Source organism: Streptomyces corchorusii (genome assembly GCF_001514055.1).
GTDB lineage: Bacteria > Actinomycetota > Actinomycetes > Streptomycetales > Streptomycetaceae > Streptomyces > Streptomyces olivaceoviridis.
Genome location: NZ_KQ948353.1, coordinates 208,687 through 263,636, shown reverse-complemented (window position 1 = coordinate 263,636; position 54,950 = coordinate 208,687). Strand labels below are relative to the sequence as shown.

55 protein-coding genes (2 of these 55 only partly in view) are annotated in these 54,950 nt (G+C 73.5%); 29 read left to right on the top strand and 26 right to left on the bottom strand.

Annotated elements, in window-relative coordinates; all coding sequences use genetic code 11:
• Positions 1-91, bottom strand: the 5' portion of a protein-coding gene (uppS, locus tag AQJ11_RS08395) for a polyprenyl diphosphate synthase (RefSeq protein WP_279616940.1). Its footprint begins 656 nt before the window's first position; the window shows 91 of its 747 coding nt (coding positions 1-91); the start codon lies at positions 89-91; its stop codon lies beyond the left edge, outside the window.
• A gap of 340 nt (positions 92-431) precedes the next feature.
• Here uppS and AQJ11_RS08390 point away from each other — a divergent pair, with 340 nt between their 5' ends.
• The 3 genes from AQJ11_RS08390 to AQJ11_RS08380 all read left to right on the top strand — a co-directional run bounded on the left by AQJ11_RS08390 (position 432) and on the right by AQJ11_RS08380 (position 3,696).
• Positions 432-1,574, top strand: coding sequence for a serine hydrolase domain-containing protein (locus tag AQJ11_RS08390; protein WP_059262433.1), 1,143 nt, complete (start codon positions 432-434; stop codon positions 1,572-1,574).
• Entirely contained in the window at positions 1,571-3,130 is a 1,560-nt protein-coding gene (locus AQJ11_RS08385; RefSeq protein WP_059262432.1) for an alpha/beta fold hydrolase, read from the top strand. Before AQJ11_RS08390 ends, AQJ11_RS08385 begins: the two co-directional genes overlap by 4 nt.
• An 83-nt stretch (positions 3,131-3,213) precedes the next feature.
• Positions 3,214-3,696, top strand: coding sequence for a carboxymuconolactone decarboxylase family protein (locus AQJ11_RS08380; RefSeq protein WP_014676838.1), 483 nt, complete (start codon positions 3,214-3,216; stop codon positions 3,694-3,696).
• 53 nt (positions 3,697-3,749) lie between these two features.
• On the opposite strand, the gene AQJ11_RS08375 is transcribed toward AQJ11_RS08380, so the two are convergent.
• The 8 genes from AQJ11_RS08375 to AQJ11_RS08340 form a co-directional block, all read right to left on the bottom strand.
• Positions 3,750-4,631, bottom strand: coding sequence for a DMT family transporter (locus AQJ11_RS08375; protein ID WP_014676839.1), 882 nt, complete (start codon positions 4,629-4,631; stop codon positions 3,750-3,752).
• A 193-nt stretch (positions 4,632-4,824) separates the two neighbouring features.
• The gene (locus AQJ11_RS08370; RefSeq protein WP_014676840.1) at positions 4,825-5,367 is read right to left on the bottom strand and encodes a hypothetical protein; all 543 of its coding nucleotides are present in this window, start codon (positions 5,365-5,367) and stop codon (positions 4,825-4,827) included.
• Complete coding sequence (locus AQJ11_RS08365; protein ID WP_059262728.1) at positions 5,364-6,119, bottom strand: YqjF family protein; 756 nt, start codon at positions 6,117-6,119, stop codon at positions 5,364-5,366. Before AQJ11_RS08365 ends, AQJ11_RS08370 begins: the two co-directional genes overlap by 4 nt.
• A gap of 76 nt (positions 6,120-6,195) precedes the next feature.
• Complete coding sequence (locus AQJ11_RS08360) at positions 6,196-6,477, bottom strand: hypothetical protein (RefSeq protein ID WP_014676842.1); 282 nt, start codon at positions 6,475-6,477, stop codon at positions 6,196-6,198.
• A 60-nt stretch (positions 6,478-6,537) separates the two neighbouring features.
• The gene (locus tag AQJ11_RS08355) at positions 6,538-7,353 is read right to left on the bottom strand and encodes an ABC transporter permease (protein ID WP_014676843.1); all 816 of its coding nucleotides are present in this window, start codon (positions 7,351-7,353) and stop codon (positions 6,538-6,540) included.
• A gap of 54 nt (positions 7,354-7,407) precedes the next feature.
• On the bottom strand, positions 7,408-8,301 hold the full coding sequence (locus tag AQJ11_RS08350) for an ABC transporter permease (RefSeq protein WP_059262431.1): 894 nt from the start codon (positions 8,299-8,301) through the stop codon (positions 7,408-7,410).
• A 3-nt stretch (positions 8,302-8,304) separates the two neighbouring features.
• The gene (locus AQJ11_RS08345; protein ID WP_014676845.1) at positions 8,305-9,504 is read right to left on the bottom strand and encodes an ABC transporter substrate-binding protein; all 1,200 of its coding nucleotides are present in this window, start codon (positions 9,502-9,504) and stop codon (positions 8,305-8,307) included.
• Between the two features lie 29 nt (positions 9,505-9,533).
• A complete protein-coding gene (locus AQJ11_RS08340; RefSeq protein ID WP_059262430.1) occupies positions 9,534-10,565 on the bottom strand; it encodes an ABC transporter ATP-binding protein in 1,032 nt (343 codons plus the stop codon).
• Positions 10,566-10,675: 110 nt separating this feature from the next.
• Here AQJ11_RS08340 and AQJ11_RS08335 point away from each other — a divergent pair, with 110 nt between their 5' ends.
• Both AQJ11_RS08335 and AQJ11_RS08330 read left to right on the top strand, forming a co-directional pair.
• Positions 10,676-11,416 carry a FadR/GntR family transcriptional regulator gene (locus AQJ11_RS08335; protein WP_382580357.1) on the top strand — a complete coding sequence of 247 codons (741 nt, stop codon included), beginning with the start codon at positions 10,676-10,678 and terminating at the stop codon, positions 11,414-11,416.
• 38 nt (positions 11,417-11,454) lie between these two features.
• Positions 11,455-12,216, top strand: coding sequence for a cache domain-containing protein (locus AQJ11_RS08330; RefSeq protein WP_059262428.1), 762 nt, complete (start codon positions 11,455-11,457; stop codon positions 12,214-12,216).
• Positions 12,217-12,291: 75 nt separating this feature from the next.
• Here AQJ11_RS08330 and AQJ11_RS08325 read toward each other — a convergent pair whose 3' ends face one another.
• Positions 12,292-12,942, bottom strand: a complete 651-nt coding sequence (locus AQJ11_RS08325; protein ID WP_059262427.1) for an FMN-dependent NADH-azoreductase — start codon at positions 12,940-12,942, stop codon at positions 12,292-12,294.
• A gap of 132 nt (positions 12,943-13,074) precedes the next feature.
• Here AQJ11_RS08325 and AQJ11_RS08320 point away from each other — a divergent pair, with 132 nt between their 5' ends.
• Both AQJ11_RS08320 and AQJ11_RS08315 read left to right on the top strand, forming a co-directional pair.
• Positions 13,075-13,467, top strand: a complete 393-nt coding sequence (locus AQJ11_RS08320) for a winged helix-turn-helix transcriptional regulator (RefSeq protein WP_014676850.1) — start codon at positions 13,075-13,077, stop codon at positions 13,465-13,467.
• A gap of 120 nt (positions 13,468-13,587) precedes the next feature.
• A complete protein-coding gene (locus tag AQJ11_RS08315) occupies positions 13,588-14,985 on the top strand; it encodes a S41 family peptidase (protein ID WP_059262426.1) in 1,398 nt (465 codons plus the stop codon).
• A gap of 50 nt (positions 14,986-15,035) precedes the next feature.
• Here AQJ11_RS08315 and AQJ11_RS08310 read toward each other — a convergent pair whose 3' ends face one another.
• Positions 15,036-16,514 carry a glutamate-cysteine ligase family protein gene (locus tag AQJ11_RS08310; RefSeq protein WP_059262425.1) on the bottom strand — a complete coding sequence of 493 codons (1,479 nt, stop codon included), beginning with the start codon at positions 16,512-16,514 and terminating at the stop codon, positions 15,036-15,038.
• A 443-nt stretch (positions 16,515-16,957) separates the two neighbouring features.
• A complete protein-coding gene (locus tag AQJ11_RS08305) occupies positions 16,958-17,755 on the bottom strand; it encodes an SAM-dependent methyltransferase (RefSeq protein WP_059262424.1) in 798 nt (265 codons plus the stop codon).
• Between the two features lie 577 nt (positions 17,756-18,332).
• Between AQJ11_RS08305 and AQJ11_RS08300 the strand changes: the two genes are divergently transcribed.
• Positions 18,333-19,040 carry an SDR family oxidoreductase gene (locus AQJ11_RS08300; RefSeq protein WP_059262725.1) on the top strand — a complete coding sequence of 236 codons (708 nt, stop codon included), beginning with the start codon at positions 18,333-18,335 and terminating at the stop codon, positions 19,038-19,040.
• Positions 19,041-19,249: 209 nt separating this feature from the next.
• Positions 19,250-20,701: a WGR domain-containing protein gene (locus AQJ11_RS08295; RefSeq protein ID WP_059262423.1), complete on the top strand. Its 1,452-nt coding sequence runs from the start codon at positions 19,250-19,252 to the stop codon at positions 20,699-20,701.
• Between the two features lie 7 nt (positions 20,702-20,708).
• On the opposite strand, the gene AQJ11_RS08290 is transcribed toward AQJ11_RS08295, so the two are convergent.
• The 3 genes from AQJ11_RS08290 to AQJ11_RS08280 form a co-directional block, all read right to left on the bottom strand.
• Entirely contained in the window at positions 20,709-21,503 is a 795-nt protein-coding gene (locus tag AQJ11_RS08290; RefSeq protein ID WP_059262422.1) for a Type 1 glutamine amidotransferase-like domain-containing protein, read from the bottom strand.
• A 105-nt stretch (positions 21,504-21,608) separates the two neighbouring features.
• Entirely contained in the window at positions 21,609-23,189 is a 1,581-nt protein-coding gene (locus AQJ11_RS08285; protein ID WP_059262421.1) for a glycerol-3-phosphate dehydrogenase/oxidase, read from the bottom strand.
• Entirely contained in the window at positions 23,186-23,797 is a 612-nt protein-coding gene (locus AQJ11_RS08280; protein WP_014676859.1) for a TetR/AcrR family transcriptional regulator, read from the bottom strand. The genes AQJ11_RS08285 and AQJ11_RS08280 overlap by 4 nt, the downstream gene beginning before the upstream one ends.
• A 128-nt stretch (positions 23,798-23,925) precedes the next feature.
• Between AQJ11_RS08280 and AQJ11_RS08275 the strand changes: the two genes are divergently transcribed.
• The 4 genes from AQJ11_RS08275 (at position 23,926) to AQJ11_RS08260 (ending at position 29,582) form a co-directional block, all read left to right on the top strand.
• Complete coding sequence (locus AQJ11_RS08275) at positions 23,926-25,518, top strand: FAD-binding oxidoreductase (RefSeq protein WP_059262420.1); 1,593 nt, start codon at positions 23,926-23,928, stop codon at positions 25,516-25,518.
• Positions 25,519-25,556: 38 nt separating this feature from the next.
• Positions 25,557-26,438 (top strand): YegS/Rv2252/BmrU family lipid kinase, encoded by an 882-nt coding sequence (locus AQJ11_RS08270; protein ID WP_059262419.1) that lies wholly within the window; start codon positions 25,557-25,559, stop codon positions 26,436-26,438.
• 63 nt (positions 26,439-26,501) lie between these two features.
• Positions 26,502-26,876, top strand: coding sequence for an NUDIX hydrolase (locus AQJ11_RS08265; RefSeq protein ID WP_059262418.1), 375 nt, complete (start codon positions 26,502-26,504; stop codon positions 26,874-26,876).
• 192 nt (positions 26,877-27,068) lie between these two features.
• Positions 27,069-29,582 carry an ATP-dependent Clp protease ATP-binding subunit gene (locus AQJ11_RS08260; RefSeq protein ID WP_059262417.1) on the top strand — a complete coding sequence of 838 codons (2,514 nt, stop codon included), beginning with the start codon at positions 27,069-27,071 and terminating at the stop codon, positions 29,580-29,582.
• A 12-nt stretch (positions 29,583-29,594) separates the two neighbouring features.
• Here AQJ11_RS08260 and AQJ11_RS08255 read toward each other — a convergent pair whose 3' ends face one another.
• Positions 29,595-29,999 carry an STAS domain-containing protein gene (locus AQJ11_RS08255; protein ID WP_014676864.1) on the bottom strand — a complete coding sequence of 135 codons (405 nt, stop codon included), beginning with the start codon at positions 29,997-29,999 and terminating at the stop codon, positions 29,595-29,597.
• Positions 30,000-30,679: 680 nt separating this feature from the next.
• Here AQJ11_RS08255 and AQJ11_RS08250 point away from each other — a divergent pair.
• The 3 genes from AQJ11_RS08250 (at position 30,680) to AQJ11_RS08240 (ending at position 34,097) form a co-directional block, all read left to right on the top strand.
• Positions 30,680-31,726: a class I SAM-dependent methyltransferase gene (locus AQJ11_RS08250; RefSeq protein WP_059262416.1), complete on the top strand. Its 1,047-nt coding sequence runs from the start codon at positions 30,680-30,682 to the stop codon at positions 31,724-31,726.
• A gap of 127 nt (positions 31,727-31,853) precedes the next feature.
• Complete coding sequence (locus tag AQJ11_RS08245; protein WP_059262415.1) at positions 31,854-32,225, top strand: ArsR/SmtB family transcription factor; 372 nt, start codon at positions 31,854-31,856, stop codon at positions 32,223-32,225.
• Positions 32,226-32,384: 159 nt separating this feature from the next.
• Complete coding sequence (locus AQJ11_RS08240; RefSeq protein WP_244218158.1) at positions 32,385-34,097, top strand: LCP family protein; 1,713 nt, start codon at positions 32,385-32,387, stop codon at positions 34,095-34,097.
• Between the two features lie 33 nt (positions 34,098-34,130).
• On the opposite strand, the gene AQJ11_RS08235 is transcribed toward AQJ11_RS08240, so the two are convergent.
• Complete coding sequence (locus AQJ11_RS08235) at positions 34,131-34,976, bottom strand: DUF1206 domain-containing protein (RefSeq protein ID WP_244218157.1); 846 nt, start codon at positions 34,974-34,976, stop codon at positions 34,131-34,133.
• Between the two features lie 146 nt (positions 34,977-35,122).
• Between AQJ11_RS08235 and AQJ11_RS08230 the strand changes: the two genes are divergently transcribed.
• Complete coding sequence (locus AQJ11_RS08230; RefSeq protein WP_059262414.1) at positions 35,123-35,794, top strand: hypothetical protein; 672 nt, start codon at positions 35,123-35,125, stop codon at positions 35,792-35,794.
• Between the two features lie 251 nt (positions 35,795-36,045).
• Positions 36,046-36,663 (top strand): sigma-70 family RNA polymerase sigma factor, encoded by a 618-nt coding sequence (locus tag AQJ11_RS08225; protein ID WP_014676870.1) that lies wholly within the window; start codon positions 36,046-36,048, stop codon positions 36,661-36,663.
• 79 nt (positions 36,664-36,742) lie between these two features.
• On the opposite strand, the gene AQJ11_RS08220 is transcribed toward AQJ11_RS08225, so the two are convergent.
• The gene (locus tag AQJ11_RS08220) at positions 36,743-38,008 is read right to left on the bottom strand and encodes an MFS transporter (protein ID WP_279616944.1); all 1,266 of its coding nucleotides are present in this window, start codon (positions 38,006-38,008) and stop codon (positions 36,743-36,745) included.
• Positions 38,009-38,300: 292 nt separating this feature from the next.
• Between AQJ11_RS08220 and AQJ11_RS08215 the strand changes: the two genes are divergently transcribed.
• Positions 38,301-38,957, top strand: a complete 657-nt coding sequence (locus AQJ11_RS08215) for a ScbR family autoregulator-binding transcription factor (RefSeq protein WP_014676872.1) — start codon at positions 38,301-38,303, stop codon at positions 38,955-38,957.
• 164 nt (positions 38,958-39,121) lie between these two features.
• Here AQJ11_RS08215 and AQJ11_RS08210 read toward each other — a convergent pair whose 3' ends face one another.
• Positions 39,122-39,574 (bottom strand): SgcJ/EcaC family oxidoreductase, encoded by a 453-nt coding sequence (locus tag AQJ11_RS08210; protein WP_014676873.1) that lies wholly within the window; start codon positions 39,572-39,574, stop codon positions 39,122-39,124.
• A gap of 89 nt (positions 39,575-39,663) precedes the next feature.
• On the opposite strand from AQJ11_RS08210, the gene AQJ11_RS08205 reads away from it, so the two are divergent.
• The 3 genes from AQJ11_RS08205 (at position 39,664) to AQJ11_RS08195 (ending at position 43,549) form a co-directional block, all read left to right on the top strand.
• On the top strand, positions 39,664-40,152 hold the full coding sequence (locus AQJ11_RS08205) for a MarR family winged helix-turn-helix transcriptional regulator (protein WP_059262412.1): 489 nt from the start codon (positions 39,664-39,666) through the stop codon (positions 40,150-40,152).
• Between the two features lie 140 nt (positions 40,153-40,292).
• Complete coding sequence (locus AQJ11_RS08200) at positions 40,293-41,159, top strand: class I SAM-dependent methyltransferase (protein ID WP_059262411.1); 867 nt, start codon at positions 40,293-40,295, stop codon at positions 41,157-41,159.
• Between the two features lie 209 nt (positions 41,160-41,368).
• Positions 41,369-43,549: an MMPL family transporter gene (locus tag AQJ11_RS08195; protein ID WP_059262410.1), complete on the top strand. Its 2,181-nt coding sequence runs from the start codon at positions 41,369-41,371 to the stop codon at positions 43,547-43,549.
• Between the two features lie 171 nt (positions 43,550-43,720).
• Here AQJ11_RS08195 and AQJ11_RS08190 read toward each other — a convergent pair whose 3' ends face one another.
• Positions 43,721-44,644, bottom strand: a complete 924-nt coding sequence (locus AQJ11_RS08190; RefSeq protein WP_059262409.1) for an SDR family oxidoreductase — start codon at positions 44,642-44,644, stop codon at positions 43,721-43,723.
• A gap of 84 nt (positions 44,645-44,728) precedes the next feature.
• Here AQJ11_RS08190 and AQJ11_RS08185 point away from each other — a divergent pair, with 84 nt between their 5' ends.
• A complete protein-coding gene (locus AQJ11_RS08185) occupies positions 44,729-45,295 on the top strand; it encodes a TetR/AcrR family transcriptional regulator (RefSeq protein WP_059262408.1) in 567 nt (188 codons plus the stop codon).
• Between the two features lie 80 nt (positions 45,296-45,375).
• Here AQJ11_RS08185 and AQJ11_RS08180 read toward each other — a convergent pair whose 3' ends face one another.
• The gene (locus AQJ11_RS08180; protein ID WP_014676879.1) at positions 45,376-45,774 is read right to left on the bottom strand and encodes an ACT domain-containing protein; all 399 of its coding nucleotides are present in this window, start codon (positions 45,772-45,774) and stop codon (positions 45,376-45,378) included.
• 196 nt (positions 45,775-45,970) lie between these two features.
• On the opposite strand from AQJ11_RS08180, the gene AQJ11_RS08175 reads away from it, so the two are divergent.
• From AQJ11_RS08175 to AQJ11_RS08150, 6 genes are all read left to right on the top strand, one after another.
• Positions 45,971-46,693 carry an FAD binding domain-containing protein gene (locus tag AQJ11_RS08175; RefSeq protein ID WP_079082249.1) on the top strand — a complete coding sequence of 241 codons (723 nt, stop codon included), beginning with the start codon at positions 45,971-45,973 and terminating at the stop codon, positions 46,691-46,693.
• A gap of 98 nt (positions 46,694-46,791) precedes the next feature.
• The gene (locus AQJ11_RS08170; protein WP_059262407.1) at positions 46,792-47,253 is read left to right on the top strand and encodes an AAA family ATPase; all 462 of its coding nucleotides are present in this window, start codon (positions 46,792-46,794) and stop codon (positions 47,251-47,253) included.
• A 31-nt stretch (positions 47,254-47,284) separates the two neighbouring features.
• Entirely contained in the window at positions 47,285-48,154 is an 870-nt protein-coding gene (locus AQJ11_RS08165; RefSeq protein WP_059262406.1) for a 4Fe-4S domain-containing protein, read from the top strand.
• A 113-nt stretch (positions 48,155-48,267) separates the two neighbouring features.
• Positions 48,268-49,194 (top strand): hypothetical protein, encoded by a 927-nt coding sequence (locus AQJ11_RS08160; RefSeq protein WP_014676883.1) that lies wholly within the window; start codon positions 48,268-48,270, stop codon positions 49,192-49,194.
• Positions 49,195-49,205: 11 nt separating this feature from the next.
• The gene (locus AQJ11_RS08155; RefSeq protein WP_041666036.1) at positions 49,206-49,655 is read left to right on the top strand and encodes a DUF5709 domain-containing protein; all 450 of its coding nucleotides are present in this window, start codon (positions 49,206-49,208) and stop codon (positions 49,653-49,655) included.
• Between the two features lie 33 nt (positions 49,656-49,688).
• Positions 49,689-49,922, top strand: coding sequence for a hypothetical protein (locus tag AQJ11_RS08150; RefSeq protein WP_014676885.1), 234 nt, complete (start codon positions 49,689-49,691; stop codon positions 49,920-49,922).
• A 61-nt stretch (positions 49,923-49,983) separates the two neighbouring features.
• On the opposite strand, the gene AQJ11_RS08145 is transcribed toward AQJ11_RS08150, so the two are convergent.
• The 5 genes from AQJ11_RS08145 to AQJ11_RS08125 form a co-directional block, all read right to left on the bottom strand.
• Entirely contained in the window at positions 49,984-50,799 is an 816-nt protein-coding gene (locus AQJ11_RS08145; protein WP_059262405.1) for a carbohydrate ABC transporter permease, read from the bottom strand.
• Between the two features lie 11 nt (positions 50,800-50,810).
• Complete coding sequence (locus AQJ11_RS08140; RefSeq protein WP_244218156.1) at positions 50,811-51,755, bottom strand: carbohydrate ABC transporter permease; 945 nt, start codon at positions 51,753-51,755, stop codon at positions 50,811-50,813.
• Positions 51,727-52,977, bottom strand: coding sequence for a sugar ABC transporter substrate-binding protein (locus AQJ11_RS08135; protein WP_059262404.1), 1,251 nt, complete (start codon positions 52,975-52,977; stop codon positions 51,727-51,729). The genes AQJ11_RS08140 and AQJ11_RS08135 overlap by 29 nt, the downstream gene beginning before the upstream one ends.
• 132 nt (positions 52,978-53,109) lie before the next feature.
• Positions 53,110-53,841, bottom strand: a complete 732-nt coding sequence (locus tag AQJ11_RS08130; RefSeq protein WP_063807667.1) for an alpha/beta hydrolase — start codon at positions 53,839-53,841, stop codon at positions 53,110-53,112.
• A gap of 96 nt (positions 53,842-53,937) precedes the next feature.
• A protein-coding gene (locus tag AQJ11_RS08125) for an ATP-binding protein (protein ID WP_059262402.1) crosses the window boundary here: on the bottom strand, positions 53,938-54,950 show its 3' end. The gene runs 1,735 nt beyond the window's last position; the window shows 1,013 of its 2,748 coding nt (coding positions 1,736-2,748); the start codon falls outside the window, past its right edge; the stop codon is at positions 53,938-53,940.

Sequence of the window (54,950 nt, the reverse complement as noted above, 5' to 3'; positions counted from 1 at the left end):
AACGCCGCGCCGCCCAGCGGCCGTTGCCGTCCATCACACAGGCCACGTGCCGCGGCGTCCTCCGGGCGGAGCCGCTGCCCTCAACCGTCACGCCTGCCCCCCGCAGCGATGAGCGGACCCCCTCGTCCCGTCCAGGGTGTCAGCCCCGGGTTCCGGATACGGCACAACGCCCGCCGTTCACCCTTCGTGCAACTGTCCGAGAGGTGTGCGGCGCGTGCGGGGGCTCGCCTCCGGGCGCGCGCTGGTGCTGCCCCCCGCCCCGAATCGCCTGCCCGCCGGAGTGAGCGCGGCCCGGCCGGTGCCTAGCGTCAGGGGACATGGCGATCTCCTTACCGAGTTCCGTGTCCCGTCCATCAAGTTCCGCGTCCCGTCCACCGGGTTCCGCATGGCGTCGGCGTACCGGCCTCGCCGCCCTGGCCACGGCCTGCCTGGTGGCCGTCGCCCCGGCCGCCGCACCCGCCGCCGCGCAGCCGTCCCGGGACGCGCCCCGCGCCTGCGGCCCGCACCCGGCGCTGAGCCGGTCCGTGCACCACCTCGTGGCGCACGACCGGATCGCCGGCGCCGCGGTCCTGGTCACCGGCGCCGGCCCGGACGCCCCCTGCGCGCGCTGGACGGCGACCGACGGCACGGCCGAGCTGCGCACCGGCCGCCCCATGAACACCACCGACCGGCTGCGCGTCGGCAGCGTCACCAAGACGTTCACCGCGACGGTCGTCCTGCAACTCGCCGCCGAACGGCGGCTGTCCCTGGACGCCCCCGTCGAGCGCTACCTGCCGGGCCTGATCCGCGGCGGCGCGTACGACGGCCGCCGGATCACCGTACGGCAGCTCCTCCAGCACACCAGCGGACTGCCCGACTACCTCGACGCACCCGAGTGGCAGCACATCGAACGACTGCGGTACCGCCACTTCGAGCCGCGCCGGCTCATCGCCCGCGCCCTGCGGCTGCCGCGCCCGGAGCACGCCTGGCACTACGCGACCACGAACTACCTCGTCGCCGGGCTGATCGTGCGCGAGATCACCGGCCACAGCCCGGAGGCGGAGATCAGCCGCCGGATCATCGCGCCCCTGGGGCTGCGCGACACGTACTGGCCCGGTGACGAGACCCGCGTCCGGGGCCCGCACTCGCACAGCTACTTCACCGCGGACGACGGCCGCCGGGTGGACGGCACCGCCTGGAACACGACCTTCGGCGGGGTCGGCGGGGCCCTGGTGTCCACGCCGGCCGACCTGACCCGGTTCGCCCGCGCGCTGCTCACCGGCCGGCTGCTGCCCGCGCCGCAACGCGCCGAGATGCGGCGCACGGTGGCCGCCGACCCCGACCGGCTCTGGCCCGGCGCCCGCTACGGGCTCGGTCTGATCTCCTCACCGCTGTCCTGCGGCGGCAGTTGGTGGGGGCACGCCGGGACCGTGCCCGGCGGCCACCGGGCGCTGGTCGCGACCGGCCCGGACGGCCGCGCCGTCGCCGTCGCCCTGAACGAGGTGCCCGCCACGCTCCAAGCCGAACAGGACTTCCTCGACGTCGTCGACCAGGCCCTGTGCGAGAGCCCGTCCGCCGAAAGGACCCCCGCATGACCCGCGCCACCTTCCCGCGCCGCCTCCTGTCCCGGGCCCCGGCGGCCGTCGCCCTGTCCCTCGCGGGCGCACTGGCCCTGGGCACCGCGCCCGCGTCGGCCGCCGCGGCCCGGCCGGCTGCCGACCCCCTCGCCCGCTACCACCACCAGCACCTGCACTGGAAGAGCTGCCGGCTCGGCCCCGACGACGCCACCGGCAAGGAACTCGACCAGGCCGGCGCCCAATGCGCCGACGTCACCGTGCCGTTGGACTACGCCCGCCCCGACGGCCGTACGATCACCGTCGCGATATCCCGGATCCGGGGCACCGACACCGCCCACCGCGTCGGCGCGCTGCTGCTCAACAGCGGCGGCCCCGGCGGGCAGACGCTCGGCGACCCGCCGTGGGTGCGCGCGGCCATGAAGGACGTGGCCGCACGCTACGACGTGGTCGGCGTGGACCCCCGCTTCGTGGGCCGGAGCACCACCCTGGACTGCCACTGGCCCACCGGCAGCATGATCCGCGGTGCCGGCACCGGCCGCGCCGCCTTCGACCGCGTGGTCGCCCTCTCCGCGGACCTCGCACACCGCTGCCGGACCCACGCCGGTGACCTGCTGCCGTACGCCACCACCCGCAACACCGCGCGGGACATGGACGTGATCCGGGCGGCGCTGGGCGAGCGCAGGATCTCCTACCTGGGCTACTCCTACGGCACCTACCTCGGCCAGGTCTACGCGACGATGTTCCCCCGGCGCACCGACCGGGTCGTCCTGGACGGCGTGGCCGACCCCGCCCGCTACGGTCCGCGGCTGCTGCGGGGCACGGAGGAGGCCAACCGGCACGCCCTGCGCGACTGGGCCGACTGGACGGCCGCCCACCACGCGACCTACGGGCTGGGCCGCACCGGGAGCGCCGTGCTGGCCACCGTGGAGGCGGTCCGGTCGGCCTCCGCCCGCACGCCCCTGCGCGTCGGCGGGTACCGGGTGGACGACCATGTCCTGCCCGTCGTCGTCTTCAACGGCCTCTCGCAGGACAACCCCACGGCGTACGGCGACTTCGCCCGGGGCGTGCGGGACCTGCGGAGCGCCGCCGAGGGCCGGCGGGTCACCCCCTCGCCGTGGCTGGCCTCGGCGCTGGAGTTCACGCTGACCGGGCACGAGTCCGCCTACGGCAGCGCGCAGACCTCCATCCTCTGCGGGGACGTGGCCGCGCCGCGTGACCCGGAGACGTACTGGCGCGATCTGCGGCGCGCCGGGAGCCGGGACGCGCTGTTCGCGCCCGTCACGTACAACATCAACGCGTGCGCGTTCTGGGAGCCGCCGCGCGAACGCCCGACGACGGTCCGCGACGATCTGCCGGCCCTGCTCGTCAACGCCACGGGCGATCCGCGCACCGTCTACCCCATGGCGGAGGCGGTGCGCCGGAACTGGCCCAGTTCCCGCCTGGTGACCCTGCGCGGAGCGGACCAGCACGCGGTGTACGGCGTCTTCGGCAGCCAGTGCGTGGACGGCGCGGTCAACGGCTACCTCGCGACCGGCCACCTCCCGCCCGGCGACCTGACCTGCTCCACCGGCTGACCGGGCCCCGCTACACTCCGAGCCTCCGGGCCGGCCATGATAGTTTCAAGTTCAACAAATGCTGTCACCCGGAGGAGCCCAGGTTGACCAGTCCCGTTCCGGCCGGCGCCGACCGGCGGATCTACATCGACAAGCAGAGCCCCAAGGCGTACCACGCGCTGGTGCAGACGTCCGAGGCGGTGCGCGCGGTCGCCGCCGACGCGGGCCTGGACCGCGTGCTGGTGGAACTGGTCAACCTCCGCGTGTCCCAGCTGAACGGCTGCGCCTACTGCCTGCACCTGCACACCCGGGCGGCGCTGCGGGCGGGGGACACCCCGCAGCGCCTCGGCGTGCTCGCCGCCTGGCGCGACACCGAACTCTTCACGCCCGCCGAGCGAGCCGCCCTCGCCCTCGCCGAGGCGACCACGCACCCGGCCGACACCGCCGCGCAGGACGCCGCCTACGCGGCGGCGCGGGACGCCCTCACCGACGACCAGATATCCGCCGTGATCTGGGTGGCCGTCACCATCAACGCCTTCAACCGGGTCTCCGTCATGAGCCGGCACCGGGTGCGGGCCGAACAGTGACACCGCAGGTCCGCGCACCATCGGGGCCGCCCTGACCGAGGCCCCGAGCCGCCTCACGTCGCGGGGTGCCGCTCCCCGGCCGGGACCGGCAGGATGACGATCCGCTGGACGGCCCGGCTGAGGACCAGCACACCCGCCACGATCAGCAGGCCCCCGCACAGCTCCGGTACGAGCCACCAGCCCGTCCGGATCCGCTCCCCGAACAGGAAGACGCCCAGGGCCAGGCTCACCACCGCGTCACCGATGGTCAGCGCGGGCTGTGCGGCGGCCAGCGGGCCGGCCTGGAGCGCGTTCTCCAGCAGGATCACGGAGGCCGCCCCGGCCAGCGCGAAACCGTACGTCTGCCACGACCGCAGGAACGCCGCGAAGCCGTGGTCGGCGAACGTGCCGGAGGCCGATTTCAGCAGGGCGGCGGTCAGGGCGTTGCCGGTCGCGGACGCGACCGCCAGCAGCGCGGCGCGCCGGGCCGGCGGACGCCCCCGGCCGGCCAGCAGGACGGCCCCGGCCATGGCGCCGAGACACAGACACAGGGCCGGGATCCAGCGGACGAGCGGCGCCTGATCGGTGGCGCCGTGCGGGGCGGCGGCGACGAGCAGCAGGGCGAGCCCGGCCACGCAGCCGCCCACCCCCCACCAGCCCCAGGGCGGCAGCCGCCGGTGCATCAGCGGCGCGGCGACGAGCAGCGCGAAGGGCAGCTCCAGGATGAAGAGCGGCTGCACCAGTGCGAGCGGGCCGTTGACCAGGGCCAGGCTCTGGAACAGCGCGGCGCAGACCACCCCGGCCATGCCGATCAGCCAGGCCGGCCGCCGTGCCAGCTCCGCGACCAGCCGGATCCCGCTGCCCTGGGAGACGGACGCCGCCTTGCGCTGGAAGGCGGTGCCCACGGCGTTGCTCGCCGCTCCCGCGACGGCGAACACCGCGGCCAGTTCGATCACGACCGTCTCCTGCCTGCGGGTCGGTCTCCCGGAGGAGCTTCGGGCCTTCCCAGCCTACGGAACCGCACGGCTCCCCGCGGGTCGGCCGGAGTTGCCTCGCCCCGCCTCGCACCGGGACCAGCCGGCCGGAGCGCGGGAGCGTGCAGGCGTGTGCCGGCGGGCGCCCGGGGCCTGCCGGCCGGCGCACGGAGGGTCAGGCGGCGGCCGGGCCGGCCGTGCGCAGGGCCGTGTCCGCCTGCCGCCGACGCCACTCCTCCACGGTGTCCTGCTGGCGCCGGGCCCGTTCCAGGAGGCTGTCGAGCCGGCCGGGGTCCAGGCGCTCGTCGGTCGTGGCGAGCCGGCGCAGGGTGAGCCACCCCGCTGCCTTGCCCTCGACCGCCAGCCGCATCGCCTCCAGCTCCAGGACGGTGCTGAGCGGAGAACGCCGTACCAGACGCCCGTTCAGCTTCAGGCGTCCCACCTTCTCGGCCGCCCAGCCCGCGCAGACCTTGGCGCGCCGCACCGGCACGTCCAGGTCCCGCATGATGTCCAGCAGCGCCGCGCGGTCCTCGCTGATCTCCGCGGCGACCGGCCGGAGGGCTCTGCCGAGCGCGGAACCCCGGGTGGACCGCACCAGGTGGCCGATCCGCTGGGTGCCCGCCGTGGCGCCGGCGAGGTGGTCGTTGAGGTAGATGCCGAGCAGCTTCATGTCGGCACCGCCCGTGCTGTGCGGGCCGGGGGTGGCGGGGCGGTTCATCTGGCGCCTCCTTCGTGGGTGCCGTGGGGTCGTGGACGCGGTGGGTCCGGCGGGCCGTCGCCCGCACCCCGGCCGCGAGCCGGCCGTACGGGGTGCGAGATGCCCAGGCGTACCTTGTGCAGGCCGTCCGAGTAGTGCGCGAGCGGCGCGGTCGTGGGCGGCGGCAGCCCCGCAGCCCGGGTGAGGGTCTCCTCGACGGTGTCGAGCCGTGCCTCGCGCACCGGCCAGGGCGCGTGCTCGACGGGCGTCTCCCAGAGCGCGCCGAGCCGCCGGGTGAAGGCCCGCCACCGCGAGGTCAGCCACACGTCCCGGGCGCCGGGCCGGACCGGCTCGCCGGGGCGGACGGCCACCTCGTACGACGGCCCGCCGCCCCGCCGGGCGCCGGTGTAGACCACGGTGTCCCCGCGCCGCACCACCTCCAGGCGGCCGACGTGGTACGGCACGCCGACCGCGCGGGCGGCCAGCATCACCGGGGACGACACCTCGATGGACAGGAACCAGAGCCCGTCCCGGCCGTTCCGGTCGCGCACATAGGTCCGCAGATTGGTCTCGGGGAACGAGGGCAGCGCGAGCGGGAGCCCGGGCGGGCGCACGTCGGCCATGACGAACGGGGTGAGGCTCACCCACGCGACGCCGTCGAACGTGTCCACCACCAGACCGTCGGGCAGCAGGCGCTGGACCTGTTCGGGCGGATACGCCCAGTGCACGAAGGTCTGGGTCAGCCAGCCGGCCCACAGCGCGGGCAGGTACACGCGCTGCTCCGCTCCGTACGAGACCACGCGCACCGAATCCCCCGGGGGCCCGCGCCGAAACCCGGGAAGCGCCGGCTCAGGTGGCCCGGGTACCGCCCCCGCGCCGGATCCGGCCGAGCAGGTCCCGGTGGTAGGACGCGAGCTGGCCGGCGGGCACGGGGGCGGGGCTGCCGGCGAGCGTGTACCAGGTGTCGCTGCCCGAGTGCTGGACGACGACGCGCACGCTGTGGCCGTCGGAGCTCAGGATGGTCGCGACGGTGAGGTCGCCGGTGATGACGCCGACCTCGTCGGTCATCGCGCCGCCCGGGCCGGCGGTGACCCGGTCGACGTAACGGGTGATGGCGGGAGGGTTCTTCATGGGCGCAGGGTCGCACCGGCCCGGATCGCGGGGCCCGCACCGCGCGGGTGTCGCCGCCGTTCACACCCGGCTGGACGTCGCCGTGTCCGCCGACAGCCGCTGGGCGAGGTAGATGGGGATCACCGACAGCAGGACCAGGACGGCGGCCACGACGTTCACCACCGGAGCCTGCTGCGGCCGGGTCATGTTGTCGAAGATCCAGATGGGCAGGGTCTCGATGGCCGGCCCCGCGGTGAACGTGGTGACCACGATCTCGTCGAAGGACAGGGCGAAGGCGAGCAGGCCGCCCGCCAGCAGCGCGGAGCGGACCAGCGGGAAGGTGATGTCCACGAAGGCGCGGAAGCTGGTCGCGCCGAGGTCCATGGCCGCCTCCTCGTACGAGCCGGCCGTACGGCGCAGCCGGGCCACCACGTTGTTGAAGACCACGACGATGCAGAAGGTGGCGTGCCCGACGATCACGGTGAACAGCCCGAGCCCCACGCCGAGCGGCTCCAGCACCGTGCTGAAGGCCGAGTTGAGGGCGATGCCCGTGACGATGCCGGGCAGCGCGATCGGCAGTACCACGACGAAGGACACCGTGTCCCGGCCGAAGAAGCGGTGCCGGGCCACGGCGAACGCGATCAGCGTGCCGAGGACCAGCGCGACGGCGGTCGCCCCCAGCCCTGCCTTCACCGACACCCACAGGGCTTCGCGGGCACCGGAGTTGTGCGCGGCCACCGACCACCAGCGCACGGTGAGGCCCGGCGGCGGCCAGCTCGCGCTGCGGTCCGGGTTCAGGGAGTTGACCAGGACGAGCAGCAGCGGGACGTAGATCACCGCGAAGCCGAGCCCGGCGCCGATGCGCAGGGCGGTGCGCGCGGTGCGGCTGAGGTGCATGGCGCTCTTCTCTCCAGCTTCCGACGGGTGTGCGGGCGGGGTTGCGGGCTGTGGCTACAGGCTGTTCAGGGCGCCGGTACGGCGGATCGCCAGCAGGTACAGGACGATCACCACCACGGGGACGGTGCCGAGGGCGGCGGCCATGGGCAGGTTGAGTTCGATGTTGGAGTAGACGAGGTTGCCGATGAGCTGAGTCTTGCCGCCGACGATCTGCACGGTGATGTAGTCGCCGAGGCTCAGCGAGAAGGTGAACACCGAGCCGGCGGCGACCGAGGGCAGCACCATGGGAAGGACGACCGAACGGAAGGTCCGCCCCGGCCGCGCCCCGAGGTCGGCGGAAGCGTCCAGCAGACTGGCCGGGAGCTGTTCCAGCGCCGTGTGGATCGGCAGGATCATGTACGGCAGCCAGAGGTAGGTCAGGGTGAGGACCGTGGCGGGCAGCCCGTAGCCGGGGCCGCTCAGTCCGAACGGCGCGAGCATCCAGTCGGCGAGGCCGCCCTCGGAGAGGATCAGCCGCCAGGCGTACACCTTGACCAGGTAACTCGCCCACAGCGGGGTGAGGATGGCCACGACGAGCAGCGGACGCCACTTCGGCCGGGCCACGCGGGCGGTGTAGAAGGCGACCGGGAAGGCGATCACCGCGCACAGCGCGGTCACCGCGAGGGCCACCCCGACGCTGCGCAGGACGACCTGACGGAAGACCGGTGTCGTGAACAGCGCGTGGAAGTTGTCCGTCGACCAGACCTTCACCACCTGGGAGGTGAAGGAGTCCGTCGTCCAGAAGGCGGAGACGAACAGCACCGCGAGCGAGCCGAGGTAGAGGACGGCGAGCCAGAGCAGCGGGGCGGTGAGCAGCAGGGCCAGCCGCAGCCGGGGTCTGCGGTGCAGGGCTCCGGCGAGCCGCCGGACGGTGCCCCGGCCGGCGGCGGTCGGCAGATCGGTCGTCACGGCTCAGCCCTTGATCTCGGTCCAGGCCTGCACCCACTTGGCGTACGGCACGCAACGGACGTCCTTGCGGCCGTCGAGGCACTGCTCGATGGGCGTGTTCCAGAAGGCGATCTTCTTCCAGTAGTTCTCGTCGGCGGCGTGGTAGACCGTGCAGAAGTTCTTGTCGCTGGTCTCGGCGCACGCCTTGGAGTTGGCGGGGGCCTCGCCGAAGTACTCGGCGACCTGGGCGTTGACCTTGGGGGAGACGATCCAGTCCAGCCACTTGTAGGCGCAGTTGGGGTGCTTGGCCTTGGCGGAGACCATCCAGGTGTCCGACCAGCCGGTCGAACCCTCCTTCGGGACCAGCGCCTTGACCTTCGCGCCCTCGGAGGCGGCGAGGTTGGCGATGACCTGCCAGGTCGTGCCGATGACCGAGTCCCCGCTCTTGAAGGCGGAGACCTCCTTCAAGTAGTCGCCCCAGTACTCGCCGACGTTGGCGTTCTGCTGTTTCAGCAGCGCCACGGCCGCGTCGAACTGCTTCTGGTCGAGCGCGTACGGGTCCTTGATCTTCAACTCCGGCCTGGCGGCCTTGAGGTACAGGGCGGCGTCGGCGATGTAGATCGGCGAGTCGTACGCGGTGACGTGCCCCTTGTACCGCGCGGCGTCGTCGAAGACCGCGGACCAGGAGGTGGGCGCGGGCTTGACCTTCGCGGTGTTGTACATCAGCAGGTTGGCGCCCCGGCCGTGCGGGATGCCGTACATCTGCCCCTTGACGGAGTTCCAGGCACCGTTCTTCAACCCGCTGAAGATGTCCTTGTAGTGGGGGACCAGGTCGGTGTTGACGGGGGCCGCGTCACCGGAGGCGATCAGGCGCAGCGAGGCGTCGCCGGAGGCGGAGACGGCGTCGTACTCGCCGGTCTTCATCAGCTTGACCATCTCGTCCGAGCTGGCGGCCACCTTCGAGTGGACCTGGCACCCCGTCTGCTTCTCGAAGCCGGAGACCCAGTCCGCCTTGGGGTCGTTGGAGCCGTCCTCCACATAGCCGGCCCAGGCGATGAGGTTGACCTGGCCCTCGGTCCTGCCGAGCTTCGTGGGGGCCTTGAGGTCGGGCGGGTTGAGGCCGGTGGCGGAGGTACCGCCGGAACCGGAGGAGTCGCAGGCGGCGGCGAGCAGCAGCGTGGCGGCGCACACGGCCGAGGCGCGCAGGGTACGGGTGAGACGCACGGCGTTCTCCAGGGGGAGGGGGGACGGTGTCAGGAGGGGAGCCGGACGGCGTGCCGGCGGTGCCACTGGAGGCGGACCCGGGTGCCGCGGTAGGCGGCGACGTCCGCCGAGGAGGTCTCCAGGTTCTGCTGGAGCGCGGTGAGCCGGCCGCCGCCGTCCAGGTCGACCAGGAAGCGGGTGGCGTCGCCGAGGTAGACGACCTCGGCGACGGTGCCGGTGGCCGTGGCGTGCTCGGGCTCGTCGGCCTCGGCGGACTCCTTCAGGACGCGGATCTTCTCCGGCCGGATGTTGTAGGTGCCGGCGGAGCCGGTGATCCGGTGGGCCGCCTCGCCTTCGAGCAGGTTGGAGGTGCCGACGAAGGAGGCGACGAAGGGCGTCGCGGGGCGTTCGTAGATCTCGGCGGGGGTGCCGACCTGGGCGATGCGGCCCTGGTCGAAGACGGCGATCCGGTCGCTCGTCGTCAGGGCCTCCTCCTGGTCGTGGGTGACGAAGACGAAGGTGATGCCCACCTCCCGCTGGATGGCCTTGAGTTCGACCTGCATCTGCTCGCGCAGCTTCAGGTCCAGCGCGCCGAGCGGCTCGTCCAGGAGCAGGACACGGGGGCGGCCCACGAGCGCGCGGGCGAGCGCGACGCGCTGGCGCTGCCCGCCGGAGAGCTGGGCGGGCCGCCGCTGGCCGTAACCTTCGAGGCGGACCTCGGCCAGCGCCTTGCGGGCGCGGACCAGGCGTTCCGCCTTGGGTATCCGGCGGATCCGCAACCCGTAGGCGACGTTCTGCTCGACCGTCATGTGCGGGAACAGGGCGTAGTCCTGGAAGACGGTGTGCACGTCCCGTTCGAACGGGGCGAGGCCGGTGACCTCCTGTCCGGCGAGTTCGATCCGGCCCTCGTCGGGGGTCTCGAACCCGGCGACGAGCCGCAGCACCGTCGTCTTCCCGGAGCCGGACGGGCCGAGCATCGAGAAGAACTCGCCGTCCCGGATCTCCAGGTCGACCCCGTCGACGGCGGTGGTCCCGCCGAACGACTTCCGCAGACCCTGGAGCCGGATCGCCATCCCCTCCATACGGGAACCTTTCTGGCGCGCTGAACGTTGACCGTAAACATATGAAGTCATAGGTCATAGCTCAAGATCCCCCTAAGGTAAAGCTTGAGTCAACGCACGAGGTGATGGCCGTGAGGCAGCACGAGATCGACGGAGGCGCCCGCAAGGCGGTCTTCAGCCCGGTGGACAACCGGGCCCGTGTGGACGCCGTCGTCCGCCGCCTCGGAGACGCCATAGAGCTCGGCCTCCTCGCCGACGGCGAGCAGCTCCCCGGTGAGAGCGAACTGGCCGGACAGCTCGGTGTCTCCACGGTCACCCTGCGCGAGGCACTCATGGCGCTGCGGCAGCAGGGCCTGGTCACCACCCGCCGGGGCCGCGGCGGGGGCAGCTTCGTCTCCCTGCCCGAGGTCCCCGCCGACGACCGGCTCCGGGCAGCGCTGCGCGGCTGGAGCACCGAGGAGCTGCGCGACCTCGGCGACCACTGGGCCGCCCTGTCCGGAGCCGCCGCCCGGCTCGCCGCCCAGCGCACCGAACCCGCGGACCTCCAGCCCCTGCGCCGTACGGCCGAGGAGCTGGTACACGCCGAGGACGCGGCGGCGCGCAGCCGGCTGTACGGCCGCTTCCACGTCGAACTCGCCGCCGCCGCGCAGTCCGCCCGGCTCACCCGCGAACAGGTCGCCCTCCAGAGCGAGGTGGGCGCCCTGCTCTGTCTCGTCCTGGCCGACGACGCATATCGTGAAGAAGTTGCGGACCGTCATCGCGCTGTCATCTCCGCCGTGCAGGATGGGGCGCACGAAACGGCCGGCACGCTGGCCGAGCGGTGCGTCAGGGCGTCGACGGCGCGGCTCGTCGCCGTACGCCTCACCCTCTGACCGCGCCGCGTCCGGTTCCACGTCCGCTGGAGGACACCATGGGCGTCAGCGCCGGGCCCGCCACGGTCGCGACGGACCCGGAGGCCTGGGTGGCCGCGCGGGTGTGCGGCGCGCTGGAGGCCGTCTTCGCGTCGGTCGCCGCCACCCGTGCCGACACCGCGGCCCTGCTGGAGCGGGTGGCCGCCGAGGGGCGCCGGCCCGCCAGCCGCGACCTCGCCGCGCTGCGCCCCGGCCTCCATCGGCGGCTGAACCGCGAGGAACTGGTCTCCGGCGTCGGCTTCGTCGCGGCCCCCGGCCTGCTGGCCGACGTACCGGCCTGGCTGGAGTGGTGGCAGGCGGGCGCCGACGGCGCCGTACGCCCGCTCCTCCTCGATCTCGACCCCGGACGGTCGGCCTACTCCGACTACACGCACTGGGACTGGTTCACGCTGCCCCGTGACACCGGGCACCGGGCCGTCGCCGGACCGTACGTGGACTATCTCTGCTCCGACGAGTACAGCCTCACCCTGTCCGAACCGGTGCGGATCCAGGGGCGGTTCGCCGGAGTGGCCGCGGCCGACGTGTACCTGCGGCACTTCGAGGCGGCCGTGCTCCCGCTGCTGCGGCGCCTGTCCCGGCCGGCCCGTCTGGTGAACGCCCGCGGCCGGGTCGCCGCCTCCGCCGACCCCGCCCACCTGGCGGGTTCCCTCACCAGGGGCCCGGACTTCGGCGAACTCCTCACCGCCGGACGGCCCGGTGGGTACGACGGTCTGCGGCTGGTGCCGTGCCCGGGCGTGCCGCTGGTGCTGGTCCTGGCCTGAGCGCTCCCCGGCCGCGCGCACGCGCGCGACCCCGGGCGGCCCGTGCCCGGGGTCGGTCGTGCGGTACGCGGGGCGTCAGGCCGCGAGGCGCTCCGCGAGCCGCTTGGCCTTGTCGGCCGCGGCCGCGAGGGCCTGGTCCCGGGAGGCCTCGTACAGCGGGACCAGCTCGGCCATCGCCGGGTTCTGCGGGGCCATGGTCAGCTCCGGGACGATGAAGTCCAGGTCCAGGCCCAGGCCGTCGGCGAGGACGGCCGTGAGGTAGTTCTGGACGTACTCGTACCCCTCGCGCGGGGTGCCCGGCGCGTAGGAGCCGCCGCGGCTGGCGACGACGGTCACCGGGGTGCCCTTGGCGGACTGGGTCTCGCCCGCGGTGCGGCCGAACAGGATCACGTTGTCCAGCCAGGCCTTCAGGGTCGACGGGATCGTGTAGTTGTACATCGGGGCGCCGATCAGCACCGCGTCGGCCTGCTCCAGCTCCTCGATCAGCTTGACGCGCTCCGCGAAGGCGGCGGCCTGCTCGGGCGAGTGCGCGGACGGGGGGACGAAGCCGGCGACGTGCGCCTGCGCCGAGAGGTGCGGCACGGGTTCCGCGGCCAGGTCCCGGTAGATGACCGTGCCGTCAGGGTGCTGCTCCTCCCAGTGCTTGCGGAAGGTCTCCGTCACGGCGCGGGAAGCCGACGCCTCGGTCGAGAACACGGACGAGTCGATGTGCAGCAGGGTGGGCATGGGGGTTTCTCCAGAAATGGGGACAGGACGACCGGGCACCGACGGCACCGGCTCACGTTTCGTTCAGAACTATGTTTAACACACTGACTTACTTTTCTTCAGCCCCCTACGGTGGGGTAGTAAGCTGGGGCCATGGCGGCGGAGCAGAACCACGACAGCGCGGCGTGCAAACGGGTGGACGACGGCATCACCCGTGTCTTCCAGTTGCTCGGGAAGCGCTGGAGCGGCCCGATCGTGGCCGTCCTCGTCGAACAGCCCGCGTACTTCGCCGACCTGCGGCGGGCCATCCCCGGCATCAGCGAGCGCATGCTCTCCGACCGGCTCGCCGAACTCGGCGCGGCCGGCCTCGTCCTGCGCGAGGTCGACGAGGGTCCCCCGCTGCGCGTGTCCTACCGGCTGACCGAGTCCGGCGCCGCCCTGGAGCCCGCCCTGCGCACACTGGCGGAATGGGCCAAGGCCTATCTGCCGGACGCGTCGGGATGCCCCGAGGCGAACCTGGAACGGCCGGCCGGGGCCCGGAACTAGGAGCGGGCGCCCGGGGGTTGTCCCCCCGGTCAGCGCACCGGTTCACCGGATGGCGGGGGGACACGGACCTCGGACACGGTGGTGTTCCGCGGACCGCCCGCACCGGAAGGAACCCTCTTCGTGCGCATCGTCACAGCCGCCGTGGCCGCCCTGGCCCTCGCCGCCACCGCCTTGCCCGCGGCTTCCGCCGCGTCCGCCGCGCCACAGGACCCGCCGTCGGCCACCGACGGCGTGTGGCGCATGGACGGCTACGGCACCCTGCTCGTCCTCGGCGGGGGAGCGCTGCGCGAATACCAGACCACGGCCGTCAGCTGCGTGGAGGGCGACTCCGCACGGCAGACCGGCCCCGGCACCTACACCACCCCGGACGGCACCGCCCTCACCGTGCGGACCACCCCGGGCCGCGCGCACGCCCGGCTCGCCGCGGACCGCTCGGTCGGACACCGGTGGCTGACCCGGATCAGGGCCCTGCCCGCCGCCTGCACGCGCCCGCCCGCCACGGACCCGCGCGCCGACTTCGACGTGCTCTGGCAGACCTTCGAGGAGAACTACCCCTTCTTCGCGCAGAAGGGCGTCGACTGGCACGCCGTCCGCGACCGGTACCGGCCGCAGGTCCACCGGAACACCACCAGGGCCGAACTCTTCGACATCTTCAGCCGCATGCTCCGCCCCCTGCACGACGCCCATGTCGCAGTCAAGGACGGTGACCGCGTCTTCGCCGAGGTACGGCCCGGCACCGAGCCGCCCGGCAAGGAACTGGACGCCAAGGTCAAGGAGTTCATCCTGGCCCGCGACCTGAAGGACGCCACCGCCCTCCAGGACTTCGCCGCCGGGCGCATCACCTACGCCGACCTGCGCGGTGACCTCGGCTACCTGCGGATCTCCGGTTTCGGCGGCTACGCCGGCGCCGACGCGCCCTACACCGCGGAACAGGCGGAGCTCGACCGGGCGCTCGACACCGTCCTCACCCCGGGCCGCACCCGGCACCTCAAGGGCCTGATCATCGACCTGCGCGTCAACGGTGGCGGCTCCGACGCCCTGGGCCTGCGCATCGCCGCACGGCTGACGGACACGCCCTACACCGCCTACGCCAAACGCGTCCGCAACGATCCGGCCGACCCCGCCCGGCACACCCGCCCCGAACCCGTGCCCGTCGTCCCGGCCGCCGCGACCCGGTACACCGGCCCGGTCGCCGTCCTCACCGGCGGATCGACCGTCAGCGCCGGCGAGACCTTCACCCAGGCCCTGCTCGACCGGCCCGGCCGCACCGTGCGGATCGGCCGGCCCACCCAGGGCGTCTTCTCGGACGTGATGATGCGGTACCTGGCCGACGGCATGCTCTTCGTCCTCCCGAACGAGGAGTACCTGACCCGCACCGGCCGCACCTTCGACGGCACCGGCATCCCGCCGCAGCTCACCGAACCGGTCTTCACCGAGGAGGAGTTCGCGCACGACCGCGACTCGGCGTTCGACAGGGCCGTCGGCGTCCTCGCACCGCGATCACCGTCCTCGGGCTGACCGGTCCGCCCGGCCGGCGACCACCCGGCGACCGGACGCCCGCCCCCGCATCAGTCGACCGGCCAGGTGTGCACCGGCGCGTTGAGGTGCATGTAGTCGATGTACACCTGGGTCATCCGGCGCAGCGCCTCGTGCCGGCCGGCGTGCGTGGTGCCGGCGAGGTGGTGGAACATCTCCTTCTGCCACACCGCTCCGTTGCGTGCCGTCACACAGCGCTGCTCGATGACGCCGAGCAGCGGCTCCCGCCACGCCGCGTCCATGCCCGAGTGCTCCAGCCCGCGGTGCGCGAGCGGCAGCAGCCGGCGCAGCACCAGCTCCGGCACCGGCACCTCGCCCATCCCGGGCCAGTACAGCAGCGCGTCGATGCCGTGCCGGGCGGCGGCGTGCAGGTTGTCCTCGGCGGCCGAGAAGGACATCCGCGACCACACCGGCCGGTCCTCCTCCACCAGGGCACGGGTGAGGCCGTAGTAGAAGGCGCCGTTGGCGAGCGTGTCGGCCACGGTCGGTCCGGCGGGCAGCACCCGGTTCTCCACCCGGATGTGCGGCAGGTCGTTCGCGACGGCGTAGACCGGCCGGTTCCAGCGGTAGATCGTGCCGTTGTGCAAGGTCAGTTCGGGCAACTCGGGGATGTCGCCGCGGTCCAGCGTCTCCGCCGGGTCCTGCTCGTCGCACAGGGGCAGGAGGGCCGGGAAGTACCGCAGGTTCTCCTCGAACAGATCGAAGACGCTGTTGATCCACCGCTCCCCGAACCACACCCGGGGCCGTACCCCCTGCACCTTGATCTCCTCCGGGCGGGTGTCGGTGGCCTGCTCGAACAGCGGGATCCGCGTCTCGTGCCACAGCTCCTTGCCGAACAGGAACGGGGAGTTGGCCGCGAGCGCCACCTGCACCCCGGCGATCGCCTGCGCCGCGTTCCAGTAGCCGGCGAACTCCTCCGGGGACACCTGGAGATGGAACTGCGTGCTCGTGCAGGCGGCCTCCGGGGTGATCGTGTCCGCGTATGTGCGCAGCCGGTCCGCCCCGTCGATCTCGATGCGCAGGTCCTCGCCGCGGGCCGCGAAGACCTGGTCGTTGAGCAGGCGGTAGCGGGGATTCTCCGACAGGGTGTCCTCGCCGATGTCCTCCTGCCGCAGCGTGGGCAGGATGCCGATCATGATCAGGCGGGTACCGACCGAGCGGGCCCGCTGGTCGGCGTGGTTCAGCGCGGACCGGATCTCCGACTCCCAGGCGTCCGGACCGCCGGCCGTCAGCCGCCGGGGCGGTACGTTGATCTCCAGATTGAACCGGCCCAGCTCGGTGGACCAGGCCGGGTCGGAGATCGCCTCCAGCACATCGCTGTTCCGCATCGCCGGCTCGGCGTCGTCGTCGACCAGGTTGAGTTCGATCTCCAGGCCGACCTGCGGTCGCTCCGACTCGAACCGCGCCTCGCGCAGCATCAGCGCGAAGGCGTCCAGGCACCCCTGCATCTTGATCCGGTACCGGCGGCGGTCCTCGCGGGTGAAGACGAGCGCCGGGACATCACGACCCATCGACCCTCCAGCGTCCCTCATCGGACACCTCTCCCCCCAGCGTGGCACCAGCGGCGGATGCCCACCAAGCGGACGGGGGGGGGTCGGGGGATGGGGATGTACGGAGCATGCGGTCCGGGGACGTGCAGCGGCGGATCCGGCCCCGTGGGGGGCGTACGGCGTGGCGGGCCCCGCCCGGTGGGGTCCGGCCGGGCGGAGGGCCGTACGCGCGAGTGGGCCGAGGTCGAGAGCGAGCGGGCCGAGGTCGAGAGGATCGCCGGCGAACCGGGTGGGCCCGCCGGACCGGCCCGTCCGCCCGGCAGCCGCCCCCCGTCCATGGCGAGGCCGGGGAGCCGGCCACCGCCGTGCCGTCGGCCCGCGCGCCGCGAGGATCGGGCGCGGGGGGCCGGTAATCGTCGTGCCGCAGGCCCGCGCGCCGCGCGGATCGCGCGCGGGTCCGTCGGTCAGGCGGTCTTGCGGGCCACGCCGCCGTAGAAGCCGATCTCCGCCGAGTGCGGCGGCGGCGGGGTGTCCGGGCGCCAGAAGGGCACCTGGGCCAGGCCCGGTTCGACGAGGTCGAAGCCCTCGAAGAACCGTTCCACCTCCGCGCGGGTGCGCAGGTTCAGGGAGGCGGTCGCGTTCGAGTACACGGCCTGCGCGGCACTGCGGTCGGCGAAGTCGCCGGTGGCGTGCGAGAGCACCAGGAAACTGCCCGCGGGCAACGCGTCGCGCAGCGTGGCGACGATCTCGGCGGGCCGGTCCGCCTCGGTGAGGAAGTGCAGGATGGCGACGAGGAGCAGGGCCACCGGCTGGTCGAAGTCGACGATCTGGCGGACGTCGGGGTGGTCAAGGACGGACCGCGGGTCCCGCAGGTCGCCCAGGACGATGCGGGTGGTACCGGACCGGCTGAGCAGGGCGTTGCCGTGCGCGGCCACGATCGGGTCGTTGTCGACGTAGGCCACGCGGACGTCCGGAGCCACCGACTGCGCGACCTCGTGCACGTTCGGAGAGGTGGGCAGCCCGGTGCCGATGTCCAGGATCTGATGGACCCCGCTGCCGACGACGTACCGGACGGCGCGCTGGAGGAAGGCCCGGTTGGCCCGTACACCGATCCGCGCCTCGGGTGCCGCGGCGGCGAGTCGGTCACCGGCCTGCTGGTCCACCTCGTAGTTGTCCTTGCCGCCCAGCAGGTAGTCGTAGATCCGCGCGGGGTGCGGTTTGCTGGTGTCGATGGTCACGGCCTCGACGCCGTCCTGTGTCACGCTGAGCTCCTCTCGGCGGCCGCCACGGCCTCGGTCCGCACGCGGCCGGGCACAGCTTCCCACACCACCATGCAACTTCCGTCGCCGCGTCGGGAGTTCCCGCAGGTTGCCGACCTCGTGGGACGAGAGGGCCGCGCGTGCCGAATCCGGGCCGCCCGTCCCTAGGCTGTGCCGCCCGAGCGTCGCCTCACCCGGCCGGACCCTTCCGGCTGGCCCGCACGGGCCCGGCGCCGCAGGGTCGGAAGCGGGATCGGGATCCGGACACCTCCGCCGAGGACGGATCCCACGGACCGGCACGTCGCCTGGCCGCGTGGCGCGGTGGCGGGCCGACCGGCGGGAGCGGGGAACGGTGAATCCATGCGCTCGGGCCGTTCCCCGCCCCGCCGGACACCGCCCGCGCACCCCGCCGCGCGCCCCGCCCGCCCACGACCGCCCCCTCACGCCGTACCGGCAGTGGGGCGTCTCCGCCCGCTGTCCTCGTCGATCGCGCTGCCGCGCATCCCGGCGGGCTTGCCAGGTGAAACCGATCGGTTTACCGTGAGGGGAAACAGATCGGTTTCCGAACGTGGAGATGGACATGACCTCGATCAAGAACTCTGTCGCGCTGGTCACCGGCGGCAGCCGCGGTCTGGGCAAGGCGCTGGTGGAGGAGCTGTACGCCCGCGGCGCCGCCAAGGTGTACGCCACGGCCCGCGACCCGCGCAGCGTCACGCACCCCGACGCCGTACCCCTCGCGCTGGAGGTCACCGACCCCGCGTCCGTCGCCGCCGCGGCGGCGCAGGCCCAGGACGTCACCGTCCTGATCAACAACGCCGGCATCTCGGTCGGCGCGCACTCCTTCCTGGACGCCGCGGTGGAGGACGTACGCCGGGAGTTCGAGACCAACTTCTACGGACCGCTGCTCGTCACCCGTGCCTTCGTGCCGGCCATCGAGCGCAACGGCGGCGGGCACCTCCTCAACGTCCACTCCGTCCTGTCCTGGATCGGTATCGCCGGCTCGTACAGCGCCACCAAGGCGGCCCTGTGGTCGCAGACCAACTCGCTCCGCCTGGAGCTGGGTGCCCGCGGCATCGGGGTCACCGGCCTGCACGTCGGCTACGTCGACACCGACATGGCGGCGCACGTGGACGGGCCCAAGTCCGCCCCTCGGGACGTCGCCGCGCTCGCCCTCGACGGCGTGGAGGCCGGGGCGTACGAGGTGCTGGCGGACGACATCAGCCGGCAGGTCAAGGCGGGCCTCTCCGGAGACCTGGCCGCGCTGTACCCGCAGCTGTCGGCCCAGTAGCCCTTCAGTCGTCAGTCCCGCGCCGTCTCCCCCCGACGGTCCGGGCCGGCCGCCGGCGCCGTCACCCGCACGGGGCCGGTCGGGCCGTCTCCCGGCGTGAGCGTGGCCCGTCCCGGGGCCCGGGGTCGTTGTCAGTGGGTGCCCTTACGGTGAGAAGCAGTTCAGGACCTGCTGGAACGGCCGCGGGTCCGTCTGGGGAGGGGTGTGCCATGTCCACGGCGTCCGCGGTGTCGACGACGTACCTGGAGCTGTCGCAGGAGGGCGGTGGCGCCCACAAGTTCTACGAAGTCACCGTCGACGGACAGGTGGTGACGGTGCGGTACGGCAGGATCGGCGCGGCCGGGCAGACGCAGACGACGACGTTCCCGACCGCGGAGAAGGCGCGGGCCGCCGCCGCGCGGAAGGTGGGGGAGAAGGTCCGCAAGGGATACGCCCCGGCGGTCCAGGGGCAGCGCCCGCCCCGCGCGGTGACCCGCCGCCAGGTGAGCTCCGCGCCGTCCACCGCCCGTGCCGTGGCGCCGGTGCAGTGGCGCTTCCGCACCGGCTCCGCCGCGTTCGGCATCCATGTCGACGACGACCGCTGCTGGGTGGGCAACCAGGCGGGTGATGTCTACACCCTGGACCACCAGGGCGCCGTCCTGGCCCGGTTCAGCCTGCCCGACGGGGTGAAGTGCCTGGTCGCGGACGACTTCTGGATCTACGCCGGCTGCGACGACGGAAAGGTCTACGACCTGTCCTCCAAACTCCCCTTCGCCGCCTACGACATCGCCGCCGACGTCGACATCTTCTGGCTGGACATCCACGAGGGCGTCCTGGACGTCTCCGACCGGGACGGCCGGCTCACCGTCATCGACCACGAGGACGAACACCAGTGGTCCCGCCGCAGCCAGGGCGAGCACGCCTGGATGGTCCGCGCCGACGACCGGGCCGTCTACCACGGCCACCACCGGGGCGTCACCGCCTACGCCCCGGACGGCGGCGGCGAGCTGTGGCACACGCCCACGAAGGGCGGCGTGCTCTTCGGCTGGCAGGAACAGGACGCGGTGTACGCGGGCACCGCGCACCGCGTGGTCCAGCGGCTGTCGAAGGGCACCGGCGCCATCGAGGCGACGTACGCGTGCGACAGCGCGGTGTACTCGTGCGCCACCTCGCCCGGCGGCCGGTTCGTCTTCGCCGGGGACGCGGCCTCGTCCGTCTACTGCTTCGACCGGGACGGCACACGCCTGTGGAAGCTCGGCACGGGCGGCGGCTCGGCGCTGTCGATGCAGTACCGCGACGAACGGCTGTACCTGGTCACCACCGACGGTTCCCTCGTGTGCGTCGACGCGAGCGAGGCGGCCGTCTCGGCGGCCCAGCAGGGCACGGTGCCGGTGGTGCGGGACGTCAAGCTCGCCGCCGCCACACCGACGTACGCCCCGGCCACGGCGGTCGCCGCGGTGGCCACGGTCGCCCAGGCACCCGCGGGCTCGGTGGTGGTCGAGTGCGTCCAGGAAAACGGCCGACTGCGTGTGCACGTGGTCTCCGGAGGCTACGACTCCTCCTGGAACGTGCAGTTCCCGCGCGCGATACGCGAACCCGGCGCACGGTACGTCGTGGACGCCCTGCACCCGGCCGCGGGCGGCTTCTACCGCGTCCGCGGCGACATCCGCCGCCTGCTCTGACGCCGGGTCACGGCGCTGTGCCGAGCGGACGGCAGGGCACCGGGTGCTCGTCGACGCCGCCGGGCTCACCCGGCGCTCCCGGCACCCCTGGTTGCGTCGGCTCGCCCGGTGTACCGAGCTTCCCCCGCGTCCCTGGTCCCCCCGGCTCCACCCGGTACAGCCGTGCCCCCGGCCGCCGGGTCACCGCCTCCGTCAGGCGCCCGTCCGTGAACAGGGCTCCCACGCCGTCCTCCAGCGCCCAGCCGCCGGGTAGCGTTCCCTCGGCGACGGCTTGTCGGTAGGAGGGGCGGCGGCCCGGTTCGCCGTCGTAGTGCGGGCACACGGAACCCGGCAGCAGGCCCAGCCCGTCCCGCAGGGAGGCGAGCGGACCGAAGGAGTCGGTGTGCGAGGCGTCCGCCCAGCAGTTGGCGCCGGCGCTGATCCCGCACAGCAGGGTCCCCCGGTCACAGGCCTCCCGCAGCAGCCAGTCCACCCCGTGCACGCGCCAGACGGCCGGCATGTTCGCGGTGTTGCCGCCGCCGACGTAGACCACGTCCTGGGCGAGCAGGAACGTGCGCAGCGCGTCGTCGTCCAGTTCGCGCCGGAACAGCGGCAGCACGCTGGGCACGCACGCACGGGAGCGGAACGCGCCGAGGAACCGGTCGGCGTACCCGGGCGCGTCGCCGCTCGCCGTGGGCAGGAAGCACACCCGGGGGCGCGGGTTTCCCGCACGGGTGAGCAGCCAGTCGTCCAGCAGCCCGTCCTCGTCCGTGGAGAAGCCCCCGCCGAGGAGCGCCACACGACGACCGGGAACGAGCGCCATGGGACGCCCCCCTTCGCAAGGGCCAGGTGATGTGCCGAACGATGCCGGGGCGGGGGCGTCGGCGCAATCGAATACCGGGCGGGCGAGAGTCCGCCGGGCCCCGCGTCAGGGGTGGACCGGCGCCGCCCTGCCGAGGATGTCCCGGGCCGTGGGGAGCGCCTGGACGCGGTCCTCCGCGACCACGCCGATGCGGGTGCGGCGGTCCAGGAGGTCGGACTCGTCCAGGGCGCCCTCGTGCCGCACCGCCCAGAGCAGTTCGGCGCGGGTGACGGGATGGCCGGGGAGCACCGGTTCGGCCAGGGCGGGGTCCTGGGCGGCGAGGGCGTGGACCGCCACGGCCTCGGTGCCGTAGCGGCGGACCAGGCGGCGCGGTGCGGGCAGCGCGCGCAGGCGCTCGGGGGCGGCGGCGCCGGTCAGGGCCAGCGCGGCCGTGGGGGAGGGGGCGGCGCGCAGGCCCCGGGCCTCGGCCGCCGCGTCCACGGCGTCCTGCGCCATCCGCCGGTAGGTGGTGAGCTTGCCGCCGACGACCGTGGTGACGCCGTCGGGCGAGGTCAGCACCGCGTGTCGGCGGGAGATGTCGGACGTTCGGGGTGCCCCCGCGGGGCCTTCGGGGGCGGAGGTGTCCAGCAGCGGGCGCAGTCCGGCGAAGGCACCGACGACCTCGTCGCGGGACACGGGGGTGTCGAGGGCCGAGCCGAGCACGTCCAGGAGGAAGCCGATGTCGGTCTCGGGGACCTCCGGTACGTCCGGGACGGGGCCGTCGACCGGTTCGTCGGTGAGGCCGACGTAGACGCGGCCGTCCCCTTGGGGCAGGACCAGCACGAAGCGGTTGGTCTCCCCGGGGATCGGGATGTGCAGTCCCGCCGGCAGGGCGCCGAGCCGTTCCGAGCGCAGGACGAGGTGGGTGCCGCGGGAGGGCCGGATCCGGATGCCGTCGGTGAGGGCGCCCGCCCACACCCCGGTGGCGTTGATCACGGCGCGGGCCCTGATCTCGCCTTCCTCGCCGGTGAGTTCGTCGCGGATCCGGGCGCCCGTCCCGGTCAGCTCCAGGGCCCGCACCCGGGTCAGCACCCGGGCGCCGTGCGCGGCGGCCGTCCGGGCCAGGGCGGTCACCAGCCGGGCGTCGTCGGTCACCTTGCCGTCCCAGGACAGCAGCCCGCCGCGCAGCCCGGCCGTGCGGACCGAGGGGGCGAGGTGCCGGGCCTCCGTCGCCGAGAGCCGGCGGGGCGCGGGCAGCACCTGGCGCGGGGTCCGGGCGGCCAGCCGCAGCACGTCCCCGGCCCGGAGCCCGGCCCAGGCCAGCGAGGCCTGGGCCCGGGACACCAGTGGGGTCAGCGGCAGCACGAACGGCTGGGCCGCCACCAGGTGCGGGGCCGTACGGGTCATCAGCACCCCGCGCTCGACCGCGCTCTCGTGGGCGACGTCGAACTGCGCGGAGGCCAGGTAGCGCAACCCGCCGTGGATGAGCTTGGAACTCCAGCGGGAGGTGCCGAAGGCCAGGTCATGGGCGTCCACCGCGACGACGTCCAGCCCGCGGGCCGCCGCGTCCAGCGCGGCTCCGGCGCCCGTGGCGCCCAGCCCGACGACCAGGACGTCGGCCGTCCGGCCGTCCGCGGCCTCGGCCAGTTCCCGGCCGCGCCGGTGTGCGCTCAGGGACGAGCCGGGCGCGGCCTCGGTGTGGCTCATGGCGTCAGGGTCCTCTCCAGGAGGGTGCGCAGTTCACCGAGGAGGGCGGCGGAGTCCAGCTCCGGATCGTCCTCGTCGGTCATCGTGCGCAGGGACAGGGCGAAGGACTGCACGGTCAACAGCAGGACGCGCGCCTGCCGTTCGGTGTGGCCGGGCCGTACGGACCCGTCCGCGTGGCCCTCGCGCAGCGCGTCGGCCAGCAGCGCCAGCAGCGCCTCCTGGCTCGCGCCGCGCCGGTCGAGCACGTACGGCAGGAGCAGTTCCGGATCGACGTCGACGATCTTGCGGAAGAGGGGGTGCGCGCGGAACGCCCCGACCCCGGCCACCAGCCCGTCCACGATCCGGGTGCGCGTGGCCGTACCGGGCGCGGGCTCCGCCATGGCCCGGGTGGCCACGTCGATCCACTCCCGGGTCATCAGATCGCCCACCAGACTGCGCAGGTCCGGCCAGCGCCGGTACAGCGTCATCCGGGAGACACCGGCGCGGCGGGCCACGTCGGCGAGCGTGGTGCGCCGTACGCCGACGGCCAGCACACAGTCGCGTACCGCGTCGAGGACGTGATCGTTGTCCGAGCCGCTGCCCGAACCGTTGTGACGAATGGGCGTCATGTGTCACAGTGTAACGCCCCGGGGCCCGGACGGATGCGGTGAGGCCCCGCAGACGGCCCCGAGCCGCACGGACCGCACCCCCGACCAGCGACCCGACCAGCACACCCACCTGTGAGGACGACCGTTCAATGGACATGCTGTGGAACGGCTGGGGCGACCCGGCCAAGGCGGCGCCGCTGCCCGACTCGGTGACCGGGCTGCTGCGCGACCTGCTCGGCGTCACGCCGCGCAGCACGCCCGCGCTCGGCCTGGAGGACATCCGCCTGCCCGCCCCCACCGTGGGCCCCGCCGCCCTGAAGGCGCTCGCCGCGGCCGTCGGCGGCGAGGAACACGTGCGCACGGACGCGGAGAGCCGCATCCGGCACACCCGCGGCAAGTCCACCCCGGACCTGCTGCGCATCCGCGAGGGCGACGTCGCCGACGTCCCGCAGGCCGTCGTCCTGCCCGCGGGCCACGACGAGGTGCTCGCGGTCCTGCGCGCCTGCGCCGCGCACGGCCTGGCCGTCGTGCCCTTCGGCGGCGGCACCTCGGTGGTGGGCGGACTCGCCCCGCAGCGCAGCGCGTTCGTCGCCCTGGACCTGCGCCGCATGAACGGCCTGCTCGACCTGGACCCCGTCTCCCGCACCGCCGTGCTCCAGCCCGGCCTGCGCGCCCCCGAGGCCGAGGCCCTGCTCGCCGGGCACGGCTTCACCCTCGGCCACTTCCCGCAGTCCTTCGAATGGGCCACCATCGGCGGCTTCGCGGCGGCCCGCTCCAGCGGACAGGCGTCCGCCGGATACGGCCGCTTCGACGAGATGGTGCTCGGCCTCACCCTCGCCACCCCCGAGGGGACCATCGAGACCGGCCGCGCCCCCCGCTCCGCCGCCGGACCGGACCTGCGCCAGCTCATCCTCGGCTCCGAGGGCGCCTTCGGCGTCATCACCTCCGTCACCGTACGGATCCGCCCCCTGCCCGAGACGCGGCTGTACGAGGGCTGGCGGTTCGGCTCCTTCGAGGAGGGCGTCACCGCACTGCGCCGGCTCGCCCAGGACGGACCCCGGCCGACCGTGCTGCGCCTGTCCGACGAGACCGAGACACTCATCGGCCTCGCCCAGCCCGACGCCATCGGCGCCGGTTCGGCACCGGGCGACGCCGGATGCCTGGCGATCACCGGATACGAGGGGACGGCCGAGGACACCGCACACCGCCGCGAACGGGCGGCGGCCGTGCTGACGGACTGCGGTGGCACCCCGGCCGGCGCCGAACCCGGCGAACGCTGGGCGCACGGCCGCTACTCGGCGCCCTACCTGCGCGACGCACTGCTCGACGTCGGCGCCTTCGCCGAGACGCTGGAGACCGCGGCCTTCTGGTCCCGCGTCCCCGGCCTCTACACGGCCGTCCGCACGGCGCTCACCGACACCCTCACCCGGGCCGGCACCCCGCCCCTGGTGATGTGTCACATCTCCCACGTCTACGAGAACGGCGCCTCGCTGTACTTCACCGTCGTCAGCGCCCAGGGCGAGGACCCGGTGGCCCACTGGACGCCCGCCAAGCACGCGGCCAACGAAGCCGTGCTCGCCGCCGGCGGCACCATCTCCCACCACCACGGGGTCGGCACCGACCACCGCGACTGGTACGTCCGCGAGGCCGGACCGCTCGGCGTCTCGGCCCTGCGCGCCGTCAAGCGCCGCCTGGACCCCGAGGGACTCCTCAACCCCGGCGTCCTGCTGCCCACCGACTGACCCACCGCCTCCGACCGCCTGCCTCGAAAGGCCCACCGATGCGCCAGTTCACCGCCGTCGTCAACCCCACCGCGGGCGGCTCCACCGGGGCGGCGACCCTGCTCCGGCTGGCCCGGCTGCTCCGCGAGGCCGGGGCCGGACTCCGGACGGAGTACAGCCACAGCCTCGCCCACGCCCAGGACATCGCCCGCGCGGCCGGTGAGCGCGGCCGGATCGTCCTGGCCGTGGGCGGTGACGGCATCGCGGGCGGCATCGGCGGCGCGCTCAGCGGCACCGGAACCGTCCTGGGCCTCGTACCCGCCGGACGCGGCAACGACTTCGCCCGCGCGCTCGGCCTGCCCGCCGACCCGGCCGCGCTCGCCGGCATCCTGCTGCACGGCGAACCCCGGCCCGTCGACACGATCGAGGTGGAGTCGGCCGTCCACCCGCGCACGGTGGTCCTGGGCAGCGTGTACGCCGGCGTCGACGCGGAGGCCAACCGGCACGCCAACAACGCCCGGCTGCTGCGCGGCGCCGCCTCCTACTACGCGGGCGGCCTGCGCGCCGTCACCACCTGGCGGCCGGCCGAGTACCGCGTCACCGTCGACGGTGAGGAACACACCCACCGCGGCTACACCGTCGTCGCGGCCAACTCCCCTTACTACGGCTCCGGCCGGCTCATCGCGCCCGGCGCGCGCGTCGACGACGGGCTGCTGGACGTCGTACTGATCCGGCAGGCCCCGCGCCGGCTGTTCTTCGCCCTGATGAACGAGCTGAAGAACGGCGCCCACGTCCGCCGCCCCGAAGTACGTGTCCTGCGCGGCCGTGAACTGCGCATCGAGGCCACCCGGCCCGTCCCCTACGGCGCCGACGGCGAGGTCGAGGCCACCCTGCCGGTCACGCTGCGGGTCCGGCCCGGGGACCTGCCGGTGCTTTACTGACCGCCCCGGCGCATCACCCGCGCACCCCTGGGTAGGCAAGGAGTGCCTGGGGAGGGGAGCCGTATGTCGCTGGAGCAGGCCGAGGGTGTGGTGCGGGCGGTCGTCGTGTACGACGGGCGGTTGCTGCTGGTGCCGGAGGGGGACGGAGACGGCTGGACACTGCCCTCGGGCACACCGGAACCGGCCGAGACCGCCCAGGCGACGGCGGCGCGGATCGTCTACGAGCTCACCGGTTACCTGGTCGACGGCACCGAGCCGCTGGAGCCGCGGGACACGGCGGGGGAGACGGCCGTGGTCTGCCAACTGCTGAGCGAGTCGCCGTCGGACGGGGGCCGCTTCGCACCGGAGCAGGTGCGCTGGGCACCGATGGAGGAGACCGCCGGCACACCGTTGCCGGAGAGCGTGCGCACGTATCTGCGGGGGCACACACCCGTGTGAACCCCCGCGGTCAGCCGGGGTGCCGCGGGCCGTGGCACGGAGTGTGCCGTCGGCCCCGCGCAGGTACGGGCAGGCCGGATTCCCGCCGGTCGTTTCCGGTTGCGGGGCCGCCCACGCGGGGGTTCAGTGAGTAGGGGCCGTTCGGGGGGCCTTGTTCCCGGCCGCCGCTCGCCTGCCGTACCAGGAGCCGTCATGTCGATGTCGTTCGGTGCGCCGTTTGGTTCGTCGGATGCGTTCAATGAGCTGCTGAATCGTTTCTTCGGAATGTCTCCGGCGTCATCGCCCCCCGCCGTGCAGCGCGTACCCATCGGACGGCTGCTGACGGAATCGTCGCAGCGACTGCTGAACCTGGCCGCGCAGCGGGCCGCCACCGACGGCACCTCCGACCTGGACACCGAACACCTGCTCTGGGCGGCCACCCAGGTCGACCCCGCACGCCGGCTGCTCTCCCAGGCGGGCGTGGACCCCGACACGGTCGCCGCCGAACTGGCCAAGGTCCTGCCGCGCGAGTCCGCCGAACCCTCCGCGCAGCCGGGCCTCACCCCGGCGGCCAAACGCACCCTCGGCGCCGCCTACGCCCGGTCCCAGGCGGCCGGCGTCTCCTACATCGGTCCCGAGCACATCCTCGCCGCCCTGCTCGGCGACAGCGACACGGGTGCGGCCCGGATGCTGCGCGCCGAGGGCCTGGACACCCAGCGCGTCGCGGGCCTGACCGAACAGCAGGCGGCGCGCGCCGAGGCAGCCCCCGCCGAACGGAAGAAGCCGGCCACGACCCTGGACGAATACGGCCGCGACCTGACGGAGGAGGCCAAGGCCGGCAGGCTCGACCCGGTGGTCGGGCGGGCCGAGGAGATCGAGCAGACCGTCGAGATCCTCTCCCGGCGCTCCAAGAACAACCCGGTGCTCATCGGCGAACCCGGAGTCGGCAAGACCGCCATCGTGGAGGGACTCGCCCAGCGCATCGTGGCGGGCGAGGTCCCCGACGTCCTGAAGGACAAGCGCGTCGTCTCGCTGGACCTGTCGGGCATGGTGGCGGGCGCGCAGTACCGGGGACAGTTCGAGGAACGGCTCAAGAAGGTCATCGAGGACGTCCAGGCGGCGAGCGGCAACGTCATCCTCTTCATCGACGAACTGCACACGGTCGTCGGTGCCGGCGCCACCGGCGAGGGTTCCATGGACGCGGGCAACATGCTCAAGCCCGCTCTCGCGCGCGGTGAACTCCACGTCGTGGGCGCCACGACCATCGACGAGTACCGCAAGCACGTCGAGAAGGACGCCGCCCTGGAGCGCCGGTTCCAGCCGGTGATGGTGCGCGAGCCCACGGTCGAGGAGACGGTGCAGATCCTCGAAGGGCTCCGCGACTCCTACGAGGCGCACCACCAGGTCCGCTTCGACGACGAGGCCCTGGTGGCCGCCGCCGAACTGTCCGACCGGTACATCAGCGACCGCTTCCTGCCGGACAAGGCCATCGACGTGATGGACCAGGCCGGTGCCCGGGTGCGGCTGCGCAGTGCCGGACGCTCCACCGAGGTCGTCAGCCGCGAGGACCGCATCGCCAAGCTGCGCCGTGAACTCGAACAGGCCGTCTCCGCCGAGGACTTCGAGACGGCCTCGGAGCTCAAGCGGAACATCGCCGAGGCGGAGGGGGAACTCGCCGGCATCGAGGAGCGCCGCGAGGGCGTCGTCTCCGTCACGGCCTCCGACATCGCCGACGTCGTCTCCCGCCGCACCGGCATCCCGGTCTCCCAGCTCACCGCCGGCGAGAAGGAGAAACTGCTCCGGCTCGAAGAGGAGATGCACGCGCGGATCGTCGGCCAGGACGAGGCGGTCACCGCCGTCTCCCAGGCCGTACGCCGCAACCGCGCCGGCATGGGCGACCCCCGCCGCCCCGTCGGCTCCTTCCTCTTCCTCGGCCCGACCGGCGTCGGCAAGACCGAACTCGCCAAGACCCTCGCCGCCCTGCTGTTCGGCGAGGAGGACCGGATGATCCGGTTCGACATGAGCGAGTTCCAGGAGAAGCACACCGTCGCCCGGCTGGTCGGCGCACCCCCCGGATACGTCGGCTACGAGGAGGCGGGCCAGCTCACCGAGAAGGTCCGCCGCCGGCCCTACAGCGTGGTGCTCTTCGACGAGGTGGAGAAGGCCCACCCCGACGTCTTCAACACCCTGTTGCAGATCCTGGACGACGGACGGCTGACCGACGCGCAGGGCCGCACCGTTGACTTCCGGCACTGCGTCGTCATCATGACGTCCAACATCGGCGCGCGCCGCATCCTGGACCACAAGGGCGATGTCTCCGCGCTCAAGGACGAGTTGATGGAGGATCTGCGCACGCGGTTCCTGCCGGAGTTCCTCAACCGGATCGACGACATCATCATCTTCCACGCCCTGACCGAGGACGACCTCGGGCAGATCGTGGACCACCTGCTGGACCAGAGCAGGCGCAAGGTGCGCGCGCAGGGCCTGGACCTGGAGGTCACGGAACCGGCCAAGAAGCTCCTCATCGCCCACGGCCACCAGCCGGAGTTCGGCGCGCGCCCGCTGCGCCGCACGATCCAGGCGGAACTCGACAACCGCATCGCCGGCCTGCTGCTCGGCGGCGAGGCCGACCCGGGCGACACGATCGTCGCCGAGGTCCGCGACGACTCGCTGCACTGCACGGTACGCAGAGGCGACCACGGCGAACCGGCGTCCCGGGAGGGCTGAGAGCAGGGGTCCTCAGCCCCGCAGGGCGTCCTCCACGCTGGGGTAGCAGGCGAGGAGCGGGGTGAGGCCGACTATCTCCAGGGTGCGCAGGACGGGCCGCCGTACGCCTGCCAGCCGGAGCCAGCCCCCCGGAGCGTGCGCCTGATGGGCGGCGATGAGGACGTTGATGCCGCTGGAGTCCATGAACGGCACACCGCTGAGGTCCGCGACGGTGCGCGCCCCGTCGGGGTCGGCGGGGGCGAGGGCCCGGCGGAGGGCGCCGGAGGTGTGGTGGTCGACCTCCCCGGTCACCGTGACGACGGTTACACCGTCCGCGTCGGTCCGGGTGACCGACAGCGGCTCCGGCCCCGCCTGCTCGTTCGTGTCTGCCGTGTCTGCCACGCGTCCCTCGTCCACGCTCACCCGATCCTTGCCCATAGCTTCCGTCTCCGACAGGCTGCCCAGGATCGCCCGGAGGATGCAGGCCGACCCCGGAGCGCTCCGGCGCACACCCGGTGACCGCGGGCTGCCGCTGCCGGCCGCCTTGTCCCGCACCGCCCGGTGAAGGGGTTCTTCCCGAGAGCCGTGCGCGTGACAGCCGTCACCGCACGGGCCCACGCCACCGTGCTCGCCGCCGCGCCGCCCTCCTCCGCCATCAACTCGTACCACGCCACGCCGGCGCCCGAGCGCACCGAGGCCGGCGCACTCGTGGCCGCCTGGGGCGACGACGGCGACCCGGCACCGCGTCGACCGCGAACGCCGTCGCCGCCCCGGGCACCGCGCACACCCACCCGGACCACCCGGGCCCCGCCTCCGACCGCCCGCATCCGGACGCCGCCGGTGTCGGCCTGGCCGCCCGGTCCGTTGACGGCCTCCCGCGTGCCGTACCCGGCGACGGACCAGTCGGTGGAGTCCAGCCCCAGCGGGCCGAGGGCGCCGAGATGGTTCGCGGTCGGCAGGGCGGCCGGGGTGAAGGACCAGCGGGGCGCCTGCCCGGGAGGGCGCGGGGCCGGTGGCGGACATAGGCTGATGTGGCCAGGAGCACCACGGAGGACAGCCGACCCTGAGCCTTTCCTGATGTGACGGCCCGAGCCGGCCGGCGGGAAGGGAGTACCGGGATGGATCAGGAGAGGATCAACACGTTCCTGGACCACTTCGTCACCGACCTCGCGTCCACCGAGGCCGCCGGCTCCATCGCGCTGGGCCACCGGCTCGGCCTCTACCGGGCACTCGCGAAGGGCCCGGCGACACCCGAGGAGTTCGCGGAACGCACACACTGCCACCCGCGCTACCTCACCGAGTGGCTGCGCGGCCAGGCCGCCGGCGGCTACGCCGAGTACGACGCGGCGACCGGCCGGTTCTCACTGGCCGAGGAGCAGGCGTTCTGCCTGGCCGACCCGAACGGCCCCGACCTCGCCGCGGCCTTCCGCTTCGCCCTGGGAATGCTGCGCGCCGAGCCCCGCATCGCCGAGGCGTTCCGCACCGGCGAGGGTGTTGCCTGGCACGAGCACGATGACGAGGTGTTCGTCGGGGTCGACGCCTTCTTCCGCCCCAATTACGAGGCCGAGCTGGTCCCGAACTGGATCCCGGCGCTGGACGGCGCGGACGCGAAGCTGAGCGCCGGGGCGCGGGTCGCCGACGTGGGATGCGGTCTCGGCTCGTCGTCGATCCTGCTGGCCCAGGCGTATCCGCGGACGGAGGTCGTGGGTTCCGACTGCCACCGCGAGTCGATCGCGCTGGCGCGCCGGAGGGCTGCCGAGGCCGGGGTCGCCGGGCGCGTCACCTTCCAGGTGGCCACCGCGCAGACCTTCGAGGGCGCTGACTTCGACCTGGTGGCCATGTTCGACTGCCTGCACGACATGGGCGACCCGTTGGGGGCCGCCCGACGGGTGCGCGAGGCGCTCGCCGAGGACGGCACGTGGCTCCTCGTGGAACCGCTCGCCTCCGACCGGATCGAGGAGAACTTCCATCCGGTGGGCCGGCTGTACTACAGCGGCTCCACGTTCCTGTGCGTGCCCAACGCCCTGTCCCAGCAGGGCGGTTACGCCCTGGGCGCGCAGGCCGGCGAGGCGGCGGTCCGCGAGGTGGTCACCGAGGCGGGCTTCACCCGGTTCCGCCGGGCCGCGCAGACTCCCTTCAACGCGGTCTACGAGATCCGGCCGTAGACCGCGGGGCGCCGGGGGCCTGGCCGGCCCCGGCCCCCGCGAGAGCGTGCGCGGGCGGCCGGGCCGGGTACCTACACTGGGTGGGCGGGTGAGCGTCGACGGTGACGAGGGTGGGGCGGGAGCGGCTGTGACGGAGAAGGCCGGGGGCGTCGAGGACCCGCCCGCCGAGGTGCTCGCGGCGGCAGCCGCCGCGTTCGGGCTGCTCGCCGCCCCGGCCCGGCTGCGTCTGATGTGGGCCCTGGCGCAGGGCGAGTGCGATGTCACGCACCTCGCCGACCGCGTGGGCGGTGCGCTGCCCGCCGTCAGCCAGCACCTGGCGAAGCTGAAGCTCGCCGGACTGGTCCGCTCCCGCCGCGAGGGGCGGCGGCAGATCTACTCCATCGGCGACCCGGACGTCGTGGCCCTGATCCATGCCGTGATCGGCAAGCTGACCGCGCGGTCGTACCCCGCCCCCATCCCGGCGCAGGATTCTCGCCGGACGCTTACCAAGGGCACGTAGACTCCGGCTGCCGTGCCGCCGCGGAGGCGGACGGCCCCGCGATGAGATGCCTCGCCTGTGAATCGGCTGTGGATCCGCGCTGTTCCGGCAACGTGTTTGCTAGATTGCGCAATCACGCAACCGATGTGCCGCAGGCCCGACCGTTCAGGGGAGTGGGAGATGAGCGACCCGTGGGACGGGCCGGCCGGCCAGGGCACACGCCGCCGTGGCGCGCGGGTGCCCCGGCAGCGCGGGGCAGCACCGGACGACGCGCGTCCGCCGGGCGGCCGGGCCGCGGCCCGGGCGGCCTCACGGGCGGGCGGCGGCAGGCGGGCCCGCCGGGCCCGGCCGGTGCCACGCGGCCGGCGGGTGCTGAAGATCCTCGGAATCGGCCTGTCCGTCCTGATCGTGGTCACCGCCGGGGCGGGCTGGTGGTTCTACGAGCACCTGAACGGCAACATCCACAGCGTCTCCCTGGACGGCAAGGGCGGCACGGAGAAGGCCGACGCCTTCGGCCGCACCCCCATCAACATCCTGGTCATGGGCTCCGACGGCCGGACCAGCGCGACGGACTGCAAACTCGGCGGCGGCTGCGCGAGGACCGGGGTGCAGACCGGCAGCAACGCCGACGTGGAGATGGTGCTGCACATATCCGCCGACCGCTCGAACGCCACCGTGATGAGCATCCCCCGCGACACCATGACCAAGGTCCCGGCCTGCCAGGACAGTGAGTCGGGACAGTCCACGAACGGCTACTACGGCCAGATCAACAGCGCGCTCCAGTACGGGCCCGCCTGCCAGGTGGCCACCGTCCACCAGCTCACCGGGATAACCATCGACCACTTCGTCAAGCTCGACTTCTCCGGCGTCGTCAAGATGTCCGACGCGGTCGGCGGCGTCTCCGTGTGCGTCAGCGACGACGTCTACGACACCTACTCCCACCTGAAGCTGTCCAAGGGCACCCACACCCTCAAGGGCGTCGCGGCCCTGGAGTTCGTCCGCTCCCGGCACGGCTTCGGCGACGGCAGCGACCTCGGCCGTACGGTCTCGCAGCACATCTTCCTCAGCGCGATGATCCGCAAGTTCAAGAGCGCGGGCACGCTCACCGACCCCACCGCGGTCTACCACCTCGCCGACGCCGCCACCAAGGCGCTGACCGTGGACGACGGCCTCGGCACCGTGAAGAAGCTGATCTCGCTCGCCGACGACGTGAACAAGGTGCCCACCAAGCGAATCACCTTCACCACCATGCAGACGGCCCCCGATCCCGGCGACAAGGACCGGGTGGTGGTGGGCCCGGGCGCGAAGAGCCTGTTCGCCACCATCGCCGACGACCAGGCCCTGACCAACGGCTCCGGCAAGAAGTCCGCGGCGGCCTCCGCGACCGCCAAGGCGAAGGCCACCGCCTCCGCCGTGCCCGCGGCCGAGATCGCGGTGACGGTCGAGAACGGCACCGGCATCACCGGCCGCGCCTCCGCCCTCGCGACCGCCCTCACCGGCCAGGGCTTCAGCACCGCCACGACCACGGCCAACGCCCCCAGCCCCGCCACCGGCACCACCCTCACCTACGGCACCGGCGAGCAGGCCGCGGCCCAGACGGTGGCCAAGGCGCTCGGCCTGCCCCCGTCCCACCTGAAGCAGGGCACGGGCAGCGGTCTGACCCTGGTGATCGGCAGCGACTGGCCCAGCGGCATCAGCTACCCGGGCGGCTCGTCCTCGGCCACGCCCGCCGACACCAAGGCCGCCGTCGGAGGCGCCCACGCCTCCACCGCCGACCAGGCCAAGACCTGCGCCAAGGTGAGCCCCTACCGGACGGTCACGTACGACGGCGTCTCCATGACACCGTCCCAGGCCTACGCCGCGGCGCGGAACAAGCCCGACTCCGACGCCTGACCGGCACCGGGGGCCGGCCGCGGGACCGCCGGGTCAGAGCTTGCGCCAGCGCGCGTTGCACCAGGAGAAGACTCCGAACGCGGCCAGACCGAGCGCGACCAGGGCGAGCAGCCAGGGCCCGGCCGGCAGGTCCCGGAACGCGCGCAGGGTGTCGTCCATGCCCTTGGCCTTCCCCGGCTGGTGGCGGACGGCCGCGACGAGCGCGAACACACCGGCCGCGGCGAAGACGACGCCGCGCGCCGTGCCGCCCGTCACCCCGAGGCCCTCCACGACCGGCCGGACCCGGGCCGACATGGCGCTGATCCGCAGCTTGTCGCGGAACTTGCGGCGCACGGCCCGCACCGAGATCCACCCTCCGGCGATCACCACGGCGGCCCCCGCGATCCCGAGGAGCCACTGGCCGCCGGGCCAGTCCAGCACCCGTGCGGTGACGTCGTCGGTGTGCCGGTCGGAGGAGCCGCTGCCGCTGCCCCGGTCCCCGGCCGCGTAGGAGAGCACCGAGTAGGACACGAAGCAGTAGAAGACGGAACGGAACAGGGCCGCCGCCCGCCGGGAGAGCTTGGACCCGTCGGGGCCGTAGCCGCCGAACACCGCCTCGGACAGCCGCCACAGCGCCATCCCGGCGAGGGCGACGCCCACGATCCACAGCATCGCCGACCCGAACGGCTGCCCGGCCAGCTCACCGAGGGCACCGCCGCGGTCGGCCTGCTGCCCGCCGCCGTCACCGCCGAAGGCGATCTGCACGGCGATGACGCCCACGAGTACATAGATCAGCCCACGCGCCGCGAAGCCCGCCCGGCCCGCCGCGTCCACGGCCGGGCTGTCCGCCAACCGCCGCGCCCGGGACCGTCCCCGCAGTGTCCATGTCTGTGCATCCATGTACCGCCGGATGCCCCCGGGTACGGCTCCGACACCTTCCCCCGCGGGCCCGGCCCGCGGGATCCGGACGGCCCGTTGAGTACCGGGACGGGCGGTTTCCGTACCTCCCCCTGACGAACGGGTCCGGGATGCGAGGATGGGGGGTCATGACGGCGGGGTGGGGTGTGCGCACGGTGCGTACCGCGGTGTTCGCGGCCGTCTGCGTCGTACTCGCCGCCCTCGGGCACGTCCTGATGTCCGGCCGTGACGTGCCCCCGTGGGCACTGGCCGCCGGCCTCGCCGCCACCGCCAGCGCGGGCTGGTGCCTGACCGGCCGTGAACGGGGTCCGGCGCTGATCGTCCCGCTCGTCGTCGCCGTCCAGGCGGCCCTGCACTCGGCGTTCTCCCTGGCCCAGACCCCTTCCCCGGGCACCGCACCGCCGCCGGCCGCCATGTCCCCCATGTCGATGGACATGGGCGCCAAGCCGATGGACGCCATGAACATGGCACACATGGCGCACATGGCGGATATGACGCACATGGCGCACTCCACGGACGGGGCCGGATGGCCGGCGTCCGGGATGCTCGCCGCGCACCTGCTCGCCGCGCTCCTCACCGGGCTGTGGCTGGCGTACGGCGAGCGGGCCGCCTTCCGCATCCTGCGGGCCGTGGCCGGACGGCTGGCCGCGCCGCTGCGCCTGCTGCTGGCCCTGCCCGTCGCCGCGGACCGCCCCGGCCCGCGGCTGCGCCGGCCCCGCTCGGACCGGGCGCCGAGCCTCGACCTGCTCATCCACGCGATCACCTCGCGGGGGCCGCCCACGGGGACCGCTGTCGTCTGAAGACAGCCGGTACACACCGGGGCCGCCCCTGAGCGCCTCGGTCCACGGCCGTACGCCCGCGCACGCGCCCGCAGCGCGGTAGCCGCTCACGCCACTCGCCGGGTGCCGTCACATCGCGGCACGCCCGTGCCGGCGTGCCGTCGCCCGCTGCCCGTGCGCGCGTCGTAGGGCCGTCCTCCCCTCCCCGCACCGGACCGGCCGCGCCCAGGCGTGCCCCGGTCCGGTCACGGTCGACCCGAGAAGGACACCAGGTGATCACTCCTGTCCTGCCCCCAGCACGGACCGCGCACGACCGGACGGCAGCCGCCGACGAGTCGGCGACCGCGTGGGCGCTGGCCGCCCGTCGTGGTGACGCCGACGCGGTCGAGCACTTCGTCCGCGCCCTGCACCGCGACGTCCAGCGGTACGTCGCCCACCTCTGCGCCGATCCCCAGGCCGTCGACGACCTCGCCCAGGACACCTTCCTGCGCGCCCTCGGCAGCCTGCACCGCTTCGAGGGCCGCTCCTCGGCGCGCGCCTGGCTGCTGTCCATCGCCCGCCGGGCGGTGACCGACAGCCACCGCCGCGCCGCAGCGCGGCCCCGGCTGTCCGACGCGGCGGACTGGCAACGGGCGGTCGAGTCGGCCCAGCCGCGCGGCCTGCCCGGATTCGACGACGGCATCGCACTGCTGGACCTGCTCGCGGGGCTGCCGGCCGAGCGCCGGGAGGCGTTCGTCCTCACTCAGCTGCTCGGCCTGCCCTACGCCGAGGCGGCCGAGGCCGGCGACTGCCCCGTCGGCACGGTGCGCTCCCGCGTGGCCCGCGCCAGGGCGACCCTGATCGGCCTGCTCGACGCGGCGGAGCGGCCCGCCGCCCCGCCGGCCGCCTGACCGGTCGGCCAGAGTGGGGCCGGCGCGCCGCCGGCCCCACCAGGGTCACCGGGACCAGGAGGTGACCGGAGGCTTCGGATCAGCCCGTCTCCGCGCCGGCCTTCGCGTCCGCATCCGCCTTCGCATCCGTGTCCGCCTTCGCGTCCGCGCCCGCTCCCGAGCCCGCGTCAGCCTCCGCCTTCGCGTCAGCCTTCGCCTCCGCGCCCGTCTCCGCGTCCGTCTCCGCCTCCGCGTCAACCCCCCGCGACAAACGTCCGCCGACCAGCAGGACCGCGCACGCCCCGGCCGTCAGCAGGCCACCGGCGAGGAAGGCCCCCCGCGCACCGGCGAGCGGCAGGATCAGACCTCCGAGCGCGGCGCCCGCCGCGATGCCGGCGTTGTAGGCGCCGGAGTTCGCCGCGAGGGCGAGGTCCGTGCGGCCCGGCGCCCAGTGCAGCATCGCGTTCTGCGCGGTCATGAACACCGGTCCGAGCGCACCGCCCATCAGCAGCAGGCACACCACCGCCATGAGCTGACGGCCGCCCGCCGCGTACAGACCGAGCATGCCGAGCGCCTGGGTGGCCACGGCCGTGGGCAGCGCGGCACGCGGGAAGCGGTCCAGCAGCGCCGCGGTGACGCTCACCCCGGCGAGGCACGCGGTACCGAAGGCCGCGAGCAGCACGCCGACCGTGCCGGGGGCGAACCCGCTCACGTCCTCCAGGAACGTCACCAGGTAGGTGTATCCCGCGAACGCACCGGTGGCGGAGAGGAATCCGGCCGCCAGTACGGTCCCGAACCGGCGGACGTCGGGGCTGCTGCCGTAGGCGGCGGGCTCGTCGTCCGGACGCGAGGCCGGCAGCAGGGCGGCGATCGTCACGAGGCAGACCAGCCCCGGAACGGCGAGGGAGGCGACCGGCACCTGCCAGCCGCGCTGCCGGCCCAGCCAGGTCCCCGCGGGGACACCGAGCACCAGGGCGAGCGAACCGGCCACGGACAGCGCCCCGACCACACGTCCGCGCACCTCGGGGGCGAACAGGCCCACCGCGACCGGTCCCATCACCGCCCAGAACAGCGCCTGGGCGAGGGCGGTCAGCAGCCGTGCCCCGAGGAGCAGCCAGTACGAGCCGGCCACGGCCCCGACCAGACTGGACACGACCAGCGCGGCCAGCAGTCCCGTGAGCACATGACGCCGGGGCACCGCCCGCAGGGCGTGGGCGAGCGGCAGGGAGGCGACGGCCACCGTCACGCCGTAGCCGGTGACCAGCAGCCCGACCGCCGACAGCGACACCCCGAGGCTGTCGGACATGAGGTCCAGGAGGCCGATGGGCAGGTTCTCCGCGGTGTTGAAGGTGAAGGCGGCCAGCATGAGGGCCGCGAGCACCGCCGGGCCGCGCCGTGCGGCCGGTCGCGCCGGGACCCCGCGGTCTCCTCCCGGCCTCGCCCACCGCGCTGGTTGTGTGACACCGCCCATGCGGTCAGCTCACCGGCCGCACCGGTCCCACCGCAACCGAATTCCGCGCTCGCCGGCACGTCCGCAGGGTCCTGTGTCAGGCGCATGTGCCAAGTCCGCGTGAACCGCCCTTGCCCACCCTTCCGTTCAAACGGCGTGCGGTAGGGTACGAGCTGTTTGGTTTGATTTTCGGCTTGGGGGAGGGTCCATGGCTCAGCAGGAGCGAGCTGTACGGACCCGACGTGCTGTTCTGGAGGCCGCCGCCGCCGTCTTCGCGGAACGCGGATACGCGGCGGCCACCATCGCCGAGATCCTGAACCGGGCCGGCGTCACCAAGGGCGCCCTGTACTTCCACTTCGACTCCAAGGCGGCCCTCGCCCGGGGCGTGCTCCAGGAGCAGACGAGGACCGAGTACCACCTGCCCCGGGAACTGAAGTTGCAGGAGTGGGTGGACGCGGGCATGACCCTCGCCAAGCGGCTGCCGCAGGAGCCCGTACTGCTCGCCGGCGTCCGGCTCTCTGCCGACCTCCAGGGCCGCGACGTCCTCGGCAGCGCCTGGCCCGCCTGGGCCCGGATGACCTCGTGCGTCCTGACGGAGGCGAAGGAACGCGGCGAGGTGCTGCCGCACGTGGACCCCGAGGAGACCGCCCAGGTCTTCCTCGGCGCCTGGATCGGCGTGCAGTTCGTCTCGCAGGCCGTGGCCGGCTGGGCCGACCTGGACGACCGCGTGTCGGCGCTGTACGGGCACCTCCTCCCCGCCATCGCGGCCCCGGCCGTCCTCGTCCGGCTGGACACCGCTCCGGACCGGGGCGCCCGCGTGATCGCCGAGGTCCGGCAGAAGTCACAGGCACTCGCCGGCGTCTGAGCCCGACACCGGGTCTGAGCCCGGCACCGACCGCCGCGCCGGACCCCCGCTCGCGGCCGTCTCTCGGGCGGGGCGGGGGCACGCGTTCCGGTGCGTACCATACCGCTGAGACGGTTTGTGACGGGCCTCGCCCGAGCCCCTGTGATCGAGGACCCGGCACCCGGTCACGCCCGGTCGGCCGCGGGGACGAGACCGGGGGCGAACCGGAACGAGACCGCCTCCATCAGCGGCTTGCGCCTGGTGTTGTGGAAGGCGGCGATCCGCCATGTGCCGTCCGCCTCCCGTACCAGCGTGTACGTCTGCACCTTGCCGAGCCGGCGGGGCCGCCTGCCCTTGTAGGTGTCGCCGCGCCCGCTGACGACGGCGGTGTCCGGCCCGGGGAAGCGGATGCCGACGACCTCGTCCGCGAGCCGGGTGTCCTTGAGGAAACCCGTGAACAGCACGCGGTGGCTCTCGGTGATGTCCCGGCGCCCCTGGTAGAGCGTGCCGACATAGGTGGCGTAGGTGGCGTCCTCGGTGAACAGGCGGCCGTAGGCGTCGGCGTCGTGCTCGTTCCAGGCGGCGACCAGTGCCTCCAGGACGGCGGTGACGGCGGCGGTGTCGTGCGATGCGGGCATGACGGAGGCCCCCCTCGTGGTTAGACTGGCGCAGCATCTTACTGAGAACAGTATCTGCATACGTGCAGAGATTTGGGAAGGGGGCCACCGTGTCGAATCCCGGGAGCGGCAGGGACGGCGAGCACGTGATCTTCCGTCAGTACCTGGACGCCGTGGGCCTCCAGGGGCTGGCCAGCGCGGAGGCCGCGGGCCTGCACACCTCGGAGTGGTACGCGCTCAGCCTGCTCAGTCAGGAGGGCAGCCTGACCTCGGGCGAACTCGCCACCCGCACCGGGCTGACCACCGGAGCCACCACCCGGCTGATCGACCGCCTGGAGCGCGCCGGGTACGCGCGCCGGACGCCCGACCCCGCCGACCGCCGGCGCGTGCACGTCGAACCCGTCCCGGACGCGCTCGACCGCGTGGCGGAGGTCGTGGGCCCGGCCCGCCGCCGTCTCGCCGAGGTCCTGGCCCACTACACACCCGACCAACGCGCCCTGATCTTCGACTACTTCGCCCGCGCCGCCCCCGCGTTCCGCGCCGCGACCGAGGAGATCCGGGCGACGGCCCCGCCCAGGCGGGCCAGGAAGTCCGGCTGATCCGAGCGGACCGGCGCCCCGGGCCGCCGCGCGCTCGACGGGTGCTCCCGCGCGTTCGACGGGCGCTCCCGCGCGCTCCCGGGCGTGACATCATCGCCGTCGTCCGTACGACCGCCCCCACTGGAAGGGCACGGGCCACGATGACCGACTGGGAGTGGGACGAGACCCTCTTCGCGGGCGCCGCCCCCTACTACCAGCGGGGCCGGCTGCCCTACGCCCCCGGGCTGGTCCCGCGGCTCGCCGAGGTGCTCGCGGCCGACGGCACCGGACGCCTCCTCGACGTCGGCTGCGGACCGGGCACCCTCACCCTCCCGCTGGCCCCCCTGTTCCGCGAGGCCGTCGGCGTGGACCCGGACAGCGGGATGATCGCCGAGGCCGCACGCCGGGCCGCCACCGCGGGACTGTCCGCCAGGACCCGCTGGTCACGGCTGCGCGCCGAGCATCTCCCGGCCGGTCTCGGCACGTTCGACGTGGCGGTCTTCGCCCAGTCCTTCCACTGGACCGACCGCGAGCGGGTGGCGCGGACCGTCCACGGCATGCTCCGGCCCGGCGGAGCACTGGTGCACGTGGCCGACCTGAAGACCGAGCGTCGTACGACCGCGGGCCTGCCGTACCCGGCCGTGCCCTACGCCGATATCGCCGCCCTGGTCCGGCGGTACCTCGGCCCCGTCCGCCGCGCCGGCCGGAGCCTGCTGCCGCAGGGCACCCCGGGAGGTGAGGCGGCGGTGCTCTCCGGGGCCGGACTCGCCGGCCCCGAACGGCATGTCGTACCCGGCGGACAGGCGCTGGTGCGCACCACGGACGACGTCGTCGCCTGGACGTTCTCGATGTCCTTCTCCGCCCCGCACCTGTTCGGCCCGGACCGCGCGTCCTTCGAGGCGGACCTGCGCCGGCTGCTCGGCGGCGCCTGTCCGGCGGGCCGGTTCGCCGAACGGGTCCCGAGCACCGAGGTGTTCGTCTGGCGCCGGCCGCGGCAGGCTCGGTCGCGGACCGGCGGGACCGGCTGACGGCGGCTCAGGCCGGGCCTCAGACCGGCCGGTTCCGTACCCCGGCCGGGCCCGCGCGTATCCGATGGAGGATGTATGTCCACGGTCACTAGGATGTGAGGCCAAGACAACCATGCGACCGGCCGTTCGTTGCGGGCCGGTCGGGGTCGCCGATGCCAGGGACCGCTCCCCGGGCTGCGGTGATCTTCCTTCCCAGGAGGACCCTCCGCATGTTCCGACGAATAGGCAACGCCGTCGTCCGTCATCCCATTTGGACGATCGTGGCGTGGCTGATCGCCGCGGTGGCCATCGTCGCCACCGCTCCGAGCCTGCCCTCGAACAGTGACGAGAGCAGCTTTCTACCCAAGAGTTACGAGTCCATCCAAGCGGCGCAGCTCCAGGAGAAGGCGTTCCCCAGCGCCTTCACGCCGTCGGCGATCGTGCTCTACCAGCGCACCGACGGCGGCAAGCTCACCGCCGCCGACCTGCGCGATGTCGCCCGGATCAGTTCCGAGCTGGGTGAGAAGCACATCGACCAGGTACAGAAGGTCGTCCCCGGCCGGCCGTCCAAGGACGGCCGGTATGACCTGACCCTGGTCCAGATGGACAGCAAGGCCGCCGGTCAGCCCAAACAGGCCGACGCCGCCAAGGAGTTGCGTGACGAGGCCAAGAAGCTGGCCAAGGGCACGGACCTCGAAGCCAAGCTCGGCGGTTCCGCCGCGCAGGCGCTCGACCAGCAGGACTCGTCCAAGCGGGGCGATGCGCTGATCGGTCTCGGCACCTTCGGGATCATCCTGATCACCCTGCTGATCATCTTCCGGGCGCCGATCCTCGCCGTACTGCCCCTGGTGCTGATCGGTCTGGTGTCCGCCGTCGCCAACGGGCTGATCGCCTACGCCACCAAGCTGTTCGGGCTGGAGGCCAACAGCTCGATCTCGTCCATCCTGATCGTCGTGCTCTTCGGCGTGGGCACGGACTACTTCCTGTTCCTGATATTCCGTTACCGCGAGAGTCTGCGGGCCGGCGACGAGCCCAAGGAGGCCATGGTCAACGCGGTCGGCCGGGTCGGCGAGGCCATCGCCTCGGCGGCCGGAGCGGTCATCATCGCGTTCCTCGCCCTGGTGCTGTCCACGCTGGGCTTCCTCAAGCAGATGGGCCCGGCGCTCGCCATCGCGGTCGGCGCCACGCTGGTCGCGGGTCTGACCCTGATCCCGGCCGTGGTCTCGCTCATCGGGCCGAAGGTCTTCTGGCCCTCCAAGTCCTGGAAGACGGAACCCGAGAACGCCCGCTTCGCCGTTCTCGGCCGGGGTGTCCAGCGCCGCCCGGCGCTGACCGCCGTCGTCTCCGGTCTCGTCCTGCTCGTCCTGTCGCTCGGCACCCTCGGCTACAAAGCCACCTTCGACCTGGCGTCGGGCTCCATGCCCAAGACCAAGGAGTCCATGGTCGTCCAGGACGAGATCCAGAAGGCGTACTCGGCGGGCGCCGCGGCACCGACCGACGTCTACCTGTCCAGCACCGACGGCAAGCCGCTCGACAAGTCCGCCTTCGACGCGTACGCGAGGAAGCTCGGCGCCGTGGACGGCGTCGCGAGCGCCCGCCTGAGCCAGGTCAACAAGGCGGGCACCACCGCGGACTTCACCGTCACGCTCAAGTACGAGGCGTCGACGGACAAGGCGATCGACGCGGTGGGCAGGGTCCGCGACATCGCGCACTCCTCGGCGCCCCAGGGCACCAAGGCGCTCGTCGGCGGCATGTCCTCGATCTACAAGGACATCAACGCGGCGGTCAACCACGACTACCGGACGGTCTTCCCCGTCGCCGCCGTCCTGATCATGGTCATCCTGGGGCTGCTGCTGCGCAGTGTGGTCGCGCCCTGGTACCTCATGGCCTCCGTGGGCCTCGGCTTCGGCGCCACCCTCGGCGCCACCGTGTGGATCTTCCAGGACGCGCAGGGGCACTCGGGCCTGATGTTCATGCTGCCGGTGATCATGTACCTCTTCGTGGTCGCGATCGGCACCGACTACAACATCCTCATGATCGCCCGGTTGCGTGAGGAGGCGCGTGAGGGCCGGGAGCCGCGCGAGGCCGCCGGCATGGCGCTCCGGCACGCCGGGCCGACCGTGGCCGCGGCGGGCTTCATCCTGGCGGCGACCTTCGCCACGATGATGCTGGCCGGCAACTCGCTGCTCTCGGAGATGGGCTTCGCGGTCTCCTTCGGCATCGCGGTGGCCGCGTTCGTCATGGCGATGTTCTTCACCCCCAGCCTCACGGCCCTGATCGGCCACGCGGCCTGGTGGCCGGGCCACGCCGACCGGGCGGGGGTGCCGGCCGCCGGCACCGGCGCCGCAGCGGCCGGCTCCGGGCCGGTCCGGGGCGAGGAGGACCGGGATCCGGCCGGGCGCCGCGGTTAGGCGCCGTCGTCTGGACCATCCCGGCGCCGCGGGGCCCGGCGGAGGCCGGTGGGACCGCTGAGTTCCGCCGGGCGTCGTGACGGACGGCGGTCGGTCTGATCGATGAGTCCTGCCGGGCCATATGGCCCGGCAGGACTTTTTCGTGCCCGGTGCGAGGACCGGCCGGTCCCGTCAGCCCGTGGCGGCGGGGCCGTGGAAGTAGTGGCCCTTGTCCAGATCCGCGAGGAGACCGGGCTGGACCGGTTCCCAGCCCAGCAGTTCGCGGGTCAGGGCGCTCGACGCGACGGTGTCGAAGCCGAGCGGGCCGCTCAGCCAGCCGAAGTGCTCGGCGGCGGCCTCGGGCGCCACGGAGGCCACCGGCACCGCCAGATGACGGCCGATCACTTCCGCGATGTCCCGGAGCGCGACACCCTCCTCCGCCGATCCGTGCAGCACCGAGCCGGCGGGCGCCTTCTCGGCCGCCAGCCGGAACAGCCGTGCGGCGTCGAGGCGGTGCACGGCCGGCCAGCGGGTGGTGCCGTCGCCGGGATGGCCGGAGACGCCCTTGGCGCGGGCGACGGCGACCAGGCTCGCGACGAAACCGTTGTCCCCCTCGCCGTGGCAGGTGGGGGAGAGCCGCACCACGGAGGAGCGGACACCGCGTTCGGCGAGGGCCAGCGCCGCCTCCGCGGTGGTCTGCCGGATCGTGAAGTGGGAGCCGTGGAGCGCGGGCCTGTCCCGTTCGGTCGCGAGCCGCCCGGGTGCGACCCCGAGCAGCCCGGAGGCCAGGACGAAGGGCCGTCCGGTGCCGGCGAGAGCGTCGCCGAAGGCGTCCACGGCACGGCGATCGGCCTCGGCCGCCTCCTGGAACCCGCCGCTGAAGGCCAGGTCGTGCTTGAAGGCGAGGTGGATCACCCCGTCCGAGGCGACCGCGGCGTCCCGCAGCACGGCGAGGTCGTCGACGGTGCCGCGGACGACCTCGGCCCCGGCCGCGGTGAGCGCGGCGGCGGAGGCGTCGGAGCGGGCCAGCCCGACGACCTGGTGTCCCGCCTCGATCAGGTCGGGCACGAGGGCGGAGCCGATCCAGCCGGACGCCCCGGTCACGAAGAAACGCATGGGAGAACCCCAGACTCTTGATGTCAGTGACTGTCATGGACCCTAGCACTCGATGTCAGTGACTGTCATCGCTAGGATCTGGGCATGGGCAGATGGGAGCCGAACGCGCGCGAGCGCCTGGCGGCAGCGGCGTTGGAGCTCTACGGCGAACGCGGGTACGAGCAGACCACCGTGGCGGAGATCGCCAAGCGCGCCGGGCTGACCGAACGCACCTTCTTCCGCCACTACGCCGACAAGCGCGAGGTGCTGTTCGGCGGCTCGGGAGAGCTGGAGGAGCTGTTCGTGCGGGCGGTCGCCGGCACGCCCGCGGACGCCGCGCCGATCGAGGCGCTGGCCGCCGGGCTCGACGCGGCCTCGGAGATCTTCGCCGACCGCCGCCCGTACGCGCGCGCCCGGCACGCCGTGATCGCGGCGAACGCGGAACTCAAGGAGCGCGAGCTGATCAAACTCGCCTCCCTGTCGACCGCGCTCGCCGGCACCCTGCGCGGGCGCGGCGTCCCGGAGCCGGCCGCGAGCCTCGCCGCCGAGGCCGGGGTGGCCGTCTTCAAGGTCGGCTACGAACGCTGGCTGGTGGCGTCCGAGGACCGCGACCTGGTGCAGCTGGTGCGGGAAGCGCTGACCGAGTTGAAGGCGGTGGCCGCCGGCGGCTGAGCCGTGGTGGCGGACCGCCCGCTCGTACCCGGCGCCCGGACGGGCGCTCGGGGCGCCAGGGGGACCGGTGCCGGTACGGCTCAGCGGGAGGCGTCGGCCAGCCGCCGGAGGATCTCCACCGCCCGCTCGGCCTGATCGTGGGGCACGAAGAGGTGGTCGTGGTGGAAGCCCGCCACGACGTTGCAGCTCAGCCCCTCGTCGGCGAGCGCCCGGGCGACCGCGGCGGTCAGCCCGATCGCGTCCAGCGCGGAGTGGACGCGCAGGGTGATCCACCCGGCCACGTAGTCGTACGCCATCCCGGCCGCGTCCGCGTCCGCCTGCGGCAGCACGAGGGTGAGACCCTCCCGCTCGGCGACCGTGACCACCGGGGAGCAGCCGGAGGGCACTCCGCCCTCGGCCATGGTGAAGACGTAGCGGCCCGGATTCAGCTCCGGCCGCATGCCGCCGAGCAGGGTGCGCAGATCGCTCTCGCCTGTCACACTCCCACCCTACGGGCCGTGCGGAGGGTCGGCCGCTCGGCCGGGTGACCCGGTGGCGACGGGAGCGGGCGCGCGGCGCATGCTCGTGTGAGCCCTGTACGCGCCCCCGTTCGCGCGACAAGACTGCGCTGTCGGCGGGCAGCGGCCGGGCGCCGCCCGCGCGTCGTCCGAGCCCGGGAAAGGCAGGTCGGCCGCTGTGCTGTTGCGTCTGCCCACGTCCCTGACGGAAGCCCGGGAATGCCTTGCCGAGGGGGCCGTGCCGATAGGCGGGGCGACTCTCGTGTGGGCGACCTGGCAACGGGACGGATTCCCCCAACTGGCCATGTCCCTCAGGGAGTTGCCGGAGGCCAACGTCTTGGACCGGGAGACCGTGGGCGGCGCCGTGCTCCTGCACCGGATCGACGGACGGGTGCCGGACGTCCTGCGGCTGGCCGCCGCCACGATCGGCACCGGCGCCGTACGGCGGACGGCGACGGTCGGCGGCAACATCGTCGGCAGCACGCTGCGCTGCCTGCTGCCCGCCGCGCTCGTCCTGGACGCCCGGGCGACGGTCCTGGAGACCGACGGCGTCCGCGAGGCCGACCTGGCCGAGGTGGTCGCCAAGCGGCCGGTGCTGATCGGCCTGCGCTGGCGCACGCCGGCCGCCTCGGCGTACCGCAAGCTGCCCGGCGAGGCGGGCGGCGCGCCGCCCCTCGTCGTCGCCTCGGCCCTGCACGCCGGGCAGGGTGCGCCCGACCGCGTGCGGGTCGCCGTACGGGACGGTTACGAGGTGCTCGGCGGCACCGCCCCCGGTGACGCCGGTGCCGACGAGACCCTCGACGCACTGCGCCGCACCGCCCTCGGTGAGCTGCCGGCCGCCGCCTGGGACGTCGTACGCCCTCAGGTCGTCGGCCTGCTGGAGAGCCGCGGCACGGACTGAGCGGATGGCTGATCCCCGCGGTCGTTCGCGGTCGTCGCGCGGGCGTCGGCCGTCGGACCCGGAGCCAGGAGCGTCGGTGGCGTGTCATCGTGGCGGGTATGGCGACGGAACCGGACGTGGCGGTGCTGGTCGGGCTCCAGGCTGCCGGCAAGACCACCTTCTACGCGCAGTGCCTGGCCGGCCGGTACGCGCTGGTCAGCAAGGACCTGTTCCCGCGCGGTGCCCGGAACAAGCAGGACCGGCAGATGCGGCTGGTGGCCGAGCACCTGGCCGCCGGACAGGCCGTGGCCGTGGACAACACCAATCCGTCACCGCAGGAGTGGGGCCCGCTGGTGGAGGCGGCCCACGCCCACGGGGCGACCGCGACGGCCTACTGGTTCCCGCCGGACCTGACGGGCTCCCTGCGGCGCAACGCCGCGCGCGAGGGCCGCGACCGGGTCCCCGACGTCGGTGTCCTGGCCACGTCGAAGCGGCTGCGCAGACCGTCGCCGCGGGACGGCTTCGACGCGGTGCGCGAGGTCCGGTTCGACGGGCGGGGCGGCTTCCGGGTAGGGGACTGAACCGACAACACGAGGTCAAAGGAGTCCAGCCGTGGACGGATGGTACGTGGACGACCGCTGCGTCAACTGCGATGTGGCCCGGCAGTTCGCGCCCGAGCTGATCGGCGAGGCCGACGGGAAGTCGCGGATCCTGCGCCCGCCGGCCGACGACGCGGAGAACCGGCGGCTGCACGCCGCCGTCTTCGCCTGTCCCACCCGCTCGATCCGGCCGGTGACCGGCCGCGCCGACCCGGCGCTGGACCCGTTCCCGCTGGCCCTCGACGACGGGGTGCTGATCTGCGGCCACAACTCGGCGCGGACCGCGGGCGCCAACGCCTACCTGCTCCGGCGTCCGTCCGGCACCAGCATGATGATCGACACACCCCGCTGGAGCCGGGAACTGGCCGGACGGTACACGGCGTACGGCCCCGTCACCGATGTGCTGCTCACCCACCGCGACCACGCCGCGCACGGCCGCCGCTACGCCGACCACTTCGGTGCCCGGCTCTGGATCCACGAGGGCGATCTGGACGCCGCGCCGGACGCCGACCAGGTGATCCGCGGACTCGAACCGCTGGAGATCGCCGCGGGCGTCACCGTCCACCCGCTCCCCGGCCACACCCGCGGCAGCGTCCTGTACCTCGCCGACGACCGGTACTGCTTCAGCGGCGACAGCTTCTACTGGTCGCGGACGACCGCTGATCTGGAGGTCGCCGACAGCGTGACCTGGTACTCCATCGAGGTCCTGGCCGACTCCCTGGCCAGGACGGCGGGGCGGCTGCGGTTCGAGTGGGTCCTGCCGGGTCACGGAGACCGGCGCCGGCTGCCGGCCGAGGAGATGTCCCGGCGGCTGCACGGCCTGACGGAACGCACGCGCCTGCTGCGGCCCCGCCCGGTCGACTTCACGGGCGTCCGCTGGTGACGGGACGCCGCACTGTTCCCTGACAGGCAACACCCCGGGCGCTGTCGGGATCACCGCCCCCGCGCCGGGCTCCTACCTTTTCGGTGCACAGGGTCCGACCGAAGGGGACAGGAATGAAGCGCAAGGCGACGGCATGGGTGCTGCCCGCGTTACTGGTGGCGCTCAGCGTGGTGGGCTCCGGGGCGCCCTCCTCGGCGCAGAACGAGAACCGGGCCGCGGCCACGTCGACCACGGCGGTCGGCCCGCAGTACGACACCACGCACGTCTACGTCACCCCCGGCTCCACGGACGCGTTCGTCGCGAGCTGGGAGGCGACCTTCGGCGGGACGCACACGGCCAAGGTCGTCACGACCGTCACCCCGACGCCCAGCACCACCGAGTCCGAGCTGGTCTTCTCGCCGGTCGGCACCCTGTCCGTCTTCGACTTCAAGACGCCCGTGCCCTATCCGTTCGGCAGCGAACGGACGGGCTGGCTCATGAGTGACTTCGACACGGGCGTCCGCCTGGCCCGCAAGAGCGGGGCCCAGGTCGTCGTCGCGCCCTTCGACGACCCCATCGGCCGCGACGCGGTCGTCCAGTTCCCGGGCGGGATCAACGCCCAGTTGTACTGGCACACCAAGGTTCCGTCGTACGCGCCGCTGGAGACCGTGCCGGACAACCGGATCTATCTGACGCCGGACTCGGTGGACGCGTTCCTCCGCTCCTACCTGCGCTTCACCGGCGGCCGGATCGTCGCCGACCGGCGGGCGGCGGACGGCGGTGACCTCGGCCGACCCGGGGAGACCTACCGCCGCATCGCCCTGCGCTCCCCGTTCGGCAACACGGTCGTCAGCGTCACCGACGGCCACCTTCCCTACCCGTTCGGCCGGGAGACCACCGGCTACGCCGTGAAGGACCTGTCGGCGACGCTGCGCAAGGCCGGGGCCTCGGGCGCGAAGGTGCTGTGGGGGCCGTACGCTTCGGGGGGCCGGTCCTCCGCGATGGTGGAGTTCCCCGGTGGCTATGTGGCCGAACTGCATGAAGGAGGGGAGCGCGGGTGACCGACGCGACGATGGGCGATGACGTGTACCAGCCGGACGGGTCGGAGGTGCAGGACGACGCCGGCTTGCTGGACGCGTCCGACACCTTGGACTACCGCAGCGGCGAGGAGGCCCTGGACGAGGGGTACTCACCGCCGGAGCGCCCCTGGGGCGTGGAGCACACCGGCGTCACGGCGGCGGAGCGGTGGCGGGGGGAGAGTCTGGACGAGCGCCTCGCCGAGGAGGTGCCGGACATCGGCGTCCCGGAGGGCGACGGCATCGGCGACACCTGGGGCACGGACGGAGAGCTCCTCGACGACGAGGTGGGTGACGAGCGCGCCGGACGGCTCGTCGCGCCGGACGAGGGTGCCCACGAGAACACCGAGTCCGACCTGTTCGCCTCCGACCGGGGCCTGGACGGCGCCGGGGCCTCGGCGGAGGAGGCCGCGATGCATGTGATCCCCGGCTCCGAGAGCTACTGACGCCCACCACGGCCCGATACGGAGGACCACCGAATGAGCACTGCTGGACCGGAGCCGGACGCCGGCCACCACCGGCTGCGGCACCTCAGGGAACGGATGGCCGAGCACCACCGTCGAGCCCAGGCCGAGCAGGAGGAGTCCGCGCTGGAGGACGCGATCGACGGGGCCGCCTTCGACCTGGCCGCCGACATCGCCCACCCCACCGCCGCCGGTGGGCAGGAGCCCGGCTACGACGTCGACACGGACCTCGGCGTCGACCGGCGGTAGCGGCACCCCGCGCTTTGCACGTGGACACCGCCGGCCGGCCTCGCTCCGAGGCCGGCCGGTCTCACTTGAGGGCTCCGCTGGTGATCCCGGCGGCCAAGTGGCGCTGGGCGGCGACGAGCAGCGCCGCCGCCGGGACGGACGCCAGGACGGCGGTGGCCATGACGGCGTTCCACTGGTTCGTGTGGGCGCCGAGGTACTCGTAGATGCCGACGGTGACCGGCCGCACCGACTCCGTGGTGTTCAGGGTGAGCGCGAACAGGAAGTCGCCCCAGGCGAACAGGAAGGTGAAGAGCCCGGCGGTGATCAGCGCGTTGCGGCTCAGCGGGAGGACCACGGACCACAGCACGCGGAGCCGGCCGGCGCCGTCCACCCGGGCGGCGTCGATGATCTCCCCGGGGATGCTCCGCATGAAGGCGCGCAGGACGAGGATCGCGAAGGGCACGCCCGTGGTGGAGTCGGCGAGGATCAGCCCGCCGTAGGAGTTCAGGAGTCCCAGGTCGGTGTAGGCGCCGTACAGCGCGTTGGCCACGACGATGCCCGGCACCGTCTGCGTGACCAGGATGCCGAACAGCACGGCCGTGGTGCCCCGCAGGCGCAGCCGGGCCAGCGCGTAGGCCGCCGGTACGGCGAGTGCGAGGCTCAGCGCCACACTGCCGAGGGCCACGACGAGGCTGGTGACCAGGTTGCGCCCCTGATCGCGCAGGGCGGTGGCGTAGCCGCCGAAGTCCGGGTGGCGGGGGAACCAGCCTGCCGGCAGGGCGCTGCCCGCCGGTTGCAGGGAGGCGTTCACCATCCAGTACACCGGGAACAGCATCAGCGCGAGCAGGACGATGCCCACGGCCGTGGACAGGGGGCCGCGTGCGGGTCTGCGCTTCACCGGCGGGCCCCTCAGGTGTTCCGGGCGCGCCGGTCGGCACGCAGGTGGACGAGGGCGAAGGCGAGCGAGACGAGGACGAGCACGTTGCCCATGGCGGCGCCGCGCCCGAACTCGAACTGCTGGAAGGACAGCTCGTACGACCGGGTGGCCAGGGTCTGCGTCGCGCCCGCCGGTCCGCCGCCCGTGACCACCAGGATGATGTCGAGCACCTTCACCGTGTAGACGACGCCCAGCACCAGCACCACGCCGGCCACGGGCCGCAGCAACGGCCAGGTGACATGGCGGAACGACGCCAGCCGGCCGGCGCCGTCGAGCTTCGCCGCCTCGTAGTACCGGGCCGGGATGTCCTGGAGGCCGCCGTACAGCAGCGCGGTGTTGAAGGGGACGCCCACCCAGATGTTGACCAGGACCACGGACACGAGCGCCTCGGAGGTGCCGGTCAGCCAGGGGATGCCCGAGGACAGCAGGTGCAGGTCGCCCAGCGCCTCGTTGACGATCCCGCTGTCCGTGTCGAGCATCCACCTCCAGGTCGTCCCGGAGACCACCAGGGGCAGCAGCCACGGCAGCAGCAGAAGCGACCGCAGCAGGCCGCCGAGCGGGAACTTCCGCTGGAAGAACAGGGCGAGAGCCAGCCCGAGCACGAACTGTCCGGCGATCGAACCGACGGTGAACAGGACCGTGGTGAGCAGGGCCTGCCAGAACACGTCCGTCGACAGGACGGCCGTGTAGTTCCGCAGGCCCACGAAGGGCGCGGCACCGGTGTAGAACGTCGTGACCGAGTACTCCTGGAAGCTCATCACGACGTTCTTGACGACGGGGTAGCCGAAGAACAGCGACAGGTAGACCAGGGCCGGCAGCAGGAACAGCCACCGGGAGACCCGCGCCCACAGCCGGGCCCGGGACACCGCCCGGATACGCGCGGCCCCGTCAGGAACCGGTGGCGATCCGCTGCGCATGCCTGAGTGCTTCCTGAGGAGTCTGCTCACCCGTCAGCGCCGCCTGCACGGCGGTGTAGATCCCGGTCGCCGCTCGCGGCCACTCGACGCCGAGCTTGCCGGTACGGGCCCGCGCCCCCTCCACGCTCTTGACGAAGGCGGCCATCGACGGGACCTGCTCGGCGTACCGGGCCGCCACCGAGGTGCGGGAGGGCACGGTGTGGTACTGCTCGGCCAGGGCGAGCATGTTCGAGGAGTCGTTCAGACAGGCCACGACCCGGGCGGCCTTCCGCTGCCGGGCCTCGGAGGAGTTCTGCGGGACCGTCCACACCTCACCGCCGAGCGGGGTGAGCAGGGTCTGACCCGGCCGGCGGACGGGGAGGGGCGCCACGCCCCAGTGCAGGTCCTTCGTCTTGTCCATCGCGGACATCCGCCAGGGGCCGTTGACCATCATGGCCGTCTTGCCGGCGACGAACTGGTCGTGGACATCGGCCTGCGTCCAGTTCAGCACCGACTTCGACATGGACCCGCTCCTGACCAGGTCCACCCAGAGCTGGAGGGCCTGGGCGGCCTGCGGGGTGTCCAGCCGTGTCTCGTCCCCGCCGTTGGACCACAGGAAGGGCAGGAACTGCCAGGTGCCCTCGAAGGTGGCGTTGGCATCCACGGCCATGCCGTAGCGGCCGGGCCGGGTGAGCTCGGCCGCGGCCGTCTTCAGCTCGTCCCAGGTCTTCGGCACGGCGACACCGGCCTCAGCGAGCATGTCCTTGTTGTAGAAGAGGGCGACCGTGCTGACCGTGGGCGCGAGCCCGTACACCTTCCCCCGATACGTGCCGGCCGACTTGATGCCCTCGGTGTAACCGGCGGCGTCGATGCCGTACCGGTCCAGCGGGGTCAGCGCGCCGGTCCGCGCTATCTGCTGGAGGTCGGGGTTGTCGAGCATCAGCAGATCGGGCAGGGTCCGCGACGACGCCTGCCGCAGCACCTGCGGGACCAGCGACGCCCCCGGCACGCTCCTGTGCTCGACGGTGACACCGGCGGCCTTGCCGCAGGCGGTGAGCCGCTCGCCCCACTGGGCGTGCTCGGTCGCGTCGGTGTAGTAGTCGAGGGCGGTGATCGACGTCACCTTGCCGTCGGCGGATCCGGAGCCGGTTCCGCCACCGCACCCGGCGGCGGTCACTGCCAGGGCAACAGTTCCGAAGAGGGCGGTGATCCGCCGTGCCGACGGTCTGACCGCTGAAGTCATGGGGTGGTGCCTTCCGTTGCTGGTACCGGACCGACCCGGGTTCGGATGAGTTGGTCCATACCGGCATGTTCCGGTCCGAGCAGGGATGGTACCGGAAACAAACGATCGGAAGATCAGCGGATTTTCCGGCCGTCAGTACAGGGCTTCCTGGTCACCGCACTGGCCCGCCGCTTCCCGGATCATCGCCGCCACGGCGTCCGGCCGTGACATGACCACGGCGTGCGAACCGTCCACGACGCGTTCGGTGGCCGCCATGCGCTGGGCCATGAAGCGCTGGGCGGTGGGGCTGAGCATCCGGTCGGCGGCGGCGATGGCGTACCAGGAACGCTTGCGGGCCCAGGCGGGCGGTCCCGACCTCGCGGTCAGCGCACCCCGCGCGATCGGGCGCTGCGTCACGGACAGCACGCTGCCGACCCGGGGCGCCAGATCGGTGGCGTACACGTCGAGGAAGCGCTCGCGGCGGATGTACAGCTCGCTGTCCGGAGCCGCGGGAGACCACGCGGGAAGCCAGGCGGCGACGGTCGGATCCGGCCCCGGCATGGGGGAGAAGCGGCTCGTGACGTCCAGCAGGGACTCGCCGGCGTCCAGCCCGAACGCCGCGACGTAGCACAGCGCCACGACGTTGTCGGCGTCGGCCTCGGTGATGACCGCGCCCCCGTAGCCGTGGCCGGCCAGCACGACCGGGGTGCCGATCTGGCCCACCACGCTCCTGAGGTAGGCGGCGTCGTGCGCGAGGCCGCGCAGCGGGTTCGCCGGCGCGTACACCGTCAGCCCGGTGGCGTGCAGATGCCGGATGACCCCCGCCCACGAGGAGGCGTCGGCGAACGCCCCGTGCACGAGCACGACGGTCGGCGCTAAGGGCATGCGTCCGGACACCTCGGTGACCTCCGGTGAGTGGGGGGATCCCCAGCCAAACCCATCCGGGTCACGCCGGCATCGCGCGAACGTACCAGGAACCGCTCACTCGTCGGGCAAGGCCATGACCAGGTTGGCCAGCTGGACCCGGGAGTTGACCGACAGCTTGCGGAAGGCGGACGTCAGGTGCGTGTTGACGGTGTGCGGGGAGACGACCAGCAGCTCGGCGGCCGTACGGTTGCTGTGTCCCTCGGCGATCAGCCGCGCGACCTTCTTCTCCGAGACGGTCAGGGCCTCCCAGCCCTGGACGGGGCGCTGCTCGTCCGCCGTCCGCCGTCCGCCGGCCCCGGCACGCCGCAGATCGCGCTGGATGTGGGCCGCCGCGGCGTGCGCGCCCGCCGCGGCGAACGCGGCCTGGGCCTCGGTCAGGGCCGCCACCGCCTCGGTCCGCCGGCCCGTCGCCAGGAGCGCCCGTCCGAGGTCGGCTGAGGCCGCCGCCCGGACCAGCGGGCGCGGGCTGTGCCGGAGCAGGGCAACGGAACGTTCCAGCAGGACCGGGTCGTCGCACACCAGCCCGCGGGCGCGCGCCGCCAGCCCCGTGGCGGTGGGCACCGCCGGATTGCGCGCGGCGTGGGCCTCGGCCTGGGAGGCCAGGTCCTCGGCGAGTGCGCGGTCCGCGCCGCGCAGGGCCACGCGGATCGCGGTGCCGACCCATGTGCGCAGCAGCCGCCAGCGCAGGAAGGGCCCCTCCTGCTGCACTTGCCGGACCCGGTCGAGGGCGCGTCCGGCGTCCCCGTCGACCTCGGCATGGACCGCTTCCAGGAAGCGCACCGCGGCCGTGTTGCCCGGGTTCGGCTTGACCGCCAGCCGCTGCCGCGCCTCGGCCAGGTGCTGCCGCGCGGCCTCCCGGTCGCCGCGCAGCAGGGCGATCCGGGAGCGGATCACCCGGCCGTTCACCTGCTGGACGTGCGCCTGTACCTCGTCCTCCAGGCGCTCCATCGTCACGAAGTCGGCCTCCGCGTCGTCCAGCCGGCCCAGCTCCAGGTGCTGCTGTCCCTGGGCCCACAGCAGCATCCCCTCACGGATCCCGCCGGACTCGTCCGCCGCCTTCGCCAGCA

Coding starts and splice junctions, on each gene's coding strand:
- AQJ11_RS08250 (WP_059262416.1), top strand. CDS start 30,680: ATGGATCAGGAGAGGATCAACACGTTCCTGGACCACTTCGTCACCGAC.
- AQJ11_RS08190 (WP_059262409.1), bottom strand. CDS start 44,644: ATGCGTTTCTTCGTGACCGGGGCGTCCGGCTGGATCGGCTCCGCCCTC.
- AQJ11_RS08385 (WP_059262432.1), top strand. CDS start 1,571: ATGACCCGCGCCACCTTCCCGCGCCGCCTCCTGTCCCGGGCCCCGGCG.
- AQJ11_RS08220 (WP_279616944.1), bottom strand. CDS start 38,008: ATGCTGGCCGCCTTCACCTTCAACACCGCGGAGAACCTGCCCATCGGC.
- AQJ11_RS08290 (WP_059262422.1), bottom strand. CDS start 21,503: ATGGCGCTCGTTCCCGGTCGTCGTGTGGCGCTCCTCGGCGGGGGCTTC.
- AQJ11_RS08195 (WP_059262410.1), top strand. CDS start 41,369: ATGTTCCGACGAATAGGCAACGCCGTCGTCCGTCATCCCATTTGGACG.
- AQJ11_RS08285 (WP_059262421.1), bottom strand. CDS start 23,189: ATGAGCCACACCGAGGCCGCGCCCGGCTCGTCCCTGAGCGCACACCGG.
- AQJ11_RS08310 (WP_059262425.1), bottom strand. CDS start 16,514: ATGGGTCGTGATGTCCCGGCGCTCGTCTTCACCCGCGAGGACCGCCGC.
- AQJ11_RS08355 (WP_014676843.1), bottom strand. CDS start 7,353: ATGCACCTCAGCCGCACCGCGCGCACCGCCCTGCGCATCGGCGCCGGG.
- AQJ11_RS08235 (WP_244218157.1), bottom strand. CDS start 34,976: ATGGATGCACAGACATGGACACTGCGGGGACGGTCCCGGGCGCGGCGG.
- AQJ11_RS08370 (WP_014676840.1), bottom strand. CDS start 5,367: ATGAACCGCCCCGCCACCCCCGGCCCGCACAGCACGGGCGGTGCCGAC.
- AQJ11_RS08210 (WP_014676873.1), bottom strand. CDS start 39,574: ATGCCCGCATCGCACGACACCGCCGCCGTCACCGCCGTCCTGGAGGCA.
- AQJ11_RS08255 (WP_014676864.1), bottom strand. CDS start 29,999: ATGGGCAAGGATCGGGTGAGCGTGGACGAGGGACGCGTGGCAGACACG.
- AQJ11_RS08265 (WP_059262418.1), top strand. CDS start 26,502: ATGTCGCTGGAGCAGGCCGAGGGTGTGGTGCGGGCGGTCGTCGTGTAC.
- AQJ11_RS08240 (WP_244218158.1), top strand. CDS start 32,385: ATGAGCGACCCGTGGGACGGGCCGGCCGGCCAGGGCACACGCCGCCGT.
- AQJ11_RS08260 (WP_059262417.1), top strand. CDS start 27,069: ATGTCGATGTCGTTCGGTGCGCCGTTTGGTTCGTCGGATGCGTTCAAT.
- AQJ11_RS08340 (WP_059262430.1), bottom strand. CDS start 10,565: ATGGAGGGGATGGCGATCCGGCTCCAGGGTCTGCGGAAGTCGTTCGGC.
- AQJ11_RS08200 (WP_059262411.1), top strand. CDS start 40,293: ATGACCGACTGGGAGTGGGACGAGACCCTCTTCGCGGGCGCCGCCCCC.
- AQJ11_RS08230 (WP_059262414.1), top strand. CDS start 35,123: ATGACGGCGGGGTGGGGTGTGCGCACGGTGCGTACCGCGGTGTTCGCG.
- AQJ11_RS08280 (WP_014676859.1), bottom strand. CDS start 23,797: ATGACGCCCATTCGTCACAACGGTTCGGGCAGCGGCTCGGACAACGAT.
- AQJ11_RS08185 (WP_059262408.1), top strand. CDS start 44,729: ATGGGCAGATGGGAGCCGAACGCGCGCGAGCGCCTGGCGGCAGCGGCG.
- AQJ11_RS08325 (WP_059262427.1), bottom strand. CDS start 12,942: ATGCCCACCCTGCTGCACATCGACTCGTCCGTGTTCTCGACCGAGGCG.
- AQJ11_RS08130 (WP_063807667.1), bottom strand. CDS start 53,841: ATGCCCTTAGCGCCGACCGTCGTGCTCGTGCACGGGGCGTTCGCCGAC.
- AQJ11_RS08140 (WP_244218156.1), bottom strand. CDS start 51,755: ATGCGCAGCGGATCGCCACCGGTTCCTGACGGGGCCGCGCGTATCCGG.
- AQJ11_RS08275 (WP_059262420.1), top strand. CDS start 23,926: ATGGACATGCTGTGGAACGGCTGGGGCGACCCGGCCAAGGCGGCGCCG.
- AQJ11_RS08270 (WP_059262419.1), top strand. CDS start 25,557: ATGCGCCAGTTCACCGCCGTCGTCAACCCCACCGCGGGCGGCTCCACC.
- AQJ11_RS08320 (WP_014676850.1), top strand. CDS start 13,075: ATGGCGGCGGAGCAGAACCACGACAGCGCGGCGTGCAAACGGGTGGAC.
- AQJ11_RS08295 (WP_059262423.1), top strand. CDS start 19,250: ATGTCCACGGCGTCCGCGGTGTCGACGACGTACCTGGAGCTGTCGCAG.
- AQJ11_RS08135 (WP_059262404.1), bottom strand. CDS start 52,977: ATGACTTCAGCGGTCAGACCGTCGGCACGGCGGATCACCGCCCTCTTC.
- AQJ11_RS08160 (WP_014676883.1), top strand. CDS start 48,268: ATGAAGCGCAAGGCGACGGCATGGGTGCTGCCCGCGTTACTGGTGGCG.
- AQJ11_RS08215 (WP_014676872.1), top strand. CDS start 38,301: ATGGCTCAGCAGGAGCGAGCTGTACGGACCCGACGTGCTGTTCTGGAG.
- AQJ11_RS08360 (WP_014676842.1), bottom strand. CDS start 6,477: ATGAAGAACCCTCCCGCCATCACCCGTTACGTCGACCGGGTCACCGCC.
- AQJ11_RS08170 (WP_059262407.1), top strand. CDS start 46,792: ATGGCGACGGAACCGGACGTGGCGGTGCTGGTCGGGCTCCAGGCTGCC.
- AQJ11_RS08300 (WP_059262725.1), top strand. CDS start 18,333: ATGACCTCGATCAAGAACTCTGTCGCGCTGGTCACCGGCGGCAGCCGC.
- AQJ11_RS08155 (WP_041666036.1), top strand. CDS start 49,206: ATGGGCGATGACGTGTACCAGCCGGACGGGTCGGAGGTGCAGGACGAC.
- AQJ11_RS08330 (WP_059262428.1), top strand. CDS start 11,455: ATGGGCGTCAGCGCCGGGCCCGCCACGGTCGCGACGGACCCGGAGGCC.
- AQJ11_RS08150 (WP_014676885.1), top strand. CDS start 49,689: ATGAGCACTGCTGGACCGGAGCCGGACGCCGGCCACCACCGGCTGCGG.